46 protein-coding genes and 1 pseudogene (1 of these 47 running past the window's edge) are annotated in these 57,671 nt (G+C 62.9%); 22 read left to right on the top strand and 25 right to left on the bottom strand.

Features of this window, described 5'->3' with window-relative positions:
• On the bottom strand, positions 1-377 hold the beginning of the coding sequence (locus IGW04_RS20465) for a phytanoyl-CoA dioxygenase family protein (protein ID WP_194714949.1). Its footprint begins 571 nt before the window's first position; only the first 377 of its 948 coding nucleotides appear in the window; it begins with the start codon at positions 375-377; its stop codon lies beyond the left edge, outside the window.
• On the bottom strand, positions 374-1,183 hold the full coding sequence (locus IGW04_RS20460; RefSeq protein ID WP_194714948.1) for a phytanoyl-CoA dioxygenase family protein: 810 nt from the start codon (positions 1,181-1,183) through the stop codon (positions 374-376). The genes IGW04_RS20465 and IGW04_RS20460 overlap by 4 nt, the downstream gene beginning before the upstream one ends.
• A 114-nt stretch (positions 1,184-1,297) precedes the next feature.
• On the opposite strand from IGW04_RS20460, the gene IGW04_RS20455 reads away from it, so the two are divergent.
• Positions 1,298-2,260, top strand: coding sequence for a LysR family transcriptional regulator (locus IGW04_RS20455; RefSeq protein ID WP_194714947.1), 963 nt, complete (start codon positions 1,298-1,300; stop codon positions 2,258-2,260).
• 310 nt (positions 2,261-2,570) lie between these two features.
• Here IGW04_RS20455 and IGW04_RS20450 read toward each other — a convergent pair whose 3' ends face one another.
• From IGW04_RS20450 to IGW04_RS20435, 4 genes are all read right to left on the bottom strand, one after another.
• On the bottom strand, positions 2,571-3,710 hold the full coding sequence (locus tag IGW04_RS20450; RefSeq protein ID WP_194714946.1) for an acyl-CoA dehydrogenase family protein: 1,140 nt from the start codon (positions 3,708-3,710) through the stop codon (positions 2,571-2,573).
• 37 nt (positions 3,711-3,747) lie between these two features.
• Positions 3,748-4,932, bottom strand: a complete 1,185-nt coding sequence (locus IGW04_RS20445; protein ID WP_194714965.1) for an acyl-CoA dehydrogenase family protein — start codon at positions 4,930-4,932, stop codon at positions 3,748-3,750.
• 13 nt (positions 4,933-4,945) lie between these two features.
• On the bottom strand, positions 4,946-5,710 hold the full coding sequence (locus tag IGW04_RS20440) for an SDR family oxidoreductase (protein ID WP_194714945.1): 765 nt from the start codon (positions 5,708-5,710) through the stop codon (positions 4,946-4,948).
• Between the two features lie 216 nt (positions 5,711-5,926).
• Complete coding sequence (locus IGW04_RS20435) at positions 5,927-7,159, bottom strand: TetR/AcrR family transcriptional regulator (RefSeq protein WP_194714944.1); 1,233 nt, start codon at positions 7,157-7,159, stop codon at positions 5,927-5,929.
• Between the two features lie 335 nt (positions 7,160-7,494).
• On the opposite strand from IGW04_RS20435, the gene IGW04_RS20430 reads away from it, so the two are divergent.
• From IGW04_RS20430 to IGW04_RS20405, 6 genes are all read left to right on the top strand, one after another.
• A complete protein-coding gene (locus IGW04_RS20430) occupies positions 7,495-8,430 on the top strand; it encodes an alpha/beta fold hydrolase (RefSeq protein ID WP_228527265.1) in 936 nt (311 codons plus the stop codon).
• On the top strand, positions 8,427-9,083 hold the full coding sequence (locus IGW04_RS20425; protein ID WP_194714943.1) for an alpha/beta fold hydrolase: 657 nt from the start codon (positions 8,427-8,429) through the stop codon (positions 9,081-9,083). Before IGW04_RS20430 ends, IGW04_RS20425 begins: the two co-directional genes overlap by 4 nt.
• Before the next feature lie 17 nt (positions 9,084-9,100).
• A complete protein-coding gene (locus IGW04_RS20420; RefSeq protein ID WP_228527263.1) occupies positions 9,101-10,378 on the top strand; it encodes an MFS transporter in 1,278 nt (425 codons plus the stop codon).
• A 37-nt stretch (positions 10,379-10,415) separates the two neighbouring features.
• Positions 10,416-12,179, top strand: a complete 1,764-nt coding sequence (locus IGW04_RS20415) for a long-chain-fatty-acid--CoA ligase (protein ID WP_194714941.1) — start codon at positions 10,416-10,418, stop codon at positions 12,177-12,179.
• Positions 12,180-12,229: 50 nt separating this feature from the next.
• Complete coding sequence (locus tag IGW04_RS20410) at positions 12,230-13,432, top strand: acetyl-CoA C-acyltransferase (RefSeq protein ID WP_194714940.1); 1,203 nt, start codon at positions 12,230-12,232, stop codon at positions 13,430-13,432.
• 68 nt (positions 13,433-13,500) lie between these two features.
• Positions 13,501-15,579: a 3-hydroxyacyl-CoA dehydrogenase NAD-binding domain-containing protein gene (locus IGW04_RS20405; RefSeq protein ID WP_194714939.1), complete on the top strand. Its 2,079-nt coding sequence runs from the start codon at positions 13,501-13,503 to the stop codon at positions 15,577-15,579.
• Between the two features lie 55 nt (positions 15,580-15,634).
• Here IGW04_RS20405 and IGW04_RS20400 read toward each other — a convergent pair whose 3' ends face one another.
• From IGW04_RS20400 to IGW04_RS20380, 5 genes are all read right to left on the bottom strand, one after another.
• On the bottom strand, positions 15,635-16,657 hold the full coding sequence (locus IGW04_RS20400) for an ABC transporter ATP-binding protein (protein ID WP_194714938.1): 1,023 nt from the start codon (positions 16,655-16,657) through the stop codon (positions 15,635-15,637).
• Positions 16,650-17,621 carry an ABC transporter ATP-binding protein gene (locus IGW04_RS20395; protein ID WP_194714937.1) on the bottom strand — a complete coding sequence of 324 codons (972 nt, stop codon included), beginning with the start codon at positions 17,619-17,621 and terminating at the stop codon, positions 16,650-16,652. The genes IGW04_RS20400 and IGW04_RS20395 overlap by 8 nt, the downstream gene beginning before the upstream one ends.
• A 63-nt stretch (positions 17,622-17,684) precedes the next feature.
• The gene (locus IGW04_RS20390) at positions 17,685-19,388 is read right to left on the bottom strand and encodes an ABC transporter substrate-binding protein (RefSeq protein ID WP_194714936.1); all 1,704 of its coding nucleotides are present in this window, start codon (positions 19,386-19,388) and stop codon (positions 17,685-17,687) included.
• Positions 19,389-19,460: 72 nt separating this feature from the next.
• Entirely contained in the window at positions 19,461-20,387 is a 927-nt protein-coding gene (locus IGW04_RS20385; RefSeq protein ID WP_194714935.1) for an ABC transporter permease, read from the bottom strand.
• A complete protein-coding gene (locus tag IGW04_RS20380; protein WP_194714934.1) occupies positions 20,387-21,343 on the bottom strand; it encodes an ABC transporter permease in 957 nt (318 codons plus the stop codon). The genes IGW04_RS20385 and IGW04_RS20380 overlap by 1 nt, the downstream gene beginning before the upstream one ends.
• Positions 21,344-21,869: 526 nt before the next feature.
• Here IGW04_RS20380 and IGW04_RS20375 point away from each other — a divergent pair.
• The gene (locus IGW04_RS20375; RefSeq protein WP_194714933.1) at positions 21,870-22,184 is read left to right on the top strand and encodes a hypothetical protein; all 315 of its coding nucleotides are present in this window, start codon (positions 21,870-21,872) and stop codon (positions 22,182-22,184) included.
• 74 nt (positions 22,185-22,258) lie between these two features.
• Here IGW04_RS20375 and IGW04_RS20370 read toward each other — a convergent pair whose 3' ends face one another.
• Positions 22,259-23,113 (bottom strand): IclR family transcriptional regulator, encoded by an 855-nt coding sequence (locus tag IGW04_RS20370; RefSeq protein ID WP_194714932.1) that lies wholly within the window; start codon positions 23,111-23,113, stop codon positions 22,259-22,261.
• A gap of 309 nt (positions 23,114-23,422) precedes the next feature.
• Between IGW04_RS20370 and IGW04_RS20365 the strand changes: the two genes are divergently transcribed.
• The 7 genes from IGW04_RS20365 (at position 23,423) to IGW04_RS20335 (ending at position 30,965) form a co-directional block, all read left to right on the top strand.
• Complete coding sequence (locus IGW04_RS20365) at positions 23,423-24,961, top strand: class I adenylate-forming enzyme family protein (RefSeq protein ID WP_194714931.1); 1,539 nt, start codon at positions 23,423-23,425, stop codon at positions 24,959-24,961.
• A gap of 89 nt (positions 24,962-25,050) precedes the next feature.
• The gene (locus IGW04_RS20360) at positions 25,051-25,839 is read left to right on the top strand and encodes an enoyl-CoA hydratase (protein WP_194714930.1); all 789 of its coding nucleotides are present in this window, start codon (positions 25,051-25,053) and stop codon (positions 25,837-25,839) included.
• On the top strand, positions 25,836-26,651 hold the full coding sequence (locus IGW04_RS20355) for a VOC family protein (protein ID WP_194714929.1): 816 nt from the start codon (positions 25,836-25,838) through the stop codon (positions 26,649-26,651). Before IGW04_RS20360 ends, IGW04_RS20355 begins: the two co-directional genes overlap by 4 nt.
• Before the next feature lie 42 nt (positions 26,652-26,693).
• Positions 26,694-27,860 carry an acyl-CoA dehydrogenase family protein gene (locus tag IGW04_RS20350; RefSeq protein WP_194714928.1) on the top strand — a complete coding sequence of 389 codons (1,167 nt, stop codon included), beginning with the start codon at positions 26,694-26,696 and terminating at the stop codon, positions 27,858-27,860.
• An 18-nt stretch (positions 27,861-27,878) separates the two neighbouring features.
• On the top strand, positions 27,879-29,096 hold the full coding sequence (locus IGW04_RS20345) for an acyl-CoA dehydrogenase family protein (protein WP_194714927.1): 1,218 nt from the start codon (positions 27,879-27,881) through the stop codon (positions 29,094-29,096).
• Between the two features lie 52 nt (positions 29,097-29,148).
• Entirely contained in the window at positions 29,149-30,120 is a 972-nt protein-coding gene (locus tag IGW04_RS20340; RefSeq protein ID WP_194714926.1) for a Bug family tripartite tricarboxylate transporter substrate binding protein, read from the top strand.
• A gap of 23 nt (positions 30,121-30,143) precedes the next feature.
• Positions 30,144-30,965 (top strand): enoyl-CoA hydratase, encoded by an 822-nt coding sequence (locus IGW04_RS20335; protein WP_194714925.1) that lies wholly within the window; start codon positions 30,144-30,146, stop codon positions 30,963-30,965.
• 265 nt (positions 30,966-31,230) lie between these two features.
• On the opposite strand, the gene IGW04_RS20330 is transcribed toward IGW04_RS20335, so the two are convergent.
• The 11 genes from IGW04_RS20330 to IGW04_RS25885 form a co-directional block, all read right to left on the bottom strand.
• Positions 31,231-32,781 carry an acyl-CoA carboxylase subunit beta gene (locus tag IGW04_RS20330; RefSeq protein ID WP_194714924.1) on the bottom strand — a complete coding sequence of 517 codons (1,551 nt, stop codon included), beginning with the start codon at positions 32,779-32,781 and terminating at the stop codon, positions 31,231-31,233.
• A gap of 58 nt (positions 32,782-32,839) precedes the next feature.
• Positions 32,840-33,067, bottom strand: coding sequence for an acetyl-CoA carboxylase biotin carboxyl carrier protein subunit (locus IGW04_RS20325; protein ID WP_194714923.1), 228 nt, complete (start codon positions 33,065-33,067; stop codon positions 32,840-32,842).
• A gap of 49 nt (positions 33,068-33,116) precedes the next feature.
• A complete protein-coding gene (locus IGW04_RS20320; RefSeq protein ID WP_194714922.1) occupies positions 33,117-34,463 on the bottom strand; it encodes an acetyl-CoA carboxylase biotin carboxylase subunit in 1,347 nt (448 codons plus the stop codon).
• Positions 34,464-34,467: 4 nt separating this feature from the next.
• On the bottom strand, positions 34,468-36,903 hold the full coding sequence (locus tag IGW04_RS20315) for a CaiB/BaiF CoA-transferase family protein (protein WP_194714921.1): 2,436 nt from the start codon (positions 36,901-36,903) through the stop codon (positions 34,468-34,470).
• Positions 36,904-36,965: 62 nt separating this feature from the next.
• Positions 36,966-37,838 (bottom strand): ABC transporter permease, encoded by an 873-nt coding sequence (locus tag IGW04_RS20310; RefSeq protein ID WP_194714920.1) that lies wholly within the window; start codon positions 37,836-37,838, stop codon positions 36,966-36,968.
• Entirely contained in the window at positions 37,835-38,794 is a 960-nt protein-coding gene (locus IGW04_RS20305; RefSeq protein WP_194714919.1) for an ABC transporter permease, read from the bottom strand. The genes IGW04_RS20310 and IGW04_RS20305 overlap by 4 nt, the downstream gene beginning before the upstream one ends.
• A gap of 15 nt (positions 38,795-38,809) precedes the next feature.
• Entirely contained in the window at positions 38,810-40,414 is a 1,605-nt protein-coding gene (locus tag IGW04_RS20300; RefSeq protein ID WP_228527261.1) for an ABC transporter substrate-binding protein, read from the bottom strand.
• A gap of 47 nt (positions 40,415-40,461) precedes the next feature.
• Entirely contained in the window at positions 40,462-41,499 is a 1,038-nt protein-coding gene (locus IGW04_RS20295; RefSeq protein ID WP_228527259.1) for an ABC transporter ATP-binding protein, read from the bottom strand.
• Complete coding sequence (locus IGW04_RS20290; protein ID WP_228527258.1) at positions 41,496-42,569, bottom strand: ABC transporter ATP-binding protein; 1,074 nt, start codon at positions 42,567-42,569, stop codon at positions 41,496-41,498. Before IGW04_RS20290 ends, IGW04_RS20295 begins: the two co-directional genes overlap by 4 nt.
• A 10-nt stretch (positions 42,570-42,579) precedes the next feature.
• On the bottom strand, positions 42,580-44,295 hold the full coding sequence (locus tag IGW04_RS20285) for an AMP-binding protein (RefSeq protein ID WP_194714918.1): 1,716 nt from the start codon (positions 44,293-44,295) through the stop codon (positions 42,580-42,582).
• 921 nt (positions 44,296-45,216) lie between these two features.
• On the bottom strand, positions 45,217-45,537 hold the full coding sequence (locus tag IGW04_RS25885) for a hypothetical protein (protein WP_228527257.1): 321 nt from the start codon (positions 45,535-45,537) through the stop codon (positions 45,217-45,219).
• A 136-nt stretch (positions 45,538-45,673) separates the two neighbouring features.
• On the opposite strand from IGW04_RS25885, the gene IGW04_RS20280 reads away from it, so the two are divergent.
• The 5 genes from IGW04_RS20280 to IGW04_RS20260 all read left to right on the top strand — a co-directional run bounded on the left by IGW04_RS20280 (position 45,674) and on the right by IGW04_RS20260 (position 52,996).
• Positions 45,674-48,991 carry an acetyl-CoA carboxylase family protein gene (locus tag IGW04_RS20280; RefSeq protein WP_194714917.1) on the top strand — a complete coding sequence of 1,106 codons (3,318 nt, stop codon included), beginning with the start codon at positions 45,674-45,676 and terminating at the stop codon, positions 48,989-48,991.
• Positions 48,992-49,010: 19 nt separating this feature from the next.
• The gene (locus IGW04_RS20275) at positions 49,011-50,747 is read left to right on the top strand and encodes an AMP-binding protein (protein ID WP_194714916.1); all 1,737 of its coding nucleotides are present in this window, start codon (positions 49,011-49,013) and stop codon (positions 50,745-50,747) included.
• Positions 50,748-50,839: 92 nt separating this feature from the next.
• Complete coding sequence (locus IGW04_RS20270; protein WP_194714915.1) at positions 50,840-51,067, top strand: hypothetical protein; 228 nt, start codon at positions 50,840-50,842, stop codon at positions 51,065-51,067.
• Positions 51,068-51,146: 79 nt separating this feature from the next.
• Positions 51,147-52,034, top strand: a complete 888-nt coding sequence (locus IGW04_RS20265) for a crotonase/enoyl-CoA hydratase family protein (RefSeq protein WP_194714960.1) — start codon at positions 51,147-51,149, stop codon at positions 52,032-52,034.
• 38 nt (positions 52,035-52,072) lie between these two features.
• Positions 52,073-52,996: a hypothetical protein gene (locus IGW04_RS20260; protein WP_194714914.1), complete on the top strand. Its 924-nt coding sequence runs from the start codon at positions 52,073-52,075 to the stop codon at positions 52,994-52,996.
• 546 nt (positions 52,997-53,542) lie between these two features.
• Here the strand turns inward: IGW04_RS20260 and IGW04_RS20255 are convergent.
• On the bottom strand, positions 53,543-54,328 hold the full coding sequence (locus IGW04_RS20255; RefSeq protein ID WP_194714913.1) for an IclR family transcriptional regulator domain-containing protein: 786 nt from the start codon (positions 54,326-54,328) through the stop codon (positions 53,543-53,545).
• 251 nt (positions 54,329-54,579) lie between these two features.
• On the opposite strand from IGW04_RS20255, the gene IGW04_RS20250 reads away from it, so the two are divergent.
• Both IGW04_RS20250 and IGW04_RS20245 read left to right on the top strand, forming a co-directional pair.
• Positions 54,580-55,545: a Bug family tripartite tricarboxylate transporter substrate binding protein gene (locus tag IGW04_RS20250; RefSeq protein WP_194714959.1), complete on the top strand. Its 966-nt coding sequence runs from the start codon at positions 54,580-54,582 to the stop codon at positions 55,543-55,545.
• 98 nt (positions 55,546-55,643) lie between these two features.
• Positions 55,644-57,314 (top strand): long-chain-fatty-acid--CoA ligase, encoded by a 1,671-nt coding sequence (locus tag IGW04_RS20245; protein WP_194714912.1) that lies wholly within the window; start codon positions 55,644-55,646, stop codon positions 57,312-57,314.
• A gap of 154 nt (positions 57,315-57,468) precedes the next feature.
• Here IGW04_RS20245 and IGW04_RS25880 read toward each other — a convergent pair.
• Positions 57,469-57,671, bottom strand: a pseudogene (locus IGW04_RS25880) (IS3-like element ISBvi4 family transposase); the annotation flags it as partial.

Below are 57,671 nucleotides of genomic sequence, written 5' to 3'. Positions count from 1 at the left end.
AAGTTGACCTTGGAATGATAAAACTTGACCGGCCCGCCGATCAGATCGGCCGCGATATCACCGAGCACCGAGTCGAACGCGGCTTCCATGAAAACCTCGTCGAGCTCGGTGGGACTAGAAATGCGACGTATGCGCGGCTTTTCGAGTGTGTGGAAAGCGTCGAGGTCGACATGCGCCGTCTTCGCGGTCAGGTCCGCAGCTTCTGCGCAGATTCGGGCAATCGCGGCGTTAAGGCGCTGCAGCAGCGCCGGCTCCAGCATTGCGCGCACTGTCAGGAAGCCAGCGGCCTGGTATTCCGCGACCTGTGCGGCGCTGAGCACTGGCCGATGTGCGGCCGTCCCCGATACGGCAGCGGTTTGCTGAAGTGCCGCGTTCATGCCGCCACCCTGCCAGCGGCCAAGATGGCGTCGCTGCCCAGCTTCAACGGCGCGATGTTGGTTGAGCGCACATAGTCGGGGCGCGGGTTGGGCACATCCAGCGGCCGGTTCGCCACCTGGTTGTAGACGACGTAAATAGCCCAGCGGTCATGCTGCGACAGATTGTGGCCGGAGGCGTGCAGGATGTTCGGATGGAAGAAGACGACGGTGCCGGGTTCGCCGGTGATGGGGACCGGCTCCGGGCTGCGCGCCATGATGTCGAGCAGGTCTTCCTTGGGCACCACCCAGAACTTGTAAGCGGTCGCTTCGTCAAAACGCGGCTCCAGATTGCCGACCTTGTGGCTGCCGGGGATGAAGTACAGGCAACCGTTAGACTCGGTCGGTTTGTCGAGCATGACCAGCGCGGTCGTCAACGCCGGCTCGGGCACGCCATCCTTGCGCCAGGTGCCATAGTTCTGGTGCCACTGCCAGACCGAGCCGTCGATCGCCGTCTTCAGGTTGCACTTGGTATGGTAGACGTACAGGCTGTCGTCGCCCAGTACGCCCTGGGCCGGCTCCAGCATGCGCGGGCAGCGCGACGCCGCATGGAACACGGGTGACGCAGTTGGGCCGTTAATTTCATGCACCCGGTAGATGGTTTTGGCGATACCGCCGCTGCGCTTGCGCACCAGGTGGTCAGTATCAACGTCCTGGATGCGGCGCAACTCGGCTTTCATCGCACCAACTTCGTCTGCGGAAAAAAGACCGGGCATGACCAGATAGCCATCGCGGTCGTAAGTCTCGAGCTGAGTCTTGCTAAGTTTCACGGTTGTCTCCTCGGTGAAGGCGGATGCGATTCTGCTCAGGGCAAATGATAGGCTGGCTATACTCATACGTAAAATAGCGAATTAGTTCGCTATTGATACTTAAAAGGTACCAACATGGACATGCGCCATCTGCGTTATTTCATCGCCGTCGCCGAAGAACTGCATTTCACCCGCGCTGCCCGGAAGCTACATATCGCGCAGCCACCGATGAGCCGGCAGATCCGCGAACTGGAGGAAGAACTGGGGGTCAGCCTGTTAAACCGGTCACGGCGCAAGGTCGAGCTGACCGATGCCGGGCAAGTGTTTCTGATCAAGGCCAGGCAAGTCCTGCGGGCGGCGGAGTCGGCGGTGCTGGAGACCCAGCGCGCCGAACGCGGCGAAACGGGAAAGTTGGCAGTTGGCTTTTTTGAACAGACGGCCTACACGTTGTTGCCGCCCATCCTGCGCGCTTTCCATCAGCGGTTTCCGGAAGTCGACGTGCAGTTGCGCTGGTTTCCGGTCATTGGTCAGGTAAGTGCTCTTGAACAGGGCGAAGTCGACATTGCCTTTGTGCGCCCGGTAAGCGACTTGTCGGCTGTATCAAAGCAACTGCTGCTGACGGAAGTGTTTGTCGTCGCGGTGCCCTCAAGCCATCCGTTTGCCGGGCGCGACGCGGTATCGATTGAGGAATGCTCGGAGGAACGCATCATCAATTACACCCAGCACTTGGCGCCCGACTACCACACAGCGATCATGCGCGCTTGCGCGCTGGCTGGCTTCGTGCCGAAGCGACCGCTCGATGTCGGCCAGGTCTACACCGCGCTCGGCTTGGTCAGCGCCGGCGTCGGCATCGCGTTCGCGCCGGCGTCGGTGCAAAGGGTGCATTTTGATGGGCTGCTTTACAAGCCGCTGCACGGACGGCCGCTGGAAAGCGTGACTTACCTGGCCTGGCTGCAGTCGGCGCCTTCCATTTTGCTGAAGGCTTTTGTCGATATCGCGATGCAGGTAATGGAAGAGACGACAGCTCGTAGGGAAGGATACCAACCCGAAGCTACACGTTTTTTGGCGTTGCATGACACGGGAGCAGGCTGCCAGTGAGATCGTTGCATCCAGTGGCAGCGACAGCAGACAGGGCATGGTCATCCGTCCCCAGCCTTCATGCAGCGGCACCTTCAAAACGGCGCTGCTTGCCACCGTATTGGCATGCACGAACTCCGTCTGGCCTTATACCAAACCCAACCCATAACGTCTCGTGAAACCGCGTCTTTTTCCGCCTGGCTGCGTTGGGATCGTCGTCAATAGCTGGTCTGTTGGCTCCCCACCCGTCTTGCCAGACAAAAAAATCCACCGGTTTCACCTGGGATGTTATGGATTGGGATTGGTATTAAACCGCCTTTTTCGGCCGACCTCAGTATTCCTGCAGGCGCGCCCAGCGGTCGGTATGGAATCCAGCATCACCCAGCAACTCCTCGGCGACGCGCTGCCGCTTCATGAAAAGGCCGATGTCGAATTCATCGGTCATGCCCATGCCGCCATGCATCTGGACCGCTTCCTGCACGGCCAAGGCAGATGTCCTACCGGCGCGCGCCTTGGCGGCCGACACCAGCAGGCTGGCCTTTCCTGAATCCTGATCCAGCAACTGCTGCCCATGGAGGACCAGTGCGCGGGTGATCTCAATTTCGCTGTAGAGATGCGCGGCGCGATGTTGCAAAGCTTGGAATTCGCCGATGATGCGGCCAAACTGCCTGCGCTCCTTCAGATAAGCCAGCGTACGGTCGAAGGTTTCCTCTGCAATGCCCAGCAACTCGGATGACAGCGCCGCGCGACCTGCATCCAGGGCCGACTCGAGCGCCTCCCCGCCCCTGTCCAGTTGTCCTACGATCGCGTCCGCATCGACTGCAACATCGTGGAACAAGACTCGCGCGGCGTTGTGCGCGTCAACCATCACGGTGCGTTCGACATTGACCCCGGCGGCTAAGCGATCGACCAGGAACAGCGTAACGCCATCCCTGTCATTGGCCATGCCCGCGGTGCGTGCTGCGACGACCAGAATGTCGGCTACGTGCCCATCAACCACCATGCACTTCGCGCCATCAAGGCGGTAACCGCCTCCGGCCGGCGTTGCCGTTAGAGACTGCCGTTGCGGGCGATGCTTTACCGCTTCATCGACTGCCAGGGCCAGGATCAGTTCGCCGGCGGCCAGGCGCGGCAGGCAGGCCTCCCGCTGCGCCTCGCTGCCATGGCGAGCCAGCAATGTGGCGGCCAGCACCGCGGTCGATAGGAATGGCGTCGCGGTCAAGTTGCGGCCTATGGCCTCCATCACTGCGCCGGCCTCCACCAGTCCCAGGCCAAGGCCGCCATATGCCTCCGGAACCAGCATGCCGGTGTATCCCATCTCCGTGAAACGTCGCCACAGGGCTTGCGAAAATCCTTGCGCGTCCCGGTCGTCGCGCAGCGCGCGCAGTTGCGCAATTGGCGCGTTCTCACGGAGAAAGCCGAGTGCGCTGTCGCGCAGCATCTCTTGTTCCTGGTTCAGTACGAGTGCCATGTGTAGTCCGGAGTATGCATGGTTGCAGGCAGGGCGGCTACGCGCCCGGCAGGCCGAGGATGCGCTTGGCAATGACGTTGAGTTGTACTTCGCTGGTGCCGCCCTCGATCGAATTGGCCTTAGTGCGCAGCCATGCGCGCGCCAGGTCGCCGCCCCGGCTGCGGTCGGATTCCCACTCGAGCGCATTGATGCCGTTGGCCGACATCAGCAATTCATAGCGCCGCTTGTTGAGTTCCGCCCCGTAATATTTGAGCACCGATGAAAACGCTGGATTGACACGGCCCTGCCTGGCAAGATCGCCGGTTCGTTCCATGGCCAGGCGGAACGCTGCTTCATCAATTTCAAACGACGCGATCTGGGCGCGCAGCACGGGGTCATCAAGTTCGCCACGCTGATTGACGCCTATTGTGGCGGCAGCGCATGCGCCAAGCGGGCGGCTCACGGAACGGTCGCCGATGGCACCGATCATTTCACGCTCATGCGTGAGCAAATACTTGGCAATTTCCCAGCCGCCGTTGAGTTCTCCGACTAAGTTAGCCTTGGGCACGCGCACGTTGTCAAAGAACGTTTCGCAGAACGGGGACTTGCCCGAGATCAGGGTGATCGGCCGAGTCGATACGCCAGGCGATGCCATGTCGAACAGGAGGAAACTGATGCCGGTATGTTTTCTGGCATCGAAGTCGGTACGCACCAGGCAGAAGATCCAGTCCGCCTTGTCCGCATACGAAGTCCAGATCTTTTGTCCGTTCACGACAAAGTGGTCGCCTTGGTCGTCGGCGCGCGTCTGCAGGGAAGCAAGGTCGGAACCGGCATTCGGCTCGGAGTAGCCCTGGCACCAGCGTATTTCGCCGCGCGCTATCTGCGGCAGGAAGGTGCGCTTCTGCTCTTGCGAGCCATATTTCAGCAACGCCGGGCCCAGCATCCAGATGCCGAAGCTGAGCAGCGGAGGACGGCAATTCAGCGCTTGCATCTCCTGCCGCAGCACCTTCGCTTCATCAGCCGCCAACCCGCCGCCGCCGTATTCGGGCGGCCATTCGGGCACGGTCCAGCCCTTGGCGGCCATGCGCTCCAGCCACAGCCGCTGGGCATCGGACTGGAAGCGCATCCTGCGGCCGCCCCAGCAGGCATCGTCGTCGCCCTGCATCGGCAGCCGCATCTCGGGGGGACAATTCTGTAGAAGCCAGGCACGCGCTTCCTGTCTGAACGCATTCAGGTCAGTCATGCCTGCCCCCGGCTCAAATGGTTGCGCCGCCATCGACGACGATCGCCTGGCCAGTGATGAAGCTGCCGGCCGGGGATGCCAGGTAGACCGCGGTGCCGGCGATTTCATCCGGCTCGCCTATGCGTCGCAGCGGCGTATTGGCGGTACTGCGCTGCAGGGTCTCGGGGTTATCCCACAATGCCCGCGCGAAATCGGTCTTGATCAGGCCGGGTGCGATGCAGTTGACGCGGATATTGCTCGGTCCGTATTCGACGGCGAGATTGCGCGCCAACTGGAAGTCGGCTGCCTTGGAGATACCGTATGCGCCCAGTACCGGGGTACCACGCAAGCCACCAATCGACGACACGATGATGATGGCGCCGTCCTTGCGCTCAGCCATTTGCGGCGCCACCATCTGGATCAGCCAGTGGCTGGCGATCACATTGTTGTCCAGTATCTTGCGAAACTGGTCATCCGAGATACCCGACATAGGGCCGTAATAAGGGTTGGAGGCCGCATTGCAGACCAGGATATCGATCTTGCCGAACGCGGCGATGGCCGCCTCCACCAGGCGCTTCAGGTCATCCTTGGATGCGATGCTTGCCGGCACCGCGATCGCCCTGCCTTCGCCATGCGCCGCGTTGATTGCAGCGGCCACCTGCTCGCATGGTTCCGCCTTGCGCGACGAGATTACTACCCTGGCGCCCTGTTCCGCCATGCGCTCGGCAATTGCGCGCCCGATGCCGCGCGAGGAACCGGTGATGACTGCGACTTTTCCGCTCAGATCGAATAAGGACATTGCCATTCCCTTTGAAATGCGCACTGTGGGCGCGCGTCAGTAACGATTCCGCCTTTTCTAAATTGCTGGCGGGGGTGCAGCGTTGTCGGATTTTATAACGCTGCTATCCGTGCGGTGTCAATACCGGTTTTACGAAAAAATAGAAAGACGCAGTGCACGGCGACTCGGCGGACAGGCCAGGCAGGGGTCGCCGGCATACCGCTTCCACTGCAGGCGCTATGCCGATTGTATGCCCATGAACAGCGGCTTGACGAACAGCTCGACCGCGTTTTCAGCGGTGATGTCCGGCACCCAGCGGCCAAGCACCACCGAGGCATTGATCATGCCGCTGACCAGCTGGGCCGCGAGCGATTGGTCAAGCGGGCGGATGGACCCATCCTGCATGCCGTCGACCAGGAAGCCGATAAAGCGCTGGCCAAGATGATTGATGGCGTTGAGCTTTTCGTCCCGTATATCGTCCGGCAATTCGCTCCATGCCGACATGCGCAGCAGCGGGCCGCGGTCCGAAAACTGGTAGCGCACCAGTCCGCGCGAGACTGCGCATACTTTGTCCCAACCTGATCCTTTTGCGGCGCGTGCGATCAGCTGCATGTGCCGCGTGATCGCAAATGTGCGCTCGAAGCAGGCCGAGATCAGATCTTCCTTGTTGGGGTTGTGGTGATAGAACGACCCCTTGGTCACATTGAGGCGCGCGGAAATGCGGTCCACCGAAGCGCCGTGATAACCCAGCTCATTGATCAGCGCGGTGGCTGCGGCCAGAAAGGCCTCCTGTGTGTTATCGCCCATGTCCGGCGCCTGGGCCAGCGCCTGGTCAATCGGGCTGGGCCCCCAGGCCGATGTCGGTTCTGCCAGGCCGCCGATGAGGATGTCGCTCATGCGCGCCGCAACCAGGTCGTAGTCGGCCGGGTCATAGCGCAGCCGCCAGGACATCGCGCCCACGGTGAGCGTCAGCAGCAAATGGCTGCGGGCATTCAGCGATACACGGTTGTCCACGCGCACGCGGTCAGTCACCAGCAGCTTGCGTACACGGCGGAACATATCGGTATAGGCAGAAAAGATCAGTTCCGCATGCGGGCTGCCGAGGATCTGCAAATCGCGGAAGGTCATCATCTCCGAGACGGCACCTTCCTGCATCTGCGCCAGCCGCCTGAAGAAGCCAAGGATGAATTGCCTCACCCGGCCCTCGACAGTTTCCGCCTTTGCCGCCACGAGTATGACCTCGTTGATTGCCTCGATCGAACGCAACATGCAGGCCACGACCAGGTCTTCTTTCTTCTTGTAATAGTAGGTGATGCTGTTGGTGCTTAGTCCGACCCGGCTTGCCACGTCCGACAGTGTGGCTCCCTTCACGCCACGCTGGTTAAACACCTGCGCGGCCGCGTGCAGTATGGCTTCACGCTTTCTGGCATAGCGCGGCGTGACTCGGCGGGCGGCAGTTTGCTGATCCATGGAAGACCTGAGTAGGCGGTTGAACTGATCGGGCGATTATACCGCCGCCGCCCATTACTCCGATGCAAATAACGTGCCTGCACAGTGCGGACCGGACATACCCTTCTTTCCAAAGAACACATTTGGCAGACAAGCCGGCCAAATAACAGGGAGCACTCTTCCCCTTGTCGGAAGAAAATCATATGGTAATATAAAAATCGAGACACATACCGACACCACTAAAATAGAGGCAGCATGTTAAAAGCCCAGAAAGCCCAGACGGTTTCGCCGCAGGTTCGCATTGATGCCGACCCCATGCTTGCACCTGACCCGGGGTGCCAGCGACCGAGATCGAAATGAACGCGCCGGACAGTGACGCCGATGCGGCGCGGTTTGGAACGTATCCGATGGCGCGGCCGCCCGATCGGCTGCGCTGGGTGGATTCCAGCGGCATCCGGCTGGCGGTTCATGAATGGGGGGCGCTCGATGCGCCGCCGCTTATCCTGGTCCATGGCGCGTTTGATTTCGCCCGCACCTTCGACGTCTTTGCCCCACTGCTGGCCGATGCCGGATACCGGGTCGTGTCGTACGATCAGCGCGGGCATGGTGACTCGGAACATGCGGCGCTGTACAGCTGGGTGGCCGACGAGCGCGACATGCTGGCGGTGGTCGACTCGACCACCCGTGCGCCCTGCATCGCAGTGGGGCACAGCAAGGGCGGCTCGCTGCTGGTACATACCATACAGGCGCTGCCGCATCGCTTCACCCGCTTCGTGTCCATCGACGGGCTGCCATTCCGCAGCCCCCATCCGGATAGTGCCATGCATGAGCGCAAGTCCATGACGGCCGATATCATCACCGGCTGGCTGGACCACCAGCGCGGCGCAGGCGAACGCATCCGCAGGCCCGGCACGCTGGAGGAACTGGCGCAGCGGCGCGCGCTGATGAATCCCCGCCTGTCTCATCAATGGCTTTGCTACCTGGCGACCAGGGGCGCGCGCCGCGATGCCGATGGCTGGCGCTGGAAGATCGACCCGGTGCTGCGGCTCGGCGGCTTCGGCCCTTTTCGCTCGCGCTGGATGACAGACCGCCTACCGGGCTTTCCGATCCCCATGCTGGCCTTGTTCGGCACGGTCAGCGAGCCGATGGGCTGGGATGCCAAACCAGACAAGCTGGCTCCCTACTTCCCGGACACCACCCGAGTCGAAGTCATGCAGGACACCGGCCATTTCATCCACATCGAGCGCCCGGCCGAAACCGCTGCGCTGATACGCGACTTCCTCCGATCATGATTGCCTACCTCCGCCACAATCGCATCCGGCTGGCGCTGCACCAGCTCAAGGACGGGGACGGCCGGGCATTGCTGCTGCTGCACGGCCTGGGCGAGCGCTCGCCGGCAACGCTGCCGGCCATGGCCGCGGCCTGGCCCGGCCCCGTGCATGCGCTGGACTTTACCGGGCATGGCGCATCCGATATCCCAACCGGCGGCGGCTACACCTGCGAAGTCATGATGGCCGATGCCGACACGGCGCTGGCGCACCTGGGCTGCGCCACGATCGTCGGCCGCGGCCTGGGCGCCTATGTCGGTCTGATGCTGGCCGGCGGCCGGCCCAAACAGGTGCGCGGCGTGATCCTGCTTGACGGCCCCGGCCTGGCCGGCGGCGGCACCGCCACCAGCAACCCCTATATCCCGGTAGTCGACATCGCCCAGCCAGCGCCGCCCGATCCCTATGCAATTGCCGACCTGGCCACGGACGCGCGCCCGCCCAGCTACGCCAGCAATTACGCCATGCTGGCGTCGCAGCATTCCGGGCTCGAACGCCCGATCACGGTATGCACGCGCGAAGTGCCGGAGTGGCTGATGGCAACCATGAACCTGCTATCGCTGGAACAGACAGGCTACGGGGAAGCGCTGCAGGAATACGCGGCGCTGCCGGCAGCATGATTGTTGGCCAGACACGCATGAACAGCGCCGTTCGCCTGAGCGTCGAGGAAGCGCAGCGGGCGCAGACGCTGCGCGACCTGCCGCGCAACTATGCGGCCAACCTGGCGCATGGCATGCTGGGCGTGACCGGCTTCCGGCTGCTCAACGCCCCCACTTTCGTGCCGGCCTATATCTACCTGCTGTCAGGTTCAAAGATCGCGGTGGGCTTGGCGCTGTCCGCCCAGTTTGCCGGCATGGCGATGTCCTCGATCTGCGCAGCAACGCTGATCGAGCACCGGCGCCGCGTGATGCCGGTGGTGTACACGGTCGGCTGGCTGATGCGGCTGCAGGTGCTCGGACTGGCGCTTTCGGGTTACTTGCTGGGCGGCCCCTGGGCGCTGGCCGCGGCCTGCGTCTTTCTCGGGCTGTTCGGGATTTTCGATGGCATGGCGAGCGTGACGTTCAGCTTCCTGATGTCCAAGGTGATCCCGGCCAGCAGCCGTGGCCGGCTTACCGGCGTGCGCAATTTCCTGGGCGGCCTGACCGCGTCGGGTGTGGCCTACCTCGGGGGCAAATACCTGGTCGAGGCCAATGCGCTGGGCAACGGCTACGCCAGCACCTTTCTGCTGGCGTTCATTCTGACCAGCATCGGCATTACGGCGCTGCGCTTCGTGCGGGAGCCGGACTCGCTGACGGTACGCTCCCGCTCCAGCGTCTGGCGCCGCCTGCGCGAAGTCCCGGCGCTGCTGCGCACGCACCCTCATTACACCCGCTTCTTCCTTGCCCGCGCGCTGGCTGCGCTCGGCACCACCGCCCTGCCGTTCTACGCCATTCATACCCAAAGCTTCATCAGCCTCTCTGGCGCCACGCTGGGCACCCTGTCGCTGGCCTTTTTGCTGGCGCAGACGGTGAGCAACCTGGCCTGGGGCGCCATTGCCGACCGCCAGGGTTATCGGCTCGTGTTCATTCTCAGCATTGCCCTCTGGACCGCTGCCACCATCATGCTCCTGCTGTCGGGCAGCCTGCACTTGTTCCTGCTGGCGTTTTGCGGACTCGGCGCCGGCTTCGGCGGCTACCAAGTGGCGGCGCAGAATTTCGTGCTGGAATTCGGCTCCCACCATGACCGCCCGATGCTGATCGCCGTGTCCGATACGGCCTCGCACCTGATGATGGCGATCGGCCCGCTGGCCGGGGGTATCCTGGCCCAGGGCGCTGGCCTGCACAGCGTATTCCTGCTTGCAATCGTGGTGAAGACCGCATCGGTGCTGGCGGTGCTGCGTGTCGAGGAACCCCGCGGGAGCCAGCCGCACTTTTAACCGAGCCAGCCGCAAGATGGCAAACAAAGGAGACAACGTGGAATCCGGAACCTACCCTGAATTCAGCACCCACTATCCGCTGCTGCTGACTACGTTCATGAAGCGGCCGGTCAGCCTGTATCCCCAGCAGATCGGCGTGGTCTACCGCAACCATGTCACCGGTGAATATTCCCGCTTCACCTGGGACCAGTGGTACCGCCGGACCGCGCAGCTGGCGCACATGCTGCAGAGCCAGTTCGGCGTGAAGCCGGGCCGGCCAGGCGCGCCGGGCGACCGCATCGGCACCATGGCGCTCAACACCCATCGCCACCTGGAACTGTATTACGCGGTGCCGTGCATGGGCGCCACGCTGCACCCGATCAATGTCCGCCTGGCGCCTGAGCACGTCATCTACACGATCAATCACGCGCAGGACAAGATCGTGTTCATCGATGACGCCGTGATGCCGCTGCTGGAAAACATCTATGACCATATCAAGGACACGGTCGAGATGTTCGTCTACATGTCGGACCGCCCCGGCCTGCCGGAAACCCGGGTCAAGAACCTGGTTTCCTACGAAGCGCTGCTGGCGCAGCAGCCGGACCAGTATGACTGGCCTTACCTGCACGAAGACACCAATGCGACGCTCTGCTACACCACCGGCACCACCGGCCAGCCCAAGGGCGCGATGTTCACCCACCGCCAGCTCTATCTGATGACGCTGCACGTGATGGCGATGCCGAGCGTGGTCAACACGCCGCAGCACGACATCGACGCCGGCGTGGGCGCGCGCCTTGGCGAAAACGCGGTGCCAATGCTGAACACGCCGATGTTCCATATCCATGGCTGGGGTGCGCCGTTCATCAATGTGTTCAGCGCGCAGAAAATTGTGCTGCCGGGCAGCTTCACCGTGCAGGGATTCTGCGAGCTGGTGGAGCGCGAGAAAGTGACCTCGGTCGGCATCGTGCCTACCGTTGCCGCGATGCTGCTGGAATACCCGGACCTGGACAAGTACGACCTCAGCAGCCTGACGCGCATTGGCGTGGGCGGCGGCGCGCTGCCGCTGGGGCTGAAGACCAAGCTGGAGCAGCTGATGCCGAATTTTCGCGTCAGCTCCGGCTACGGCATGACAGAGACGGCGCCGACCACCATCATGTCCTTTGTGAAGAAACACATGGTGGACTGGGGCCGGGAGCAGATCGATGAAATCATGGTCAAGACCGGCCTGCCCCTTCCCGGCCTGGAAGTGCGGGTGGTGGACCCGGACGGCAACCCGGTGCCGCAGGACGACCGCACGGTCGGCGAGATCGTGATTCGCGGCCCATGGGTGACCGAACAGTATTTCAGGGCGCCCGAGCGCACCGCGGAAGTCTGGCGCGACGGCTGGTTCCACACTGGCGACATCGCCAAGGTCGACGCCGAAGGCTATATCGTGATCGCCGACAGGCTGAAGGACGTGATCCGCAGCGGCGCCGAGATGGTCCCCACGGTATTGCTCGAAAACCTTATTTCAATGGCCGACTTCGTGCTTGAGGCCATGGTGGTCGGTGTGCCCGACCCGGTCTGGGGCGAGAAGCCCCTGGCGCTGGTGAGCCTGCGGCCTGGCCATGAGGCCAGTGAACAGGACGTCATCGACTTCCTGATCAGGCACGGCGTCGACACGGGCAAGATCACCAAGTGGATGCTGCCTAGGCTGGTGGCCATCACCAGGGACATACCCAAGACCAGCGTCGGCAAGTACAACAAGAAGCAGGTGCGCGAGCAGCTCGACCGCTTCCTGGCCATTGCGAAGGACGTGTCCGGCCCTGCGCATTCCCAATGAACCGGCCGCCCGCCGGATTCCTGAATCAACCACTCCGAGGAGTTTCCATCATGCGTGAAGCAGTCATTATTTCCACCGCCCGCACCCCGATCGGCAAGGCGCATCGCGGCGCCTTCAACAATACCCAGGCCCAGGAGTTGGGCGCCCATGCGATCGCGAACGCAATTGCGCGCGCCGGCATCGAGGCGGCGCAGGTCGAGGACGTCATCATGGGCTGCGCGTTGCAGCAGGGCTCGTCGGGCGGCAATACCGCGCGCCAGGCGCTTCTGCGCGCCGGCCTGCCGCTCACCGTGCCAGGCATGACGCTGGACCGCCAGTGCTCATCCGGCCTGATGGCCATCGCCACGGCGGCCAAACAGATCATGGCGGACGGCATGCAGATTGCCATCGGCGGCGGCGTGGAGTCGATCTCGCTGGTGCAGAACGACAAGATGAATGGCTACCGTGCGCGCGATCCCTTCCTGGCCGAAAACCTGCCGCAGATTTACATGACCATGCTGGAAACCGCCGAGATCGTCGCCGACCGTTACGGCGTCAGCCGCGACCGGCAGGACGAGTACGCGCTGCAGTCGCAGCAGCGCACCGCCCAGGCACAGCGGGAAGGCCGCTTCAGCACCGAGATCGCGCCGACCACCACCACCATGCTGATCACGGACAAGGCCACTGGCGCCGTCAGTGAAAAGACGGTCACGCTGGCGCTTGACGAAGGCAACCGCCCTGGCACCGCGCTGGCGGACCTGAATGCATTGCAGCCGGTATTCAAGGGCGGCCAACGCATCAAGGAAGGCCGCTTCATTACCGCCGGGAACGCGTCCCAGCTTTCCGACGGCGCTTCGGCCATGGTGCTGATGGAGGCCACGGAAGCAGAGCGCCGCGGCCTGTCGCCGCTGGGCGTGTATCGCGGCATGGCCGTCGCCGGCTGCGACCCGGATGAAATGGGCATCGGGCCGGTGTTTGCAATTCCGAAACTGCTGAAGCTGCACGGCCTGAGCGTGGACGACATCGGCATCTGGGAATTGAACGAAGCATTTGCCAGCCAGGTGCTGTATTGCCGCGACAAGCTGGGCATCCCCAACGACAGGCTCAATGTATCGGGCGGCGCGATCTCCATCGGCCATCCCTATGGCATGTCGGGCGCGCGCATGGCCGGGCACGTGCTGATCGAAGGCAAGCGGCGCGGCGCCAGGTATGGCGTGGTGACGATGTGCGTCGGCGGCGGCATGGGGGCGGCCGGCCTGTTCGAAATCTATTGAACCATGACAAGCAATTCCTGCATTCCGTATTTGCGGGCTGTCTGAAATCCTGCACTGGAGACCAAGCAATGGCTGTAAATAATTCCATCAGCGACGTGGCCATCGAAGGCAATGTCGCGCTGATCACCCTGAATTCCCCGCCCGTCAACGCGCTGTCGGCGGCGGTACGCAATGCGATCTACGAAGGCATGGAACTGGCGCTAAAGAATCCCGCCGTGGAAGCCATCGTGCTGATCTGCGCCGGCAAGACCTTTATTGCCGGCGCCGACATTACCGAGTTCGGCAAGCCGATCGCCGGCCTGCCGCTGGCCAAGGTGCAGGAATGCATCGAAAACTCGCCCAAGCCGGTGATAGCGGCCATCCATGGCACTGCGCTGGGCGGCGGCCTGGAAGTGGCGCTGGTCTGCCATTACCGGGTGGCGGTGCCGTCGGCGCGATGCGGCCTGCCCGAAGTCAATCTCGGCCTGCTGCCGGGCGCCGGCGGCACCCAACGCCTGCCGCGCATCGTCGGCGTCGAGAAAGCGCTGGAGATGGTGACCTCGGGCGCGCATGTCCCGGCCAGGGAGGCGCATCAAATGGGCCTGATCGACGAACTCGTGCCCGAAGGCAGCCTGCGCGACGGCGCGATTGCCTTTGCCCGCAGGGTAGCTGCCGAAGGAAGACCGCTGACGAAAGTGCGGGACATGAACGAAAAGGTGGAAGCCGCGCGCGGCAAGCCGGAGGTGTTCGCGCAGTTCCGCAAGGCCAATGCCCGCAAGTTCCGCGGCTTCATCGCCCCCGAATTCAATATCCAGTGCATCGAGGCGGCGGTCAACCTGCCGTTCGACGAGGGACTTGCCAGGGAGCGCGAACTGTTTGTCGAACTGATGAACGGCCCCCAGTCCTCGGCGCAGCGCTACTATTTCTTCGCTTCGCGCCAGGCATGGAATATCCCCGATGTGCCGTCCGACACGCCGGTGATCCCTGTCAATACGGTGGGCATCATCGGCGCCGGCACGATGGGCGGCGGCATCGCGATGAACTTCCTCAATGCCGGCATTCCGGTCGCGATTGTCGAGACCAGCCAGCAGGCCCTGGATCGCGGCCTGCGGACGATACGGACCAATTACGAGAACACCGCCAAAAAGGGGCGTCTGAGCAGCGATGACGTGGAAAAGCGCATGGCGCTGCTGACCGGCTCGCTGGCGCCGGAAGATCTCGGGGCTGCCGACCTGTTGATCGAGGCGGTCTTCGAGAACATGGATGTCAAGAAGGAGTTGTTCAGCAAGCTCGACAGGATTGCCAGGCCTGACGCCATCCTGGCATCGAACACTTCCGCGCTCGATCTCAATGAAATCGCCGCGGCGACCAGCCGCCCCGAGGCCGTGATCGGCCTGCACTTCTTCTCGCCGGCGAATGTGATGAAACTGCTTGAAGTGGTGCGTGGCGAAAAGACGTCCAGACCCGTGGTCGCCACCGCGATGCAACTGGCGCGAAGGATCGGCAAGGTTGCGGTGCTGGTGGGCGTATGCCCGGGCTTCGTCGGCAACCGCATGCTGGCACAGCGGCAGCGTGAGGCCAGCAAGCTGGTCCTCGAAGGGCCGATGCCGTGGGACGTGGACCGGATTCTCTATGACTTCGGATTCCCCATGGGCCCGTTCGCGATGAGCGACCTGGCCGGCCTGGACCTGGGCTGGACCAGGGAAAAATCCACCGGGTCGACGCTGCGGGAAATCCTTTGCGAAATGGATCGCCGCGGCCAAAAGACCAGCGCTGGATTTTATGACTACGACGAGAGGCGCACTGCCTTGCCATCGCCGGTGGTCGAAAAGATGATCCACGAGTTCGCGGCTTCCAAGGGCAAGAGCAGGCGCGAGGTGTCGGACCAGGAAATACTGGAACGCTGCATCTACCCGATGATCAATGAAGGCGCGAAAATCCTGGAAGAAGGCATTGCCATCCGCGCTTCCGACATCGATGTGGTCTGGGTCAACGGCTACGGCTGGCCAGTGTACCGCGGCGGCCCGATGTTCTATGGCGACGCCATCGGCCTGGACAAGGTGCTGGCCAAGATGCGGGAATTCCAGGCACAGTTCGGCGACGACTTCAGGCCGGCGCAACTGCTGGTGGACCTGGTGGCGCAGGGGAAGTCGTTCAGGGACCTGTAGGCGGCCTTCCGGCGCAGGGGGCAGGCCCCCTGCCTTGCGCTCCGCCTACGCGCGCCTATGGATGCAGATGGCAGGCGACGATGCGCCCGCTGCCCTGGTCGGAAAGCGCCGGGATCTCGTTCTTGCACTTGTCCATCGCCATCGGGCAGCGCGGATGGAAGCGGCAGCCGGACGGCGGATTCAGCGGGCTCGGCACTTCGCCCTTCACGATGATCCGCGCCCGCTTTGCCTCGGTTTCGACATCCGCCACCGGAACGGCCGACAGCAGGGCGCTCGTGTAAGGATGCAGCGGATTGCTGTACAACTCGTCGCGCGGGGCGATTTCCACGATGCGGCCCAGGTACATCACCGCGATCCGGTCGCTGATATGCCTGACCACCGCCAAGTCATGTGCAATGAAGATGAAGGTCAGGCCAAGACGGCGCTGGAGCTCCATGAAGACGTTGACCACCTGCGCCTGTATCGATACGTCGAGTGCCGAGACCGGCTCGTCGCAGACGATGAGGCTGGGCTCCAGCGCAAGCGCGCGGGCAATGCCGATGCGCTGCCGCTGCCCCCCGGAAAACTCATGCGGATAGCGATCCGCCATGTAGGGCGCCAGCCCGACCAGGTCCAGCAGTTCCGCAATCCGGGCGCGATACCGGGCCCGGTCCTTGTCCAAGCCATGCACTTCGAGCGGCTCACCGATGATGTCGCTGACCGTCATGCGGGGATTGAGCGAACCATAAGGATCCTGGTACACCATCTGCACGCGGCGATGGAAGTCCTTGACCTGCGCCTTGCTGAAGGAAGTGATGTCATCGCCCTCGAACAGGATGCGCCCGCCTGTAGCCGCAAGCATGTGTATCAAAGCCAGGCCGGTGGTCGACTTGCCGCAGCCGCTTTCCCCCACCAGCCCGAGCGTCTCGCCACGCCTGAGGGAAAAGGAAACGCCATCGACTGCCTTGACCGATCCGACCTGCTTCTTGACCAGGATGCCCTTGGTCACCGGAAAATGGACATGCAGGTTCTCGACCCGCAGGATTTCATCGGCGCTGCTCCCATTGGAGCGCACGTCCGCACTGGGGATATTAATCATCGATGAGACAGGCCTTGAAGTGACGTTCGCCCACCTGCCGCAGCGTGGGCCGGGTGGTTCGGCATTGCTCGCTTGCCTCTTTGCAGCGCGGCATGAAAGCGCATCCTTCCGGCAAGGCGGTCAGGTCCGGCGGCTGCCCCTCGATGGGGATCAGCGGGCGGCTCGTATCGCCGTCGATACGCGGAACGGAAGCCATCAGCCCGCGGGTGTAGGGATGCCGCGGCCGGGCGTACAGGTCGGCCGCAGGCGCGGTTTCGATGATGCGCCCGCCATACATTACCGCTACCCGGTCCGCATAACGCGCCACCACCCCCAGGTCATGGGTGATCAGGATCAATGCGGTGCCCGAATTGCTGGCCAGGTCTTTCAGCAGGTCGAGGATCTGCGCCTGCACCGTCACGTCCAGCGCCGTGGTCGGCTCGTCTGCGATGATCAGCCTGGGCTCGCAGGCCAGCGCCATCGCGATCATCCCTCGCTGGCGCATCCCGCCCGAAAACTGGTGGGGATAGGCGCTTACCCTGCTTGCCGGGTCAGGAATCTGCACTTTGCCCAGCAGGGTAAGCGCCATGTCCAGTGCTTTCTTCCAGGGCGTGCGGCGATGCAGGTTGATGGGCTCGGCGATCTGCATCCCCACCGTGAGCGCCGGGTTCATCGACGACATCGGCTCCTGGAAGATCATGGCGATGCGGTTGCCCCGGATCGCACGCATTTCCGCCTTGCTCATCTTCAGCAGGTCCTGGCCGTCGAACAGGATTTCGCCCCCGACGATCTTTCCCGGCGGGTCAGGGATCAAGCCAAGTATCGACAACGCGGTAACGCTTTTGCCCGATCCGGACTCGCCAACGATGGCCAACGTTTCGCCGGGCGCAACCTCGAACGACACTTGGTCAACTGCAGTCGCCATGCCGCGCTCGGTTCGAAAGCGTGTGGTCAGGTTTTTGACCTGCAGTATCGGCGAGCTCATGGTCCCGGTTCCCCAAAAAAGTGATCAGGCATCCGTTGCTTCCGGCGATAAAGGATCATAGAATTAAAATCCCATCTTCTTCTTCAAGTCCTGATCGACCCAGATACGCGCATAGATTGGTGCGGGCCGCACGGCGCCAGCCCTTAGTTCACCGCCGTAGTTCTTGACCCAGGGCCACCATGCGGTGTAGTTGTAAGGCGTCGGCAACCAGATGTAGGGCGCTTTCTCGACGATCTCGCGCGTCATCAGCTTCAGCATCCGCTGCCGTTTCTGTTCGTCACGCTCGAGGTATACCTCTTCCATCTTCTTGTCGTACTCCGGGTCGGCCCACTGCGCCGGGTTCCACACCTGCCCTGTCACGAAGCTCTTGCGTATGGTCGTCGTCGGATTGGTATGGCCGTTCTGCATCAGGTAGCCGGGTTCGTTCTTCTTGCTCGTCATCGCCGAAAGGAAGGCGCCGTACTCCATGGTCTGCACTTCGAGCTTCACGCCGACCTGTTCAAGGTAGGAAGAGATCAGGGGCAGCAGTTCCAGATGGTCTGCCTGGCAGGAACAGACCTGCACCTTGAAGGAAAAGCCCTTGGGATAGCCTGCTTCCGCCAGCAGCTTTTTGGCCTTGGCCGGATCGTAGGTGAACAACTCCTGGGCCGCCGCCGGCATCGCGCTCAGCGGTTCGTAATAGCCCACATAGTCCGGATGCTGCGGATAAGCGAACAGCTCCGCATTGCCGTTATAGAAATCCTTGACGATCGCTTTCTGGTCCACCGCCAGATTCAATGCGCGGCGCACACGGATGTCGTTGAACGGCTTGGTATCGACACGCATGGCGAGAAACTGGCCGTTCGTATGCAGCCACCTGTTCCACTTCAGCTGGGGGGCGCTCTTCTTCAACTCATCGACTGCCTGCCAGCGCACGATTTCCAGGATATCCAGCTTGCCGGTACGCAGCGCCGAATGCTGGGTCGCCTCATCCTTGATGGTGCGGAACACCACCTTGTCAACGAAGGGCAGCTTGTATTCCTTGTCGCCTATCTTTTCCCTTCCCCAGTAGACCGGGTTCTTGGCATAGGTATTCGAATTCCCTTGCACGAAGTCGGTCAGCATGAAGGGGCCGCTGCCATTGGCGTTCTTCCAGTTGCCCACGCCGGCGTCAACCACTTCCTTGGGCACGATGCCGGAGTAGTAACCCCATCCGAAGCGATAGTCCCATTCAGCGTTGTAGTGCTTGAACTTTATGACAACCGTGTGCTTGTCGATCGCCTCGAACTTGTCGATATGGTCGAAGTAGGTCGGTATCTTTTTCGGGCTGCTGTTCTGCCGGTTGAAGCTGTAGACGACGTCTTGCGCCACCAGTTCGCGCTCCTCCATGACACCCGGCTTGGCCGGAAATTTCACGCCCTTGCGCAGCTTGATTTCCAGCGTAAGCGGATCAATCCACTTCCAGCTTTCCGCAAGCTCGCCCCGTATCGCGTCCGAGGGCAGCCATGCGTCGGGAATGAAGGTGTGGCTGCCGCCCAGGCGCTTGGCTTTAAGCAGGTCGCCGGCGAATAACTGCTCGTAGTACTGGCCGGTGTCATGATTCTGCTTCCAGTTCCAGTCGGCCGGATCCCACGACAATGCTGACAGCGTCACATAGACCGTCCCGATCTCGAGATTGCCGCCATATTTCGGCGCCTCTGCCTGCGCCGCCGCGCCGCCGGAAGACAGCGCTGTTACCAGACCAAGCGCAAGCGCGCCAGACTTTGCTGCAATTTTCACCGTCCGCATCTGCCTGTCTCCTTCACTGTCGTTTTTGTCGTTGCACAGCCAAGCGCATTCGAGCAATTCGCACTCGCCGACCTACCGCGATCCGCGCATCCGGGGGTCGAAAAGATCGCGCAGCGCATCGCCGTAAATATTGATCGCATAAACCACCAGGGTCAGGCACAGCCCGGGAAAGATAACCAGCCAGGGTCCCTGGAACATGAAGGTACGCCCGCTGCCCGATAGCATGCCGCCCCAGGTCGGGACGGGTGGCGGCACGCCGAGCCCAAGAAAAGACAAGGCGGACTCGGCAAGAATGACCGTTCCGACGCGTGTGGTGAACAGCACGATAATGGGCGGCAGCACGTTGGGCAGGATGTGGCGCCACAGGATGCGCCCGGTGGAAGCGCCGATCGACTGCGCGGCATGGACGTACATGTTTTCACGCACCGAAATCACTGCGCTGCGGATAATGCGCGAGCCGCCAATCCCAAGCAGCAGGCCCAGCACCCCGATTATCTGCCATGTGCCGGGACCCAGCACGGCCACCACGACAATCAGAATGATCAAGTCTGGAAAGCTCATCCACGCGTCGACCAGGCGCTGCACGATCATGTCGAATTTGCCGCCGAGGTAACCGCTCAGCAGCCCCAGCATCACCGAGATCACCGTTGCCAGCGATGCGGCGGCGAGTCCGATGATTACCGACAGCTGCGCCCCGTACAGGCAGCGCGACAGCAGGTCGCGGCCGAGATTGTCCGTGCCGAAAGGATGGTCCCAGGATGGCGGCTTCAAGCGGGCGCTCAGCTTGATCTCGTTCATCCCGTATGGCGCCAGCACATCGGCAAAAATTCCGCAGAACAGGAAGATCAGGCAAATGACCGCGCCTGCCGCTCCGAGCGGCTTTTCACGAAACAGGCGCTTGATGAAGCGCCAGATGCTGGCCGGCGTGGACCGGTGCCGGGGCGTCGCTGCGGACAACTTCGGCACATCGGCTTGCAGGGCTTCAATGCTACTGGCCATTATCGATGCCTCACTTTCGGGTCGAACAGCCCGTAACTCAAGTCCACTAGCAAGTTAATCACCATGACCGCCACGCCTGTGATCAGGAACACGCCTGTAATGACCGGGTAATCACGCTGCTGCACCGCGTCCAGCAGCAGCAACCCCATGCCGGGCAGCACGAATATCTGCTCAATCACCACGGCGCCACCGATCAGCAAGGGAGCCTGCAGGCCTATCAGCGTCACGACCGGGACCATTGCATTGCGAAGCGCATGCCGGAGCACCACCACAGGTTCGCCCAGTCCTTTGGCCCAGGCGGTGCGTATGTAATCCTGGCGCAGAACTTCGAGCATCATGGTGCGGGTCAAGCGCATCGTTATCGCTGACAGCGCCATGCCTAGAATCAGCGCCGGCACCAGCATTTGCTTGACGTGCTGCAGCGGGTCAGCAAGGAAGGGAACGTAATTTACCTCAGGGGACCAGCCCCACCAGATGGACGGGAATACCATGATCATGGTACCCAGCCAAAAGCTGGGCACGGCCAGCATCAGTATGGAAAATGATCTGGCGATATAGTCGCCAATCGTGTCCTGCCGAATGGCTGAATACACGCCGATGGGCAAGGCAATCGCCAGGGCCACAATGAGTGCCATTACGCCTAGCGAGAACGTGGCCGGCACCCGTGCCATGATCATCTCGAGCACCGGCGTGCCCTGCCACAGTGAATTGCCGAGATCGCCATGCAGCAGGATCCCGTTCACCCAGCGCAGATACTGTTCCCACATCGGGCGGTCGAAACCGAGCGCATGTATCAGCTCATCACGGCCCAGCGAGTTGGCGCTGATATCGTTCTGGCTCATCATCATGTCGATAACATCGCCGGGAACCATGCGAACGATGGCAAAGACAATGACGCTTGCAAAAAACAGCGTTGGAACAAGAGCAAGAAGGCGCCTGAGAATATAGGCGTGCATCAGACAACAGCGCGTATTTGCAAACCGGACGCTGGTCGCTCAGGAATTAAAGCGATGACGGGCCACGGAAAAGAACGGGGAACAAAGCATACCGAACTCCCCATTTTAGGATGAACGGACTCCATATTGTCTCCTCCACAGCTCCATGCCTCTCAGACCCAGAAGGTCTTCGCTTGCGCCACCTTGGCTCTTTGGCCCTCGCAGGTATGGCGCGCATAAGCTGTACACTTTAGTTTTCGAGCCCTGCAGCTTGGTCTAGGCGGTGCCTGCAGGGTCGTTTGAACAAATAATACCCAGTATTCTAAGACGCATCAACACTTAATTCGGCCGCCCTAACTTCCATGGGATGGGCGCGATGAATGCATGTGGGTCGAGCAGGCGCTTAGCAAAGACGTATCCAAACGCCGGCCGCAGCTTGCGCTTGTCAAGCAACATGACAGGCAACTTCATATCTTTCACCTTCGCAATGTGAGAATAGAAGCAGCAGCTCTGTCACGATGCATGCGGTTGTCACGCGTGTCTGCACATGGCCCGAATTGCGATCGGCATGCTTCCACATGTCGGGCAATGGACGGTACGGGGGACGATCCTGCAACGCGCTTTCCTTCAGCAGGATCTCCATGGCCCGGGCAAACGAATCCATAATGATTTACAGCTTCCCGCCAAAGCTGATTTGATGTTGAATCGCCGCAAACTCAACGCATCAGAGCTACGCGTCCTGCACAAGCCCATACACGCTTTCGGTAGCCTGCGGCGGATAGAAGCGGGTAAAGGCCCCAGCCTCCGCATTCCTGGCTCAGGCGAGCGCTATGAAAGAAATTCAGCGCAACTGCGCAGATGATGTGCATGTACAGGATACGCTCCAGGCCAGTAAGCAGATCCTCTGCATGGACGCAAAGTGGACACGATTGTCCGCTACAGGTGGCCCGGCAGTGTCGCGCTCGTTATGCGCTTCAGAATAAACTCGGCCGATACGGTCTCGGCCGCTGCCTGAAGTACGGCCAACACACGGGCGCGGTTGCGTGTCATCGCTTCGCCTATCATCACCATGCCCAAGCCAGCAACCACTTTGCCGTCGCTGCCGTAAACCGGAACTGCACACCCGCTGATCCCTTCGTACTGCTCCGAATAGGTCCACGCGACACCGCACTTACGGACTTCAACCAGCTCCGGATACAGCGACGAGAAGCTTTTGTGGCTGTGCGGTGTAAGCTGCGCGTAGGGCTCGGGGCCAAACCACTCGCGCCAGGTGTCCTCGCTTTCATACCCGACCAAAAGCTTCGCCGTGGCCCGCGTATGCAAGTGAACCTGTCCGCCAAACTTGACCACATAACGGACGGCGCTGCTTTCCCCGTAGCGATCCGCATAGACCAGCCCACGGGAACTTTGGTCCAGGTAGCCAATGGAAACGGCTGCCTCCAGCGCGTGGCTTATCTCGATGAGCGTGGTGCGCACCGATGTGCTGAGCGAGCCGGAAAAACTCATCATCGACGCCAGCCGGAATGCACGGCCGCCGAGCAGGTACCGGCCATTCTCGTCGCGTCTGACAAAGCCAAGTGCCGACAGTTCGCCAAGAATATTGAGCATGCTCGGCTTGGGCGCGCTCATCTGCTTGGCCAGAGCCGCGAGGGGCATGGGCTCGGCAGCCAGCATCTCCATAATGCCGAGCACACGCGCAACCGACATCGGTCCGCTGCGCCTTTTCAGATCTCGTGCGTCGCCTGCCGCAGGCTGCGCGCCTCCCGTTTCATCGTCTGCGTCTTCGTTCATGGACTCTTCCTTCTCGTGCGGCATAGGCACAACGTGATTCGATGGCCTGCGGCGGCTATACGATTTGCGCTGCATCAAGTGCATTGGTGCTGGAGAACCTTTAAACAGGTTAGACTTGTCCTGGCGAATATATGAATTACGTTCATATATGTGAACGTAATTGATGAAGTGTAGTGGGAGGAGCGCTCAAGGGCAAGGTCGGAAGACTGCCGCGTTAATCTGGTTGCAACGGCGTGGCGGCGTGGCGGCGTGGAAGTGGCATGGTCTGAAAGTACGGTCTTTATCAAGTACAGAGGAGTCGCGGATTTCATGAATCTTGAAGAAGTCACACAGCAAGTGTTTATCTCGGTTTCCGACTGCATCCGGCGCATGGCAGACAGCACGCCGGCGCATCCAGCCCTGCTCCAGGATGATCACCGGCTGGAATACGCAGAGCTTGATGTCTTGATGGATCGCGTTGCCGCTTCCCTTTACGCAGCAGGCGTCGGTCCACGGCAGACCATCGCCATTTGTGCATCATCCTCAATCGCCTACGCGGTCGTCTTCCTGGGCGCCCTGCGGGCCGGCATCGCCGTTACACCACTTGCGCCATCGCTCAGACCGGAAGATCTGTACGCAATGATTGCCGACAGCGATGCTCGCATGGCGTTCATTGACTGCGAAGTCAAGAAAGCACTTGAGGCCGAGCCCGGCCTGCTAACCATACCGCATGTCCTGCTCGACACTGACGGAACCCATCGCGTGCTTGCAGGCTGGCTGTGTGCAGATCGCGGCGGGGAGCAACCCGCGGTGGCGCCCGACTGGCCATTCAACATCATTTACTCTTCGGGCACGACCGGCCGGCCCAAGGGAATCGTGCAATCGCACGGGATGCGCTGGGGCCACGTGCAGCGCGCGGCACCGAATTACCACCCGCAACCGGTCACGCTGCTGGCGACCCCACTCTATTCCAACACCACGCTTGCGAGCTTCTTCCCGACCATAGCACTCGGCGGCACTGTCATCCTGATGCCGAAGTTTGAAGTCGCCGCTTACCTTGGCATGGCGCAGAAGCATCGCGCGACGCATACCATGCTGGTGCCGGTGCAGTACCAGCGGATCATGGCGTACCCCGGCCTGGCACAGGCTGACCTGTCGTCGTTCAGGATGAAATACTGCACCAGTGCACCCTTCAGCGCCGCGCTGAAGGCCGACATCCTCGACCGGTGGCCGGGTGGGCTGATCGAGATGTACGGCATGACTGAAGGAGGCGGCACCTCCCTGCTCGCCGCCCATGAATTTCCGCACAAGCTGCATACCGTCGGGCGCCCGGCACCCGGGACCGACATGCGCGTCCTCGACGATGACGGCCATGAACTGCCGCCGGGCCAGGCAGGCGAGATCGTCGGCCACTCCGCCACAATGATGACCGGCTATCACAACGATCCGGCCAGAACGGCGGAGGCCGAATGGCATGACCGCGATGGCAAGCGATTCATCCGTACCGGAGACATCGGCTATTTCGACGCCGACGGTTTTCTGGTGTTGGTGGATCGCAGGAAGGATGTGGTTATCTCGGGCGGCTTCAATATTTATCCGAGCGACCTCGAAGCAGTGCTGAGGCAGCATGCCGATGTCACCGAGGCGGCCGTGGTCGGGATGCCATCCGCGCGCTGGGGCGAGACGCCGGTGGCATTTATCGTGCCCAGGGATGGAAGTACCAACAGCGCGCAGGCCATGCTCGAATGGGCAAACAGCCGGCTCGGCAGGATGCAGCGGCTGTCGGACCTGAGATTCGTCCCAGGCCTGCCGCGTAGTCCGATCGGCAAGGTGCTGAAAACCGAATTGCGCAAACAGGCAATGCAGTAGGAACAGGCGGCACGGCAGCAGTGCCGTGCCGGGCACAAGCAAGCGCCGCAACGACGGCGCCAACCTCACCGATAGGACGAGGAGGAGACATGGAAGACGTACTGATCGAGTCGCTCGAGGATGGCTTGCTGACGCTGGTCATGAACCGGCCGCAGGTGCGCAACGCGCTGAGTCCCGAGCTTACCCAGCGACTGCTCGATGCCGTAAGGAAGGCTGAAAGCGATCCGGCCGTCAGGGCCATCCTGCTCACCGGCGCCGGCAATGCGTTCTGCTCCGGCGGCGATGTGAAGGCGATGGCCACGGGGGGACAAACGGCAACCTACGACCAGCGAGTGCGCCAATTGCGGGCGCGCATGGAAGTGTCGAGACTGCTGCACCAGATGCCCAAGCCGTCCATTGCACTACTGCGCGGAGCCGCCGCTGGCGCAGGCCTGTCGCTGGCGCTGGCATGCGACATCCGCATCGCCACGCCGGGCGCCAAGCTCACCACCGCCTTCGCCAGGGTCGGCCTGTCAGGCGACTTCGGCGGCACGTATTTCCTGCCAAAGATCGTGGGTGCGGCAAAGGCGCGGGAACTTTACCTGCTGGGCGATGTGCTTGACGGCGAGCAGGCGCTGGCCATCGGCCTCGTCACCCGGCTCTTCCCGGACAGCGACATCGAGGAGGAGACGCGACGGATTGCAGCACGCCTGGCATCCGGACCAACGGTCGCGCTGGGCTACATCAAGGAGAACCTGAACCTGGCCGAGCATGGCGACCTCGGAAGCGTCTTCGACGCCGAAGCGCTGCGGCACATTCGCTGTGCCGGCACGGACGACCACAGGGAAGCGGCACAGGCCTTCGTTGAAAAGCGTGCACCGGTTTTCAGGGGGACATGAGCATGGGCTACCTCCGACTACGCCAGGTATGCCTGGTCGCGCCCGAGCTCGCGCCGGCTGAACGACTGTTGGGTACCGTACTCGGGCTGTCGCCATGCTACCGGGATCCCAACGTCAGGCGCTATGGCCTGGAAAACGTGTTGTTCCCGATCGGCAGCGATTTCATCGAAATCGTTGCCCCGACCCAGCCCGGCACCGCAGCCGGCCGCTTCCTGGAGCAGCGCAGCGGACGCGGTGGCTACATGGCGATCCTCGACTGCGACGATCCGCAGCGGCGCCAGCGTCACGCGGAGGCGCTCGGCATCCGCGTGGCCAACCTGCTGCAATACGAGGATTACACCGGCGTGCAGCTGCATCCGCGCGACACTGGCGCCGCCATGATCGAATTCAATCATACCCACGGCGGTGAAGAACCCGGAGGGCCCTATCACCCCGCAGGGCCCGACTGGCGACGCCATGTGCGTGACGACACCACCAAGCGCATGCTGGCGATCGATATCACGGCACCCGACCCGGCCGCGTTCGCCGGCCATTGGGCGCAGATCCTTGAGCGGCCATTGACCACGCTGGCTGAGCAGCCGCCGCGGATCGATCTCGACAGGGGCGCGATTTGCTTCATCCCCGGCCCGGCTGCAGGGCAGCCTTTTTTCTCCGGTATCACGCTGCAGGTCACCGATCCGGACGAGATGCTGGCGGCGGCGGTCCGCGCCGGATGTAAAAGCGACGTTACGGGCTTCCAGCTCTGCGGGGTACGCTTTGCCCCGACTGGCATGACCGCCGCCACACTGGGCGAGGCATATGGCGCGCCCTGAATCGCCCCCGCCAACGTGCCCGGCAACAGAGAGAAACACAGCATGACTTGGGAGCTTACGCCGGAACAGTCGATGCTGCGCGATAGCGCGGAACGGTACTTCCGCGAGCATTATCCATTCGAGAAGCGGCGTGCGGCGCCCGGATCGCAAGCAGGTGCGGACAGCGCAAGCTGGGGCCGCTTCGCTGAATTCGGGTGGCTGGCGGCGCCGTTCCCCGAATCCGATGGCGGCATGGGCGGCGGTCCGGTCGAAGCCGCGATCATCATGGAAGGCATAGGCGCCAGCCTGGCGCCGGAACCCTATCTGCCTGCCGTCGTCCTGTGCGGCGGCCTGCTTGCCGCGCTGGGCGACGACACGCAGAAGCAGTCCTGGCTGCAACCCCTGCTGGAAGGGGCCAGCCTGCCCGCGCTCGCGTTCGCGGAGCCGCAGTCCCGCTATGACCTGCATGACTGCCTGGCCTCGGCACGGGAGCGCGATGGTCGCTATTCGCTGAACGGGCACAAGGCGGTGGTGCTGGGCGGCGCCGGCGCCACCGCCTATATCGTGGTTGCCCGCACGCGCGGAGCCCAACGCGCATCCGACGGCCTGAGCCTGTTCGTCGTGCCTCGCGCTGCCGACGGTCTCGCCGTCATTCCGTATCCGACAATTGACGGGCTCAATGCCTGCGAACTGCGGTTGCAGGACGTGCTGGTGGAGCATGCCGCTTTGCTCGGGCCGGTGCATCGGGGCGCCGCCGCGTTGAACAAGATCATCGATGCGGGCGCCGTCGCCGTCGCGGCCGAAGCGCTCGGCGCCATGACGTCGCTTTTCAAGCTGACACTCGACTATGTCAAGACCCGGCAGCAGTTCGGCCGCCCGCTCTCTTCCAATCAGGCGCTGCAGCACCGGCTGGTCGACATGCATATCGCACTGGAGGAGACCAGGGCAGTGGTCGCCCATGCGGTACGCTGCGCAGACAGCGACGATGCGGTGACTCGCGGCAAAGCGGTATCCGCAGCCAAGATCCAGGCGGGGAAAACGGGCCGCCTGATCGGCCAGGAGGCGGTGCAGATGCACGGCGCGATGGGCGTCACGGACGAGTCGCCGGTCAGCCATTATTTCAAGCGCCTGACGATGATCGATGTCTGCTTCGGCAATGTGTCATGGCACGAGCAGCGGTACGCGCAACTGACGCTTGATGCGGGCGCTGCCAATGATCGTCCGGCATGAGGGCGGGAGGACCAGACCATGCAAATCGCACTTACCGCCGCCGACCAGGAGTTCTGCACCGAAGTCCGGACATTCATTGCGCACCATCTTCCTGCCAATATCGCGCAGAAAGTGGACCAGGACCAGATCCTGGTCAAGGACGACTATGTGCGTTGGCAACAGATACTCGGGAAGCAGGGCTGGCTCGCCTTTACCTGGCCGGCCGAAACCGGCGGTCCGGGCTGGAGCGTCGTGCAGCAGCATCTGTTCGACGCTATCTGCGCGGAGATGAACTGCCCGCCTATCGTGCCCTTCGGCACGCGCATGGTGGGCCCGTTGATCCAGGCATACGGCACGCCCGAGCAAAAGAGACGCTTCATCGGGCCGATCCTGCGGTCGACCGAATGGTGGTGCCAGGGCTATTCCGAGCCGATGGCCGGCTCCGACCTGGCGGCGCTGAAGACGCGCGCCGAGGACCGGGGCGATCACTATCTGGTAAACGGCCAGAAGATATGGACCTCCTGGGCGCATTACGCCGACTGGATGTTTTGCCTGGTGCGCACCAGTCGTGAAGAACGGCCGCAGCAGGGTATTACTTTCCTGCTGCTGGACATGAAAAGCCCGGGAGTCGAGGTCAGGCCGATCACTTCCCTCGACGGCACGCACTCGCTCAACGCCATCTTCTTCAACGACGTGCGGGTTCCGAAGGAAAACCGAATCGGCGAGGAAGGCAAGGGCTGGAGCTACGCCAAGTTCCTGCTGTCGCATGAGCGGCTTGACAACGCCTCGGTCGGCTTCGCCAGGCGCCTGCTGCGAAAACTGAAGAAAGTGGCGCAGTCCTCGCCATCCGGCGCTGTGCCCTTGAGCCAGGACCCCGCGTTCCGGGCCAAGCTGGTCGACGTGGAAATACGCCTGCTCGCTCTCGACCTGCGGGTGATGCAGATGCTGGCCGAGATGGCCGCCGGCAGCAAGCCCGGGCCCGCAGTATCGGGACTCAAGGTCCGCGGCACCGAACTCTGCCAGCGCCTGCTCGAACTGCTGATGGAGGCGTCGGGCTACTACGCGCTGCCCTATCAGAAATCGCTCATCCTCGGCAGCGGCCATGAAACGCCGGTCGGCCCTGATTTTGCGGCGACCGCCGCCGCGCGCTATTTGAACCGCCGGGCAATGTCGATCTTCGGCGGCACCACCGAGGTTCAAAAGAACATACTGGCCAAGGCGGTGCTCGGCCTTGGCCAGGACAAAATGGAAACATGAAGAGAACGCCGTTGCGACATCCTGTGCAAAGAGGCTGACAAAGGAGACAACCATGAAGCCGATATTCACACTCGTGCTGTGCAGCGCCCTCGGCGCCCCGGCCGCCGCGCAGACCGGCGACGCCGGCAGCTACCCGGACAAGCCGGTGCGCATTGTGGTGCCGTTTGCTCCAGGCGGCGCTTCCGACACGATTACGCGCAAGATCGCCGACAAGCTTTCGCCCCGGCTCAGGCAGCCCGTCATTGTCGACAACCGCGCCGGCGGCAATACGGTCATCGCGAGCGAGCACGTGGCGAAAGGGCCAAAGGACGGCTATACCATCTACTCGACCAACACCACGATCTTCCAGGTGCCGATGGTGAGCCCAAACGCGCGCTATGACGAGGAAAAGGATTTCAGGCCACTGGCACGGTGCTGCACGGCACCGCTGGCGCTGGTCGTGCGCGCCGACAGTCCGGTAAGGACGACACGGGAGTTCGTCGAGAACATGAAGGCGCGCCCGGGGCAGACCAGCTACGGTACAGCCGGCGCCGGCGGCACCCAGCACATCCTAAGCGAAGCCCTCAAGCGCTCCGGGGGCATCGACTCGATCCATATCCCGTACAAGGGCGAGGCGCCCCTGGTGTCCGATTTTCTCGGCGGGCGCCTCGACTGGTACATCGCGACCCCGATCACGATTGCCCCTTTCGTCAAGAGCGGCAAGGCCCGGGTCCTGGCGGTCACCGGCCCGGACCGCATTCCGCTGTTCCCCGACATTCCGACGTTCAAAGAACAGGGTATTCCCAGCCTGGAGGCGGTCGGCTGGTATGGCTTGTTCGCTCCCGCGGGGACGCCCGCATCGGTCGTCGACCGCCTCAGCCAGGAACTGGTGGCGGTACTGCAGCAGCCCGACATCACGCAGTACATCAATGAAAGCGGCCTGGTGCCGGCCGTCCTCGGCGCGGACGAATTCGCGAAAACGCTGCCGCCGCTGCGGGAAACGTTCCGCACCCTGATCAGGGAAAACAACATCAAGGTCGAGTAGACCGCTTGCTGCCGGAGAAGACCATGGATTACACCGAACTGCTGTACGCAACGCATGAGCATGTCGCCACGCTGACCCTGAACCGGCCGGCCAGTCTGAACGCCTGGACCCGGACCATGGAAGAAGAGGTGCGCAGTGCCCTGGCGCGGGCGGGCGCCGACGACGACGTGCGCGTCATCGTCATCACCGGTGCCGGGCGCGGCTTCTGCGCCGGAGCCGACATGAAGCTTATCCAGGGCATCAGCCAAGGAACCGTCCCCCGGCCGCCTGACGCCGAATCTCCGGCGATGCAGGCGGCTGCCGGCATGGAGGCGAATTTCCGGCAGCGCTTCAGCGCCATGCTGCGCATACCCAAGCCCATCGTCGCCGCCATCAACGGGCCGGTCGCGGGAATCGGCCTGTGCCTGGCGCTTTTCTGCGACATCCGCTACATGGCCGAGGGCGCGAAGCTGACGACCGCATTCGCCCGGCGCGGGCTGATCGCCGAGCATGGCATTTCATGGATGCTGCCAAGGCTGATCGGCACCATGCATGCGCTCGACCTGCTTTATTCGGCGCGTCTGGTGGACGCGAGCGAGGCGGCTCAAATCGGCCTGGTGAAACTGTTGCCGGCGCAGGGTTTTGCCGAAGCGGTGCAGCGCGCTGCAGCCGATCTCGCCAACCTTTCCTCGCCGCGTTCGATGGGCGTGATCAAGCGGCAGGTGTACGACGGGCTGTTCCAGGATCTGGGGCAGGCCTGGCAGGTGGCGGACGAGGCCATGCAGGCTTCGTTCCAGTCCGAAGACTTCAGGGAAGGCGTTGCCCACTTCGTGGAAAAACGGGCGCCGCGCTTCACTGGACGCTGATGAAGCAGCGCATTCACGAACCGGAAGGCTCCCGCGATGCACGTGCAGGAGAAACAATACCTGGCGGCCTTGTTGCGCAAATTACGCCGTCCAGCACATCGGAGGCAGCTCGGGATTGATACGCTGCGCGGGCATTGGAATGATCCGGCCCGGTTGGATGCGCGCATTGTCCACATCGGGAGATCGCTGCTGGCATAGCTTCGGCGGCACCGTGCCGCCAAAGTCGTCTTCGCGACTGCGGGCGCTGGCTTGCTGACTGCCAACGCTACGGCCGCGTCCCGTGCGACGGCCTTCCTAATTGCGCTGGCAATAACGCGTAGGCATCCCGCACCCAATCGCACAGCAGCGGCCTGGTATCACGCGGGTCGATGATTTCCTCGACGCCGAAATTCTCCGCGGTTCGGAAAGGCGACCTTACCGCCTCCAGCCGGCCGCGTATATCCTCGAGCAACCCTTCCCTGTCGTCACTCGCTTCCAGCTCGCTCCGGTAGGCTGCCTCCAGCCCGCCTTCGACCGGCAACGAGCCCCAGTCACCCGACGGCCATGCATAGCGCTGCACAAAGGCGTGGCGGTTGGTCATGCCGGCGCCACCTACGCCGAAGCATTTGCGGATGATAATCTCGGCGGTTGGAACGCTGGCCTGGTAGACCGCGGCGACGGCTCGGGCGGCGTAGCGGATGGTGCCGCGCTTTTCGGCCTGGGTGCCGACGGCAATGCCGGGCTGGTCGGTCATGACCACGACCGGCAGATGGAAGGTCTGGCACAGGTCAACCAGGCGGATCATCGCGTCCGAGCCCTCGACCGTCAGGACGCCGCCGCCCACGTACGGGTCGGAGGCGATGATGCCGACCGGATGGCCGTCCAGCCTCGCCAGCGCAGTCACGACCGGCCCGCCGTAGCGGGCCAGCTCGAATACCGAGCCGGCATCGAAGATCGCTGCCAGCACCGGCCGTATCCGCACCGGCTGGCGGCGGTTGCGCGGCACGGCGCTGAGCAGCTTTTCATCGCGGCGGTCGACCGGGTCGCTGCAAGGCTGCACCGGCGGCAGCTGGTGCACGCTGGGCGGCAGGTAGGAAAGAAAGCCGCGTATCTGCCGGAATGCCTCTTCCTCGCTCGGCACCACGACATCGACCACGCCGCTCTTGCGGTGGATCTGGGCGCCGCCGAGCTCTTCCTTGCTCAGCACTTCGCCGGTGGCGAACTTGACGACAGGCGGGCCGGCGGTGAACAGCTGTGCGGTCGGTTCGACCAGGATGGAAAAGTGCGAGGTCACCACCCGCGCCGCGCCCAGGCCGGCCACCGAGCCCATGCAGGCAGCGACGACCGGCACCACGCTCATGTTGTCGACCACGTAGTTCCAGGCCGGGTTCGCCGGCACATAGGTGTAGCCAAAGCGTTCCAGCATTTTCACGCTGCCGCCGCCGCCGGTGCCGTCGACCAGGCGCACCATCGGCAGCTGCAGGCTGTTGGCCATCTGCTCGGCATGGATCTGCTTGCCGCGGATGCCGGCATCGGCGGCGCCGCCGCGTATGGTGAAGTCATCGCCGCCGACCACCACCTTGCGCTGGTCGATGCGGCCGGTGCCATACAGGAAGTTGGCCGACATGAAGCTCTTGAGCTCACCGTCTTCGTACTCGGCCTTGCCGGCCAGCGTGCCGACCTCGCGAAAGGTGCCCGGGTCGAGCAGCGCGGCAATCCGGTCCCGGATCGGCAGCTTGCCGTGAGAGCGGTGCTTGTCCACCTTTTCCGGGCCGCCCATTTCGTGGGCAAGGGCCTTGCGCCTGTTCAGTTCATCGAGTTCCGGCTGCCAGCTCATCGCGTTCCTCCTTCGTTCATTGTGCATTGCCGGCTGCTGCCGGGCTTGGGCCACGCTTTCAGGCGGCCGTGTCCAGGATCACCAGCACCTGCTGCTCGGTGACGGCATCGCCTTCGATGACCTTTACCTCTGCAACCCTGCCGTCGGCGGGCGCGGTGACGGGAATTTCCATCTTCATCGACTCCACGATCAGCAGGGTGTCGTCCGCCGACACCAGCTGCCCCGCTTTCACCTCCACTTTCCAGATGGTGCCAGTGACTTCCGATTCGATATTCAACGTCGCCATGCGCTTGCTCCTGTCTTGTTATCGGGGTGATTCAAAGAATGCGGCGCGGCTAGCGCCGGGCCAGCACGTCGGCAGTCAGGCCGGTATGGATGGCGCCGGCAAGGAATGCCTCGTCGTCCAGCACTTGGCGTGCAAAGGCGAGGTTGGTCTTCACGCCTTCGATGACGAACATCCCGAGCGCCTCGCGCATCCGTGCAATCGCCTGCCGCCGGGTCGCGCCGCGCGTGATGACCTTGGCCAGCATCGGGTCGTAGAACGGCGTGACCGTGTTGCCCTCGGCATAGCCGGTCTCGACGCGTATGCCCTCGCCCTGCGGCGGCCGGAATACCCGCAGCGGGCCGGGCGATGGCAGGAAGCGTTTCGGGTCCTCCGCATATACCCGCACCTCGATCGCATGGCCTTGGGGCGCAAGGCCGGCCGGCAGCACCTGGTCCAGCCGCTCGCCGGCAGCCAGCCTGATCTGCGCCTGCACCAGGTCGACACCGGTCACTTCCTCCGTTACCGCATGTTCGACCTGCAGCCGGGTGTTCATCTCCAGGAAGGAGAATCCTGCCGCCGGGTCATACAGCGTTTCTACCGTGCCGATGTTGTCGTAGCCTAGCGCCGCGAGGATGCCGGTGATGCGCCCGGCGGTCTCCATGATCGCACCCCGGTCGATGTTAGGCGCCGGCGATTCCTCGATCACTTTCTGGTGCCGGCGCTGCACCGAGCAGTCGCGCTCGAATAGGTGGCGCACCGCGCCATGGCGGTCGGCCAGCACCTGGAATTCGATATGGCGCGGCCTCTGCATGAGCCGCTCCAGGTAGAGTTCGGCGTTGCCGAAGCTGCGCCTGGCCAGCGATGCGGCGCGCTCCAGCGCCGCCGCCAGCTCCTCTTCACCGTGGGCAGGCAGCATGCCGATGCCGCCGCCGCCGGTCGCGGGCTTGACCAGCACCGGGAAACCCACCGCGCGCGCCGCCGCCAGCCCTTCCTCCCAGCTTCCGGACAGGATGCCGCTGCTCGCGCCCATCGGCATGCCGTGCGCGGCCATCAGCGCGCGTGCCCGGGTCTTGTGCCCCATCGCTTCCAGCCACCTGGTGCTGGGACCGATGAAGCCGACGCCGGCGTCGATCACGCGTGCCGCAAAGCCCGCGTTCTCGGAGAGGAAGCCGTAACCGGGATGGACACCGTCAGCGCCGCTGCGGCGCACCACGTCCAGCAGCGCATCCTGGTTCAGATAACTGGCGGCAGGCGCTGCCGACCCTATCGCATGGCATTCATCCGCCATCGCGAGGTAAGCCAGGTTGCGATCCGCTTCCGAATAGACTGCCACGCTGGCAATGCCCAGCTTGCGCAGGGCCGCGATGACCCGCGCCGCTACGGCGCCGCGGTTGGCGACGACGACTTTCCGATACATGTTGCTATCCTTTTCCGTTGCCTGCCTTTGCCTGGCGCGATGCCGGCTTCGGCACCGCTGCGGTGCCGATTACGCCGCGCCCGGCCAGCGCTTCCAGGCGTTCCGGGGCCAGGCCCAGTACCTCGCCCAGTACCTTGCCGTTATGCTCACCCAGCGTCGGCGCAGCCCCGCGTAGCGGAGCGGACTTGCCGTGCTCGCGATAAAAAGTGCTGCCGGCGATGTAATGCCCGACGAACGGGCGCTCCACGGTGCGCCAAAAGCCGCGCCCGACCAGGTGCGGGTCGTTCAGCAGCGCCGGTATCGGCCGCACCGCGCCGGCGGGCACCCCGTGCGCCTGCAACTGCGCCATGGCCGCATCGGCTTCCCGGCCGGCGGTCCATTCGCCGATGGCCGCCTCGACCTCGTCCTGCCGCCCGCGCCGTCCGCCGACATCGGACAGGCCGACATCCCGCGCCAGGTCGGTGCGGCCGATCGCGCTGCACAGGTACTGCCACTGCGCATCGGTAGCCACGGAGATCACGATCCATGCATCGTCGCCGCGGCAGCGGAAGCAGCCATGCGGCGCATGCACCGGATGCCGGTTGCCGATGCGCGGCCCGACCTGGCCGCATACCGACTGCTCGATGATGGAAGGCGCGACCAGCGACAGCATGCCTTCGACCTGCGACAGGTCGATGAAGCGGCCGCGGCCGCTGCGCTGCTGCTCCGTCAACCCCAGCATCAGGGCGGCCGCGGCGTTATAGCCGCCGATCGGGTCGCCGTAGGCGTAAGACGTCATGGTCGGCGGCCAGTCCGGGAAACCCGACACCATGGGCAGGCCGGACGCCTGTTCCAGCGTCCCGCCGTAGGCCCGGGTATTGCTCCACGCATTGTCGGTGCCGAAGGCAGGCATGGACACCATGACGATACCGGGGTTGACCGCCGCCAGCGCCGGGTAGTCCAGGCCCAGCTTGGGCAGCACTTCAGCCGAGTAGTTGTCGATGACCGCATGCGCGCCGGCCACCAGTTCCTTGAACAGCCGGCGGCCTTCGGCGCTGGTCAGGTCCAGCGTTACGTCGAGCTTGTTGCGGTTCATCAGGTTGAAGTAGGCCGACTTTTCGTACAGCCGTTCCTTGTAGAAGGCATCGCTGTAGCTGACGCCGCGCCACCAGTCCGGGTAGCCTGTGCTTTCCACCTTGATCACTTCGGCGCCGAGGTCGGCCAGGTGGCGAGTGGCGAACGGCCCGGCCCAGCCCATGGTCAGGTCGACGATGCGCACGCCCTGCAGCGGCAGCGTGCCGGGAAGGGCTTCGGCCGCATCGACGGAGCTGGCTTTCAGGCCCGGGCTGCGGGCAGCATGCTCGCCGGCCAGCGGCGCGCGGCCGCCGGGCAAGGGCCCGGCCTCGTCCATGCGCTGGGGCAGGATGGGGCCTTCGAAGCATGCCTCGCCCAGGCTGATCGGAACGAAGGCGCCGCGCTCGCGGTGCACTTGCTGCGACAGGAGCTGCGCCATGTCGGGGACGATGACCACCGGCAGCCGTTCCGCGGCGCACAGAGCAAACCATTCCGCCGCGCTGCGGGTCGCCAGGATGGGCGTCATGATGGCGTCGAGTTCGTCAGCGCGGGTCAGGCGCTCGCCGCCGTCGAGAAAGCGGGGATCCTGCGCCAGCTCGGGCCGCCCCAGCACCTTGCACAGGCCGTGCCACTGGGCCGCGGTCACCGTAAAGATGCCCAGCCAGCCATCGCTGGTGGGATAGATCGCGGCCGGGTGCTGGCTGCCGAAGCGGTTGATGCCGGCACGCGGCCGGCTGCGTCCTTCCATCGCCAGGCCGATATCGATCTCCACCAGGTGCAGCAGCGCTTCATGCACATTCAGTTCGTAGCGCCGGCGGCCCTGCCCGCGGCCGTACAGGGCCGCGGCGGCAATGCTGTACGCGGCCAGGCCGGCCGCAATGCCGGACTGGCTGTCGTGCGGCACCAGCGGCGGCCCCTCGACGGGCCCGGCGCTGTGGATCACGCCGGCCAGCGCGCGGCAGACCGCGTCGGTGCCGGCAAAGCCGCTGTACGGCCCCTCCGAACCGAACCAGTTGAAGACGATCTCGACCTGGACCGCGCCGCCGCCCTCGCCTTGCAGCGCGAATGCCGGCGCCGGCGGCTGCTGCAGCGCGCGGGCATCCAGCAGCACGTCGCTGCCGGCGATGAGTTCGCGCAGGCGGGCGCGGTCGGCCTCCTCATCCAGGTCAGCAATCAGGCTCTGCTTGTTGGTATTGAGCCAGCCGAAGTAGGCGCTTTCCATGCGGCCACCGATGTCGACCAGCGGCTCCTCGCGCCGCGCCGGGTCGCCGCCGGGCGGCTCGACCTTGACGACCTGCGCCCCGAAGTCGGAAAACAGCTTGCCGCAGAACGACAGCGCAGTGCCCGTACCCACTTCGACAACCCGGATTCCTTCGAACGGCAACATGGACAAGCTCCGTAAGCCAGATCAGTTCATTCCAGGCCGGCCGGCATGCGCCAGCCGGCCTGCTAGCGGTGTTTCATGGTCGGGTCGAGCGCGACCCGCAGCGATTCACCCAGCGCATTGAAGGCCAGCGCGGTGCAGAGGATGGCCAGCCCCGGCGGATACATCTGGCTGGGCGCGAACTCCATGTTCTGGTAAGCCCGCGCCAGCATCGCGCCCCAGCTCGCCAGCGGCGGCTGTATGCCCAGGCCGAGAAAGCTCAGCGAGGCCTCCGCCAGCAGCGCGCCGGCCAGCAACAGCGTCACCTGCACGATCACGGGCTGGACGGTATTGGGCAGCACATGCCGCCACAGGATGCGGCCGGTGCTGGCGCCAAAGCAGCGTACCGCATCGACATACAGTTCCTGGCGCACGACCAGGGTGCGCGCCCGCACCAGGCGAGCCAGCTGCGGCGCAAACACAATGCCGACCGCGATCATGCCGTTGATCAGGCCGATGCCCAGCGCGCCGGTCACGGCGATGGCGAGCACGATGGCCGGAAACGATAGGAGCGTGTCGATGCCGCGGCTGATGACCTCGTCGACCCAGCCGCCGAGAAATCCCGCGAGCAGGCCGACCGGCACGCCCAGCACTACGGCGACGCCGACCGCCAGGAAGCTGGACCACAGCGAAGCCGCCGCGCCATGGATTAGCCGGCTGAGCACATCGCGACCCAGGTCGTCGGTGCCCAGCCAGTGCGCGGACGAGGACTCGGCAAGCGTGTTGGTGAGATCCTGTGCCGTCGGCGAATACGGCGCGATCAGCGGCGCGGCCACCGACAGCAGCGCCACTAGGCACAGGAATAGCAGGCTGATGGTTGCGCCCGTATTGAGCCGCCAGCGCAGACGCCGCCGGGGAGCGGCCACCGCGGGTTCCAGCTCGTTGATGACCGCGCTCATGACGAGACCCTCGGGTCGACCACGCGGTACAGCGCGTCGGCCGTGAAATTAATGACGATGACGATCAGCACCATGGTGAAGACCACGCCCTGCACCACCGGGAAATCGCGATGCACCGCGCCATGGACGATCAGGCTGCCCATGCCGGGTATGGCGAACACCGCTTCAACCACGACAGTGGCGGCAAGCAGGCGGTTGGCCAGCAGCGCAATCACGGTCAGCAGATTGACGCTGACATTCTTCAGCCCATGCTTCCAGAGGATGACAGACGGCGCCACGCCTTTCGCGTGCAGCGTGCGCACCTGCTGCGACGACAGCAGCTCGGCCAGCGAACTGCGCAACTGGCGCGCCACCTCGGCAATGCCGCCGGCAGCGAGCGCAAGTCCGGGCAGCACCGCGTGGCGCAGCGCTTCCAACGGGTTGTCCGACAGCGGCACCGAGCCGGTCGCGGGAAACCAGTTGCGCTCCAGCGCCAGCATCGACACCAGGATCATCGCCAGCCAGAAGTTGGGAATGGCCACGCCCAGCGAGGTCAGGGTCATCAGCGCGCGGTCCAGCAGCGAGCCGGGACGGCTGGCAGCAATGACGCCGAGCGGTATGCCGACCAGCACCGCCAGCAGCAGCGCGATGGCGACGATCAGCAAGGTGTTGGGCAGGCTGCGCAGGATGGCGTCCAGCACCGGCTCGCCGGACAGCAGCGATACCGAGAGGTTGCCGTGGACCGCTTTCCACAGCCAGCTGCCGTACTGGACCAGGAAGGGCCGGTCCAGCCCGTACAGCTGGCGGATTTCCGCGATGCGCTGCTCGGTGGCATTGTCGCCGGCCAGCGTCAGCGCAATGTCGCCCGGCACCAGCTTGAGCAGCGCGAACACCACGAAGGTGGCGAACACGACCACCGGTATGGTCTGCAGCAGCCTGCGCCAGACAAAGTCCCACTTGCGGCTACGGATGGCCATGGCGTGCCCTCGCCCTCAGCTTGCCAGCCAGACGTCGTCGAACTTGGGCTTGCCCAGCAGGTTGGGCTTGAAGCCCTTGACCTGCTGGGTCGAGGCCACCAGTTCGGCGCGGAAGGCCAGCGGCGCCACTAGGGCCTGCTCCATCACGATGCGCTGTATCTTGGAAAACACCTGCTTGCGAAACTCCAGGTCTTCCCTGGTCCGGCTTTCCTGCAGCAGCGCGGTCAGCTCAGGCGACGCCTCGCTGCGGCCGGCGTTGTAGTACGCGCCCTTGGCGAAGCCGAGCGAGTAGGTCATGCTGGGGTCGGGTCGGCCGGTCCAGGCCGAGAGCAGCGAGTCGAACTTCTTCTCGGTGCCGAAGAACTGGCCAGAGATTTCCGCAATGGAGCCATTGGTCAGCTTTACCCGTATGCCCGCCTTGCCCAGCATTTCCATGATGACTTCGGCGCGCCGCACCGAGTCCTGGTCGTTGTAGCTGCCCATCGTGATTTCCAGCCCGTTTGGCATTCCCGCCTCGGCCAGCAGTTTCTTTGCGCGGGCCGGGTCGTAGGGATACAGCGTCGCCACCTGCTTGTCATAGGCCCAGTGCGATGCCGGCATCAGCATGTAGGCCGGTTCACCCATGCCGCCCAGTGTGGCTCGCAGAAAGGCCGGACGGTCGATGGCAAGGTTGATTGCCTGCCGGACCTTGACGTTGTTCAGGGGCGCGCGGCTGTAATTGAAATAGATCTGGAAGCAGTAGAGGGTCGGCGAGGTCGCCAGCGTCAGGTTCTTGGCCTTGTCCACCAGCGGCTTGTAACGCGACGACAGGTTGTAGATCATGTGGTTCTGGCCTGAAGTGACCGAGCGCAGCCCGGTCGCCTGATCCGGAATGATCAGGATCTCGACGCCGTCGGTATAGGGCTTGTTCGGCTTCCAGTAGGTCTCGTTGCGGGTCAGTAAGATCTTGTCGTTGTCGGCCCAGCTGACGAATTTCCACGGGCCGGCGCCGACCGGCTTGCGGTCGCTCTCGTTGCCGAACTCCTTCACCGCCTTGGGCGAGATCATCATCCCGGCGCGGTCGGTCAGAATGGCCGGCAGCGCGGCGTCGGGCTGGTTCAGCTTGATCCGCACTTCGGTCGGGCTGGCGACCTCGACCGATGCGATGCTGGAGAGGTCGGCCTTGAGGTTGGAGCGGGCATCGGAGCGGTTGCGGTCGAGGTTGAACTTGACGGCTTCCGCATCCATGGGCGTGCCGTCGTGGAACTTGATCTTGTCACTGCGCAGTTTCAACAGCAGCGTCTGCGGGTCCGGCGTCGTCCATTCGGCCATGCCGGGAATGACCTTCAGCGTGTCGTTCTCCCATTCCATCAGCGTGTCATAGATGGGCCACAGGCTGGAATGATCGGAGCCGGCGCCGCCGGTTGCAGGGTCGAGGCTGGACGGATTGGCCGGGGCGACGATCCTGATGACGCCACCCTTGCGCGGCGCGCCCTGCGCCAGCGCCAGGCCGCCCGGCAGCGCCGCCAGCGCAGCGCCGCTCAGGGCCGCCAGCAGCAGATCACGCCTGCTTAACGTCAGCGGGGAAAGCGCGGCGGCTTGCGGCCCGGTTGGCCCGGTTGGATCTGTTGCGTGTGTCAAAATGGTCTCCTTGTCATCGTTATCAGTGGGACTAACAGCAATACGGCTTACAGCGATGCGGTTTCCCTGGCGCGTTCTTCCGGACCCGGCTGGCGCGGCGGCCCGTCGGCGCTGGCGAAGTGACAGGCAACCCAGTGCGACGGGTTCAATTCGCGCCACGCCGGCGCCTCCTCCGCGCAGCGGGCCTGCGCATAGCGGCAGCGGGTCCGGAAACGGCATCCCGACGGGGGCGCGATGGGGCTGGGTATCTCGCCCTGGAGCACGATCTGGCGGTTGGTGCGCATGGCTGACGGCAGCGGTATCGGCTCGGATGACAGCAGCGCTTCGGTATAAGGATGCAGCGGCTTTTCCGAAATGGCCGTGGCCGGCCCCAGTTCCATGAAGCGGCCGAGATAGGCGACGCCGACGCGGTCGCTGATATGCGAGACCACGGACAGGTCATGGGTGATGAACACATAGGTCAGGCCGAATTCGCGCTGCAGTTCGGCAAACAGGTTCAGCACATCGCCGCGGATCGACACGTCGAGTGCGGCGACCACTTCATCGCAGACAATCATGCGTGGCCGCACGGTCAGCACGCGGGCGATGTTGACCCGCTGCTTCTGGCCGCCCGAAAGCTGGTGCGGGTAGCGGCTGCCGATTTCCGGCGGCAGGCCCACTCGCGCCAACGCCTCCAGCGCCTGCCGGCGGTTGGCCGCTTTGTCGCGGCTGCCGCTGATTTCCAGCGGCTCCATGACGCTGGCGAGCATGGTCATGCGCGGGTTGAGCGCCGCATTCGGGTCCTGGAAGATGATCTGATAGTCGCGCCGGTGGCGACGGAACGCATCGCCGGACAGGGTACGCGGATCGACGCCGTTGTACAGTACGCTGCCGCCGCTGGGCTGCAGCAGCGACACCAGCGCGCGGCCCAGCGTGGTCTTGCCCGAGCCCGACTCGCCGATGATGCCGAAGGTCTCGCCGGCCTGCACATCGAAGCTCATGCCATCGACCGCCTTCAGCGTTTCATGGCGGCCCACCGGGAATTCGATGCGCAGGTCGCATACCTGCAGCAGCGGCGTCGATGCGCCGTTCACCGGGGCGGTCAACTGACCGCTCCCGGCAAGACCAGGTTCGCGGCGCGGCAGCAGCGTACCGCGTGCGCCGGCGCGGCCAGTGGCTGCAATGCCTGCGGCGCCTCGCAGGCTGGCAGCGCATGCGGGCAGCGCGGCGCGAATCGGCAACCCGGCGGCATCGCGTCCGGCGACGGCACGCGTCCGGGTATGGACGGCAGCGCGGCGCGGCGCTCCGACAGCCGCGGCAGCGAGCGCAGCAGGCCGGAGGTGTACGGATGACGCGGCCGCAACAGCACATCGTCCACCGGCGCGTTCTCCACCACTTCGCCGGCATACATGGTCAGCATGCGGGTGCAGGTTTCGGCAACCACGCCGAGGTCATGGGTTATGAACAGCAGCGCGGTACCAGTCTGCTCGCTGACATCGCGCAGCAGCTTCAGGATCTGGGCCTGCACGGTCACGTCGAGCGCGGTGGTCGGCTCGTCGGCGATCAGCAGTTTGGGCTGGCAGATCAGCGCCATCGCGATCATCACCCGCTGCCGCATCCCGCCGGAAAGCTGGTGCGGATATTCATCGTGGCGGCGGGCGGGCAGCGCAATGCCGACCTGATCGAGCGCTGCGATCGCGCGTTCGCGGGCTTCTGCGCGGCCGGCCTTGAAATGACTGAGATAGGCTTCGGCAATCTGGTGGCCAATGGTGAAGACCGGGTCCAATGCGCTCATCGGCTCCTGAAAGATCATCGCGATACTCCGGCCGCGGACCCGGCGCATCTCCCGCTCCGGCAGGGCCAGCAAGTTGCGGCCTTCCAGCAGCACCTCGCCCGAGATCCGCGCGGTGGAAGGCGGCAGCAGGCGCATCAGGGACAGGCCGGTGACGCTCTTGCCGCAGCCGCTCTCGCCAACGACGCCAAGGCGTTCGCCCGGCGCCAGGGTCAAGCCGATGTTGCGGGTCACCGGCACGTCGCCGTGATCGGTCTGAAACGAGATGGTCAGGTCACGCACGCTCAGCAGCGTCGCCGGGCCAGCCTGCACGCCGGTGCCTTCCGCATTCGCCGGCATATGCGCCGCTGACCTTTCCACGATGGAATGGGTGGTCACTGTCATCGGGTTCCCGCTACGCTCCCGGCGCAAGCAGCGCCTCGAGTTCATGCTTCTTTACCTTGCCCGTGGCAGTCATCGGCAACTGTTCGACGATGCGCACGCGCGGCACCTTGTAGCTGGCCATGTTGTCGCGGCACCATGCCTGCAATGCGTCCTCGGTGAGGCCGGCGGCTGGGTCCACCATCACGAAGGCGACTGGCACCTGCCCGCGCTGTTCGTCGGCGATGCCAATCACACCCGAGCCCAGCACCGCCGGATGCTGGCCCAGCATCGCTTCCAGCTCGGTCGGAAACACGCTCATGCCCTTCACTTTCAGCATCTCCTTGCGGCGTCCGAGGAAATGCAGGCACCCCTGTGCATCGAACACGCCGATGTCGCCGGTCGCCAGCCAGCCATCACGCAGCGATTCGCTGGTGGCTTCGGGCTTGTTCCAATACGACTTTAGCAGCGAAGGCGTCTTGACCAGGATCTCGCCCTCTTCGCCATGCGGCTTGAGCGCTCCTGTTTCGAAGTCGCAGATCTTGATCAGCGTGCCGGGCACCGGCAGGCCGACGAACACCGGCTGGCCGGCGAGATCGGCGTCGCCTTCCTGGAAGCCGGTCGTGAAGGTGTCGCACGTATGCGTCTCCGACATGCCCCATGCAGCTTCGGCCATGACGGTGCCGGTCAGTTCGAACCAGCGGCGGCGATAGGCCGGGTTGATCTTCTTGACGAAGGAGGACACGCGCGTTGCCTTCAGGCTGCGCATCGAATACTTGCCGGCGTCAGGATGGTCGAGTATCTCGACCGCATTGTCGACCAGCATGCCGGCGCGCGTGACCTGGTAGCGCTCGATCGCAGCCATGACGCCGACCGCGTCCCAGCGCGCCAGCAGCACCAGCGTATTGCCGCCGAAGACGGGGAAGATAAGGCCGAAGTTTTCGCCGGCGATCCAGAACAGCGAAAGGAAGTTGAGGATGATGTCGTCCTGCCGGATATCGTTGGCGACGGTGCAGGTGGTGGCGGCGGTGTAGAGCATGTCGCGTTGGGTATGCACGCAGCCCTTGGGCATGCCGGTCGTGCCGCCGGTGTAGTTCAGCGCGGCGACAGCGTCGAGGTCGGGCGCGACGCGCGGCGGCGCCTCGGCGCACACGGCGAGCGCTGGCATCATGTCGATCGTATCCGGCAGCAGCGGCAGGCGTGGCGCCTTCACGCTGGGCGGCACCGGGATCGCCGGCGTGTCGGGCAGCATGTCCTGGAAGCTGGTGCTGATGACGGTTTGCACCGGAGTGCGTGAGCGCACCTCGTTGACCATGGACGCCAGCTGGTCGAGCACGATGACGACACGGGCACCGGAATCGTTCAGCTCATACGCCAGCTCATGCTCCTTGAACAGCGGGTTGACCGGCACATGCACGGCGCCCAGCCTCAGGATGCCGAAAAAGGCGAAGTGAAATTGGGGACAGTTGGGCAGCATCACCGCGACCCGGTCGCCCTGCCGCACGCCATGCCGGTGCAGCAGGACAGCGCAACGGTCGCTCAGACGGTCCAGCTCTTCATAGCTGATTTGGGTGCCATAGAAAATGACCGCGGGCTTGTCGGGCTGCTGTCTGGCCCACTTGCGCAGGTATTCGTCTATCGTTGCTACACCATGCGGATAAGTCGGTTCGTGAGGAATGCCTGCGGGCCAGTTGCGCGACTGCAGATCGGCCAGTTTCTCGAGATAAGTCTCTTCCTGAAGCTCGTTCATGCCTGTTTGTCTCCTGCTCCGGCAGTCTCGGGACTGCTGCTTTATGGGGTGGGCTTGGGATCCCTTTTAAAATCTACCGGCCCGCAGCCCATGTGTCAACAAAAGCGAAATTGTGTTTCGCTGGACAAAACAACCTCACGAGCCTCTTACCCATTAACGAGGCCTTATTGTCGGCCCATCAAACGATGCGAAATCTCTTATGCTTACCAATGACGGCTCCCGAGTCAGAACGCCTATTCGAGAGATATTTCCCATATCCCGCCAACAGCGAAAAATATTTTAAAAAATGTTCAATGCTGGACAGTCGTGCTCCTGGCCATACACAATGGTCGACATCAGAGCGTGCCTGAATTGCGCAGTTCTTTCATGTCGAGTGAAAATCTATCCGGGAGAAAAAGGCCACGGTAGATTGTCCGGGGTCAGTGCCATGATTGAATTAGTGCAGTGCTCCCAAGCATTTTTGCTCGTGGCTCCTGCGCGCCCATGCCATCCCTCCTCCCTATCTTTTTCATGTCCTGATCGAATGCCACCCGGCCCCACGCATGAAATGAAGTTATGGTCCAAGAAGGCCAGCCGGGCAATCCGAATGCGGCATTAAATAATCAATTCCCAAAAAAACATCCCTTCACTTTGCGCATCGTTATGGCGCCACAAGGGCGAATAAATACATGGACGGGATGCAGCCTTTAACGGCATGGTTACATTCTTCCTGAGGTGTTTTGCATTGCAAAAATGAAATTCCAGGTTTTCCGCAGGAAGAAAGGGAGCCTCGTTTCACGCAATACGGTCAATAAGCCGGACAATCGATTTACAGGCAGGAGACAGAGTGCTAGCATTTAGCGCGATGAAACACGGTTTCATCAGGCGGTTCTAACCTGTGCCGACGCATTCACCGGCGGAGTGCCAGGGTTGAATACTTGCTTAGATAAGACGTAACAACGTCAGGGAGACAAGCTGCATGCATCGGCACTCGCGAAAAGACATCAACACCGCGGCACGACGAGTCAGGCAACCGGTACAGTCAACCAGATCAAACAAGTCGATCCAAGTCCCGGCAACCCCGCTGTCCTGCCTTGCAATCTTTATGACGATTGCGATCGCGATCACAAGCACGCGCCGCATCGGACTGCCCCAGGGCTTCACCGCGGATGGCATCGCGGTTTCACCGCAATTGCGCGGATGATGCGCGCGCACGCGTGCTGGCCGTGCGGCACGACCTGTACCCCGATGCAGCACGATCACCCTCAACCTCCTCTTAAAAGCGCTGGACATCCCACGCGACCCAACGATTAAGCAATCCTGATGCGGCGCATCCCGTCACGCATGCATCATGACACCCTGTTACGCGCGATTCGCGCAGTTGAAAAAGGAGCCACGCTTGAAGAAGCTTTTGATAGCCAACCGCGGTGAAATCGCGCTTCGGGTGCAACGCGCGGCCCGCGACCTCGGCATCGCCACCGTTGCCGTCTATGCTCGGGACGATGCGAATGCGCGGCATCGCCTGCTCGCCGATGAGGCGATCGCATTGGAAGGGACCGGGCCAGCGGCGTATATCGACATCCCCGCGATTCTCGCCGCCGCCAAGGCGACCGGGGCCGATGCAATCCATCCCGGTTACGGGTTCCTTAGCGAACGGGCCGATTTTGCGCAGGCCTGCATGCAGGCGGGCATCTGCTTCGTCGGCCCGGCGGTGGAACACCTGGAACTGTTCGGCGATAAGGGCCGTGCCCTGGCGCTCGCTGCGGAATGCGGCGTTCCCGTCATGCCTGCGACCCGTGGCGATGCGTCCCTGGAAGAGATCGAGCGCTTCTTCGAGGCCCAGAACGGTGCCGGCATCGTGATCAAGGCGATCGGAGGCGGTGGCGGACGCGGTATGCGCGCGGTGCACAAGCGTGCCCAGTTGGGTGAAGCCTATTTGCGCTGCCGGTCGGAGGCAAGGTCCGCGTTCGGCGTCGACGCGGTCTATGCTGAACGCCTGGTCCAACGCGCGCGCCATATCGAAGTCCAGATTGTCGGCGATGGCATGCACGTGCTCGCGCTCGGCGAGCGAGACTGTACGTTGCAGCGCCGCTTTCAGAAGCTGATCGAGATCGCGCCGAGCCCGACGCTGCTGCCGCAATTCAGGGAGCGGATCATTGCCGCGGCCCATACGTTGGCCAAGAGCGTCGGCTATCGCAGTCTCGGCACCTTCGAGTTCCTGGTCGAGGAATCGCAGTCCGGCGAACAAACCGACTTTGTATTCATCGAGGCCAATCCGCGCCTGCAGGTGGAACACACCATTACCGAGCTGGTCACCGGGACCGACCTGGTGGCGCTGCAGCTCGGCATCGCGTCCGGCCACAGTCTGCGCGATCTCGGCTTGAACCCGGAAGCTCCGCCCAGGGCGCGCGGCTATGCAATTCAGGCACGGGTCAATGCCGAATCGATCGATGCCGAGGGCCTGGCGCGCCCAGCGCACGGGCGCCTCGAATGCTTCGACCCTCCCACAGGTCCGCAGGTGCGCGTCGATACGCATGGCTACACGGGCTACGAGCCATCGCCGAATTACGATACCTTGCTGGCCAAGTTAATCGTCTTCTCGGGAAGCGCCCAGTTCAGCGACGCTGTGCGCCGGCTCAAGCGTGCGCTGGCTGAATTCCGTATCGTCGGCATGCCGACCAATCTGCCACTGCTGCGCGCGCTCGCCGAGCGCGAAGACTTCGCCGCCCAACTGGTGCATACCCGCCATTTCGAAGCCATCCTGCCGCAGCTGCTGGAATCCGCGCAGCGCATCGCGGCGGCCGACGCCGGGCGCGGCGCGCAGGCAAGCCTGGCCGCGCCGGACCACCTGGCAACCACGCCACGCGCCGCCGGCCTTGATGAGGCGATAGAGGAAGACCTGATCGCCATCCGCGCTCCCATGGCCGGCCGGGTCATCGAACTGACGGTAAAGGAAGACGACATCGTTCAGCGCGGGCAGATGGTCGCGGTGATCGACGCGATGAAGATGGAACACGCGGTCGTCGCCGAGAGCGCCGGCCGTGTCATCGACGTGCGCATGCAGGCCGGCACGCAGATATTGGAAAACCAGGTGCTGTTCGTACTCGAACCGATTGAAGCCGCCGACCATGCCGTGCAGAGCACAAAGGCAAGCGACCCGCGCGCAATCCGGCCGGACTTGCAGCGCGTTATCGATCGCCATGCCTTCCTGTATGACGAGGCCCGCCCGGACGCGGTCGCGAAGCGACATGCGCGTGGCCAGCGCACCGCGCGCGCGAACGTCGACGACCTGTGCGACCCGGGCTCCTTTGTCGAATACGGTGCACTGGCGATCGCTGCGCAGGCAAGCCGCCGCACCCAGGAAGACCTGATCGCCAATACGCCGGCCGACGGCCTGATTACCGGCATCGGCGGCATCAACGGCGCCATGTTCGCGCCGGAACGTTCGCGCTGCGTGGTACTTGCCTACGATGCGACGGTGCTTGCCGGCACCCAGGGCAAGCGCAACCACACCAAGACAGACCGCATCCTGCAAGTGGCCCTGAAAAACCGGCTGCCCGCCGTGATCTTCGCCGAAGGCGGCGGCGGCCGGCCGGGCGACATCGATTTCCCCACGGTTGCCGGCCTGTTCCAGCCAGCGTTTGCGCAGTTCGCCGAGCTGAGCGGTGAAGTGCCGGTGGTGGGTATCGTTTCGGGCCGCTGCTTCGCCGGCAATGCCGCGCTGCTCGGATGCTGCGACGTCATCATCGCCACCCGGGACGCCAACATCGGCATGGCCGGTCCGGCGATGATCGAAGGCGGCGGCCTCGGCACGTTCCGCGCCGAGGACATCGGGCCGGCCAGCGTCCAGCACCATAACGGCGTGATCGATCTGCTGGTCGATGACGAAGCCGCCGCGGTGGCGGCGGCGAAGCATTACCTGTCGATGTTTCAGGGCCCGGTCAGCGACTGGCAGGCGCCCGAGCCGCTGTCCCTACGCGGCATCGTCCCGGAAAACCGCTTGCGGGTGTATGACACGCGCGCCGCCATCGCGGGCATCGCCGACGCCGGCAGCGTGCTGGAATTGCGGTCCGGGTTCGGCACCGGCATTCACACGGCGCTCGCGCGCATCGAGGGCCGGCCGGTGGGCATCATTGCGAACAACCCGCGCCACCTGGGCGGCGCCATCGACCCGGACGCGGCAGACAAGGCCGCACGCTTCATGCAGTTGTGCGACGCTCACGGCTTGCCGATTGTCTCGTTGATCGACACACCGGGATTCATGGTCGGCCCCGAGGTGGAAGCGCGGGCGCAGGTGCGGCACGTATCCCGCCTGTTCGTGACCGGCGCGAAGCTGCGCGTGCCATTGCTGGCAATCGTGCTGCGCAAGGGTTACGGCTTGGGCGCCATGGCGATGGCCGGCGGCGGCTTCCGTGCCCCCAGCTTCACGGTATCCTGGCCAACCGGCGAATTCGGCGGCATGGGACTGGAAGGCGCGGTTCGCCTGGGTTTTCGCAAGGAGCTGGAAGCGCAGCCCGAAGGCCCGGAACGCGATGCGCTTTACCAGCGCCTGGTCGCGCAAATGTACGAACGCGGCCATGCGATCAATGCCGCTGCGGCGCTCGAGGTAGACGCGGTGATCGACCCGGCTGCAAGCCGCCAATGGTTATCGACCGGGCTGGCCGCCGGCGCCGCCCGCCCCGACAGGCCGGCGCGCGGCTACATCGATGCCTGGTGACATGGAAAGGAAACGGGAAATGGACGAATCACGGTTCATTGACGAACTGGAAGCAACCCACCGCCGTATCTGGCCAGCCGATCTGCCGATGAAGCCCATCTATCCACGGGGCGAAAAGCCGCTGGGCGACTATCTGCGCGGCTGGGCGCGCGCATCTCCGCAACGCACGGCCATCAATTTTTACGGCGCAAGGATCAGCTATCGCGAGCTTGATGAACAGAGCAACCGGTGCGCGGCCCTGCTTGCCAGCCATGGCGTCGCCGCCGGCAGCCGCGTCGCCGTCATGCTGGGCAACTGCCCCCAGTTCCACATCGCGTTCTATGCGATCCTGAAGCTCGGCGCCGTCTATGTGCCGGTCAACCCGCTGTTCAGGGAAGAGGAGCTAGTCTATGAACTCAACGATGCGGGCGCGACCGTCGCCATCGTGCTCGACCAGCTCGCGCCGACCGTTCTTTCCGTAAAGCCGAAAACCGGCCTATGCGTGGTGTTTGCCACCAGCCAGGGTGAAATGCTGCCAACGCAGCCCGAACTGCCCCTGCCCACGGGTCTGGACAATCCGCCCCAGCAGATCGAAGGCGTGATCGACCTGCTGTCGGCTATGCGCGCGTTCGACGCCTCTCCGCCCGGCGTGACGATCGATCTCGACGCCATCGCGGCACTGAACTACACCGGCGGCACGACCGGGATGCCCAAGGGTTGCATGCACACGCAGCGGGACATGCTCTACACAGCGGCGACGTCGTACGCGGTGAGCGGAGCGGTCAGGGCGGACGGCACGGTCGTCGAGAGCGCCGAGACGGTGCTGAACTTCCTGCCGATGTTCTGGATCGCCGGAGAAAACCTCGGCCTGATCTCGCCCATCTTTACCGGGGCTACCGTGGTGCTGCTCGCACGCTGGGACCCGCGGGCCGTCATGGCGGCGATTGACCGTTATGAGGTGAGCCGTATGTTCATGGTCGTCGACAATGTTCTCGAGCTGATGTCCCATCCGGAACTGGCGCGTTACCAGCTGCGATCCCTGCGGCGCGCCAGGACCGCCTCATTCGTGCGCAAGCTGACGCCGGATATCCGCCGTCGCTGGTTCGAGCTGACCGGAAGCACGCTGGCTGAGGGGGCGTGGGGCATGACCGAAACGCATACCAGCGATACCTTCACCACCGGCATGCAGGCCGGCGATATGGATTTGCACGGCCGCCCGATCTTCGTCGGTCTCCCGGTGCCCGGCACGCAAATCAAGATCTGTGACTTCGATACCCATGCGGTCCTGCCTGCCGGCGAAGAAGGAGAAATCGTCGTCAGGACGCCGTCGCTGTTCAAGGGCTACTGGGGTCGGCCCGAGCTGAACGCCGAAGTGTTTCGCGATGGCTGGTTCCACACCGGCGATATCGGCGCCTATGACGCCCAGGGCTACCTGCACTTCCTCGGACGACGCAAGGAAATGCTGAAGGTGCGCGGGATGAGCGTGTTCCCGTCAGAACTCGAGGTCTTGCTGTCGCGCCATCCGGCCGTCCTGGAAGCCGCCGTGCTTGGCCGCTCCGACCCGGACAAGGGGCAAGTGCCGGTGGCATTCCTCCGCTTGCGCCCGGATCAGGAAAACGATGTCACCGCAGGCGCGCTGCAGGCCTGGTGCCGGGAACACATGGCGATCTACAAGGTGCCCGAAATCCGGCTCGTCGGCGCGCTGCCCATGACGGCCACCGGCAAGGTTCGCAAGGTGGAATTGCAGGCGCAGCTTGACGCCAGTCAGCGCGGCTGAGCCTGGTGCGGCTCGATCTGCAATGCGCCACGATCAACGAAAGCGCCAAGCCAAGGAGAATTTGTTCAAACGACTTATGAATACACGAATCAATGAACTATTGGAATCCGGCATGCCATCGTATCGCGACCGGGGTGGCCGGCGTCTACTCGCAAATCCTGAACCGCGGCGCCATGGATTCGGGGGCATGCTCTTGCGGCATGATTGCCGGCTCGATCCATGAGATTCGGACGGTGAATGAACTCATCGATCGCATCATGTCGGAAGCGGAAAGATTGATCCGTGAGCGCTTGGCAGCAATGCTGAACGACGCACGGTGATGCCTTCTAAAGTGCTTTAAAAATGTTTGCCCTGGCGTCGCCGTTGCGGCCCGGGCACCTTTCATTACCTGGAGATCCCATGCCATTGCCAACTCTTGAAACCACTCTCTATAGCGTTGACCGGGGCGTTGCCACCATCACGCTCAATCGACCCGAGAAGCTCAATGCTTACAACGCAAAGATGCGCGCGGAACTGATCGCGCTGTTTGACGAGACCGATGCCGACAACAACGTGCGCGTCGTCATCGTGACCGGCGCCGGCAGAGCGTTTTGCGCAGGCGCCGACTTATCGTCGGGCGGCTCGACATTCGACCGTCAAGCGAATCCTGGCGACCTCTCGCGCGAATCACTGAAGGTCGGCGACGTATACCGTGACGGTGGCGGCACCAACACCTTGCGCATCTACCAAAGCCTGAAGCCTGTCATCGGCGCCATCAATGGGCCAGCGGTAGGCATAGGCGCAACCATGCAGCTACCCATGGACATGCGTTTGGCTTCCACCGAGGCGCGCTTCGGCTTTGTCTTCGCGCGCCGCGGCATCACCCCTGAAGCCGCATCATCATGGTTCCTGCCGCGCCTGGTGGGCATGCAGACGGCGCTCGAGTGGTGCATGACCGGCCGGGTCTTCGGTGCGGAAGAAGCGCTTGCACACGGGCTGGTGCGCTCACTGCATGCCCCTGACGAGTTGCTGCCCGCCGCACAGGCGCTTGCCCGCGAGATCGCCGATAATACCGCGCCGGTGTCCGTTGCCCTTGCCCGCCAGATGCTGTGGAGGATGGCAGCCGCTGCACACCCGATGGAAGCGCATCGTATCGACAGCCGCTCCATCCAGGCGCGCGGCCAGTCCGAGGATGCGCATGAAGGCGTGACGGCATTTCTGCAGAAGCGCCCGGCAGTGTTTCCCAATAAGGTATCCACCGACATGCCGTCCTTCTTTCCCTGGTGGGAAGAGCCCGAGTTCAAGTGATGCACTCGCGCACATCATTCACTTCGACAGGACACACGATGAACTTCGATACCCCCCTTTCGCTGTGCGGGCCCCTGCGCCAGCCGCAACAGATGCTCGCTGACCAGGAATACAGCGGCCATAGCTCCATCCATGACGACGCAATGGCGGAGAAACTTGGCTTTCGCGCCGGGCCCATTGAAGGGCCGACGCACTTCAGCCAGTTCGTGCCCTTGCTGGAGCACGTCTGGGGCAAGGCATGGTTCGAGCGCGGCTGTTTCTCGGCGCATTTCCAGAACATGGTAGTCGAAGGCGAATCAGTGCGCGCTTTCGTCGAAGTCCCCGAGTCCGGCGCTACCCGTTTACGGGCATGGGCCGAGAAGGCAGACGGCACGCCTGTACTCGAAGCCAGCGCCAGCTTGGGTCCGGGCCATGGACCGACTTTATTGGAACAACGCATGGCGCAACTGCGCCCACCCGGGCAACTCGTCATTCTGTCGGACCTGCATGTGGGAATGACTGGTTCGGAAGACGAGCCGGTACGAATGGACGCGGAACAGCATATGGGAAAGCTCTACCCGTTCTCGCTGAAGCAGAAACTGGCGCGAATCACGGAGAATTGTCCCTGGTATGAAGACGGTTCTTCCTCGCCCTGGGGCCGCGCGATCATTCCGCTGGAAATGGTTAGTGTGCTAGCCGAATACACGACCCCCGCGGCCAGGTTCCCAGTGAAGCACCCGGTCGTCGGCCTTTTCGCCGACCTTGAGATTCGCATGGTCGACGGGCCGCTGTTTGTCGGCGAGGACTACCTGATCCGGCGCGAGATCGTTGCCCTATCGGAAAGCAAGCGCACGGAGTCCTATTGGGTACGCACCCGCATCTTCGATGCCGCTGGACAGCGCCTCAAGGCCGAGACTCTGCTCAATCACGCCACGCTGAAGCATTCCTTCGCTGGGTATGAATCGGCGCGAAAGGATTCCTGACCGTTCCATGTACTTCGGGTAGGGGCGGCACGTCGCTGTGCCACCTCCCCCTATAAACCAGGTGCGCTTCCTTCAAGGCACTTGGCTTGGTTCACATGAAGTCAGGCTTTCAGGCCCAACCGGTTCCCCTGTTTCAACATGACCGATGCACGTCTCGTCTTTTATGACAGGCGGCCGGAAAGGAGAGCAAACGTAGCAGCGGTCGTCGCAAGTTCCAGACTATTGATTTTCACACTATTTCGCCCCTAATTTTCATTGAGCTTTCATCCGCTCCAAGCCGCCGCTGGCCGCGATCGGCAAGGGCTACCGGTGGAAAGTCTTTGGATCAGTCCCAAGTGAAAAGAGGGTTAATCTCGCATGGAAATGACCACGCCACTTTTGCCCAAGGCTGCCCCACCCCCGCTCCAATATGCCCTAATTCCGTATGAGGGACTAAGTGAACCGAGTGGATCAAGAGTCAGCGGAAGACTGGGTTAATAAAGAATGAAAATCAGGGAATCATCCAAGCCAAATCCCAAGAGCGCGCTTGCGAAGCTGGCCTTGTGCTTATTTGCGCATTGCATGCAGTAGCGCTTCAATCCTGCCGGCTGTTTCGCGGAGCGCTGGCAGGCATTGCTTGATAATTTGTTTTTCAGTACGGCTTCCAAGTACCATGCTAACGCCTAGTGATGCAATTACGCGCCCGTCGCGCTCCCGCAGTGGCACAGACAGTCCGGCTAGCCCATCGACCATCTCGCTGATCAAAAGACTGTAGTTCTCCGCGCGCACTTGAGCCAGCTTGCGTTCCAATCCGCTGCGTGTGCATATCGTGAATTGAGTCAGCTTTTTCAGCTCAGTGTTCGCTAGATAGGCTTCCCATCGCTCGGTGTCCAGAAAGGCCAGTAACGCCCGCCCAAGCGAGTGTGCATAGGCCGGCATACGCCTTCCGACTGTCATATCTAGCCTGACCATCTGCTTAGGCTCTTCTCTCGCAATTAAAACGATTGACGAGCTGTCGAGCACAGCGAGCGAGCAGGTTTCGTTAAGTTGCTCGGCAAGTATGCGCATGGGGTTGCGCGACAGCGTGGGCAGGTCCATGGCGGCAAAGTACGCGTAGCCAAGCTCAATCACCTTAGGAGTCACCCAAAACGCTTTCCCTTCCTGTACAACATACCCATGATGCAATAGCGTATGCAACAGACGGCGTGCTGCGGCCCGGGTCACGTCAAGCTTTTCCGCAACATCTTGTATCGTCAGGCTAGCGCCTTCCGATGCAAACAATTGCAGCAGCGCTAGTCCCTTTGACAATGAATCAAGCAACTCGTCCCTTTTTTCTTTTGCTTCCTTCTCCATACCCTCTCCGTAACCAGTCCAAACTTTATATGCGTGCGAAGCTTGATTGCAACGGCACATAGCTTATCTTTTTTGCGAACAATTGTTCGCTCATTTCTGCTAGCATGACGTCGGATTCAAAAGGCTACCCTCAGATACAGCCCTTCATAGAGACCGAGACAATGAAACATTTTTATAACATTAAGAACGAATCTGCAGGACCTGCACAAGCCGTGACGCGGCGACGAAATTGCTATGGTTGGGCAAAACATATGCACAAGCGCTTTGCAATAGCTGCCCTCCTTTGCATCGCCGCCGGCGGCGCAGCGGCGCAAGGTTATCCTGACCGGATGATCAAACTGGTCGTGCCTTTTCCGCCTGGCGGCCCGACTGATGTGGCCTCACGCATTATCGGCCAGAAAATGAGTGAGGGCCTGAAGCAGCAAATCGTGGTGGAGAACCGTGCCGGAGCGTCCGGCATGATCGGCGCAGAGGCAGTAGCCAAGAGCGCTCCCGACGGCTATACCCTGATGATGCTAGCCACGCCTACCCTGCTTTTTCCGCATTTGGGTAACTACAAGGGCACTGATTTGTTCAAGGACTTTACCCCGATTGGCAGCGCGTACGATCTGCCCATCGTAATGGTAGTAAATCCTTCTAAAATGCCTGACGTAAGCAATCTGCAGGACTTGATCACTAAAGCCAAGGAGCAGCCGGGCGCATTGAATTACACCAGTGCTGGCAACGGTAGTTTTGGCCATCTCTCCACCGAGTTGCTGAAAAGCCTTGGGCAGTTTGATATACGGCATGTACCTTACAAAGGTAGCGCGCCAGCGATCCAGGACCTGTTGGGTGGAACAGTGCCAATGATGTTTTCGGACATGATCGCGGCGCTTCCACATATCAAGGCAGGCAAGCTGAAGCCGATCGCCGTTGGATCCGCGAAGCGCGTCGCCTTTACGCCGGAAGTCAAAACGGTTGCGGAGCAGGGCTTTGCCGGGTTCGACGCAGTGGCATGGGGCGGCCTGTTGGCGCCTGCCGGTACGCCGAAAAATGTCGTCGATCGCCTCAACAGGGAACTTCAAACCGCCTTGGCCGATAAGGATGTGCAAGCCAAGTTGCTTGGCGCTGGGACGCTTGCCGCCTACGAATCCCCGGAGAAGATGAAAAGCCGCATGCAAGCCGACTTCGAACGCTGGGGCAAGGTGATACGGGACAACGGGATAAAGACCGACTGACCTTTTCAAACTTCGGACCGGCAGTCCGGTACGTGGATACCGCCTTGCCGCCCGTACCGGCCGGCCTATGGAAACCGGCCTAATTGATATTGAAATTCATGGCACGCTCTGGACACTACCCGTTTTGGCCCAAAGGCTATCCTGCGCATCTCGACACGCCGGCCACGACGTTATATGACAATTTGGCTGTCTCGGCCGCTCGCTATCCTGCAAAGGCGGCCATCATTTTTTATGACAGCGTCATTACCTACAGCCGGCTCAAGAGCGAAGTCGACGCAATGGCTGGTTATCTGCAGCAACGATGCGGGATCAACCATGGTGACCGCATCGTTTTGTTTTCCCAGAACTGCCCGCAGTTCATCGTCGCCTATTACGCGATCCTGCGTGCGGGTGCAGTAGCCGTGCCGGTCAACGCGATGAGCCTGACACCGGAACTTGAGCATTACATTACTGACAGCGGCGCCCGGGTGGCATTCGCGGCGCAAGAGTTGTTCGAGCGCTTGGCTCCGTGGCTTCGCTCTGGCGCCATTGAGCATGTAATCGTGCACTCCTATGCTGATTACCTGACTACCCCCACCACTCTGCCGCTGCCGCAGGCAGTGCAGGAGATTCGTAGCGCTGTCGCGAGCCCAGGCACTATTAGGTGGATTGACGCATTGGCTGGCCAGCTTGCGCCGGGAAGGAATAACGCAAGCTGTGACGACTTGTGCGTTCTGCCTTACACCTCAGGCACCACGGGCAAGGCTAAAGGATGCATGCATGCGCACCGTACGGTCATGCACGCGACAATCGCTGCGCAGGTATGGCGGCAGCTGCAGCCGTCGTCCGTCTTCTTGGCGGTGGCGCCGCTGTTTCATGTGTTGGGAATGCAAAACGGCATGAACGTGCCCATCCAGTTGGGCGCGACCATCGTTATGCTGTCACGCTGGGATCGTGCGGCAGCCCTGGTCCTGATTGAGCGCTACCGTGTCAATGTCTGGGCGGCACCGCCGGCCATGGTGATCGACTGCTTTTCCGCCCCCGATTTGGCCAACTATGACTTATCCAGCCTGGCCCTGCTTTGCGGTGGTGGCGCGGCTATGCCGGAGGCGGTGGCTACGATGCTGCAGGACGACTTCAAGGTCATCTACAGTGAAGCCTATGGCCTATCGGAGACCGCCTCTTTCCTGCATAGCAATCCGTTGGATCGGCCTAAACGACAATGCATAGGCCTTCCGACGTTTAATGTTGATTCGCGGATCATTGATCCGGAGACCTTGCAGGAATTGCCGATCGGTGAAGTCGGCGAAATCGTCACGCATGCGCCCCAGGTGATGCTAGGCTACTGGCGCAATCCCACTGCCGATGCCGACAGCTTTATCGGGTTGGAGGGAAAGCGTTTCCTGCGGACCGGCGACCTCGGTTATGTTGATGAGGAAGGCTACTTCTTTATCCGGGACAGGCTTAAACGAATGATCAATGTCTCCGGCTACAAGGTCTGGCCGGCGGAAATAGAAAGCCTGATGTATCAGCATGATGCGGTGCATGAAGCCTGCGTGATTCCGTTCAAGGATAAACAAGGCAACGAAAAAGTGAAGGCCCTTCTTGTTCTCAAGCCGGGGTGGGAAACATCAGTAACTGCGGAGAATATAGTCCTGTGGTGCCGACAGCACATGTCCGCCTACAAGGTCCCGAGCTTGGTCGAGTTTTTGGATAGCCTGCCCAAGTCGAGCAGTGGAAAAATCTTGTGGCGCGACTTGCAGGAATCGCAATGCACCCAGGTAGGGTGATACTGGCGGCCTTGGCATTGACTGGTGAACCGCAGCAGACTAACGGCTTGGCATCGCGTGAGGTCGGTCGGAATTTGTGTATGCCAACACGGTGTTAAGCAGCGGTCCCTTGCCAAAGGTATTGCTGCCTGAATGCTGCCGGCGACAAGTCACCTTACCGTGCCTGCCGTTGCTGGCGATTGTAAAACAGGTCGATGTCCTCGGCGATTTCGACCGGGCTTGTTGGCGTATCGAGTAACGCCGATGGTGAATCGGCTCGTTATTGAGCCTCCCCCAAGAAGCTCTCGATGGGCGCGTTGTCGTAACCGTTCCCGCGCCGGCTCATCGACGCTTGCATGCGGAACTGCGCCACCAACG

It is taken from the genome of Noviherbaspirillum soli (assembly GCF_015352955.1).
GTDB classification, from domain to species: domain Bacteria; phylum Pseudomonadota; class Gammaproteobacteria; order Burkholderiales; family Burkholderiaceae_D; genus Noviherbaspirillum_A; species Noviherbaspirillum_A soli.
Note: the sequence above shows the minus strand (reverse complement) of the source record. Positions and strands in the feature narration are given on the sequence as shown.

What these genes read in the sequence shown, in the direction of transcription:
- IGW04_RS20455 (WP_194714947.1), top strand. Translation starts at nt 1,298, where the DNA reads ATGGACATGCGCCATCTGCGTTATTTCATCGCCGTCGCCGAAGAACTG.
- IGW04_RS20450 (WP_194714946.1), bottom strand. Translation starts at nt 3,710, where the DNA reads ATGGCACTCGTACTGAACCAGGAACAAGAGATGCTGCGCGACAGCGCA.
- IGW04_RS20445 (WP_194714965.1), bottom strand. Translation starts at nt 4,932, where the DNA reads ATGACTGACCTGAATGCGTTCAGACAGGAAGCGCGTGCCTGGCTTCTA.
- IGW04_RS20440 (WP_194714945.1), bottom strand. Translation starts at nt 5,710, where the DNA reads ATGTCCTTATTCGATCTGAGCGGAAAAGTCGCAGTCATCACCGGTTCC.
- IGW04_RS20435 (WP_194714944.1), bottom strand. Translation starts at nt 7,159, where the DNA reads ATGGATCAGCAAACTGCCGCCCGCCGAGTCACGCCGCGCTATGCCAGA.
- IGW04_RS20430 (WP_228527265.1), top strand. Translation starts at nt 7,495, where the DNA reads ATGAACGCGCCGGACAGTGACGCCGATGCGGCGCGGTTTGGAACGTAT.
- IGW04_RS20425 (WP_194714943.1), top strand. Translation starts at nt 8,427, where the DNA reads ATGATTGCCTACCTCCGCCACAATCGCATCCGGCTGGCGCTGCACCAG.
- IGW04_RS20420 (WP_228527263.1), top strand. Translation starts at nt 9,101, where the DNA reads ATGAACAGCGCCGTTCGCCTGAGCGTCGAGGAAGCGCAGCGGGCGCAG.
- IGW04_RS20410 (WP_194714940.1), top strand. Translation starts at nt 12,230, where the DNA reads ATGCGTGAAGCAGTCATTATTTCCACCGCCCGCACCCCGATCGGCAAG.
- IGW04_RS20405 (WP_194714939.1), top strand. Translation starts at nt 13,501, where the DNA reads ATGGCTGTAAATAATTCCATCAGCGACGTGGCCATCGAAGGCAATGTC.
- IGW04_RS20400 (WP_194714938.1), bottom strand. Translation starts at nt 16,657, where the DNA reads ATGATTAATATCCCCAGTGCGGACGTGCGCTCCAATGGGAGCAGCGCC.
- IGW04_RS20395 (WP_194714937.1), bottom strand. Translation starts at nt 17,621, where the DNA reads ATGAGCTCGCCGATACTGCAGGTCAAAAACCTGACCACACGCTTTCGA.
- IGW04_RS20390 (WP_194714936.1), bottom strand. Translation starts at nt 19,388, where the DNA reads ATGCGGACGGTGAAAATTGCAGCAAAGTCTGGCGCGCTTGCGCTTGGT.
- IGW04_RS20385 (WP_194714935.1), bottom strand. Translation starts at nt 20,387, where the DNA reads ATGGCCAGTAGCATTGAAGCCCTGCAAGCCGATGTGCCGAAGTTGTCC.
- IGW04_RS20380 (WP_194714934.1), bottom strand. Translation starts at nt 21,343, where the DNA reads ATGCACGCCTATATTCTCAGGCGCCTTCTTGCTCTTGTTCCAACGCTG.
- IGW04_RS20375 (WP_194714933.1), top strand. Translation starts at nt 21,870, where the DNA reads ATGGCCCGAATTGCGATCGGCATGCTTCCACATGTCGGGCAATGGACG.
- IGW04_RS20370 (WP_194714932.1), bottom strand. Translation starts at nt 23,113, where the DNA reads ATGAACGAAGACGCAGACGATGAAACGGGAGGCGCGCAGCCTGCGGCA.
- IGW04_RS20365 (WP_194714931.1), top strand. Translation starts at nt 23,423, where the DNA reads ATGAATCTTGAAGAAGTCACACAGCAAGTGTTTATCTCGGTTTCCGAC.
- IGW04_RS20360 (WP_194714930.1), top strand. Translation starts at nt 25,051, where the DNA reads ATGGAAGACGTACTGATCGAGTCGCTCGAGGATGGCTTGCTGACGCTG.
- IGW04_RS20355 (WP_194714929.1), top strand. Translation starts at nt 25,836, where the DNA reads ATGAGCATGGGCTACCTCCGACTACGCCAGGTATGCCTGGTCGCGCCC.
- IGW04_RS20350 (WP_194714928.1), top strand. Translation starts at nt 26,694, where the DNA reads ATGACTTGGGAGCTTACGCCGGAACAGTCGATGCTGCGCGATAGCGCG.
- IGW04_RS20345 (WP_194714927.1), top strand. Translation starts at nt 27,879, where the DNA reads ATGCAAATCGCACTTACCGCCGCCGACCAGGAGTTCTGCACCGAAGTC.
- IGW04_RS20340 (WP_194714926.1), top strand. Translation starts at nt 29,149, where the DNA reads ATGAAGCCGATATTCACACTCGTGCTGTGCAGCGCCCTCGGCGCCCCG.
- IGW04_RS20335 (WP_194714925.1), top strand. Translation starts at nt 30,144, where the DNA reads ATGGATTACACCGAACTGCTGTACGCAACGCATGAGCATGTCGCCACG.
- IGW04_RS20330 (WP_194714924.1), bottom strand. Translation starts at nt 32,781, where the DNA reads ATGAGCTGGCAGCCGGAACTCGATGAACTGAACAGGCGCAAGGCCCTT.
- IGW04_RS20325 (WP_194714923.1), bottom strand. Translation starts at nt 33,067, where the DNA reads ATGGCGACGTTGAATATCGAATCGGAAGTCACTGGCACCATCTGGAAA.
- IGW04_RS20320 (WP_194714922.1), bottom strand. Translation starts at nt 34,463, where the DNA reads ATGTATCGGAAAGTCGTCGTCGCCAACCGCGGCGCCGTAGCGGCGCGG.
- IGW04_RS20315 (WP_194714921.1), bottom strand. Translation starts at nt 36,903, where the DNA reads ATGTTGCCGTTCGAAGGAATCCGGGTTGTCGAAGTGGGTACGGGCACT.
- IGW04_RS20310 (WP_194714920.1), bottom strand. Translation starts at nt 37,838, where the DNA reads ATGAGCGCGGTCATCAACGAGCTGGAACCCGCGGTGGCCGCTCCCCGG.
- IGW04_RS20305 (WP_194714919.1), bottom strand. Translation starts at nt 38,794, where the DNA reads ATGGCCATCCGTAGCCGCAAGTGGGACTTTGTCTGGCGCAGGCTGCTG.
- IGW04_RS20290 (WP_228527258.1), bottom strand. Translation starts at nt 42,569, where the DNA reads ATGACAGTGACCACCCATTCCATCGTGGAAAGGTCAGCGGCGCATATG.
- IGW04_RS20285 (WP_194714918.1), bottom strand. Translation starts at nt 44,295, where the DNA reads ATGAACGAGCTTCAGGAAGAGACTTATCTCGAGAAACTGGCCGATCTG.
- IGW04_RS20275 (WP_194714916.1), top strand. Translation starts at nt 49,011, where the DNA reads ATGGACGAATCACGGTTCATTGACGAACTGGAAGCAACCCACCGCCGT.
- IGW04_RS20270 (WP_194714915.1), top strand. Translation starts at nt 50,840, where the DNA reads ATGAACTATTGGAATCCGGCATGCCATCGTATCGCGACCGGGGTGGCC.
- IGW04_RS20265 (WP_194714960.1), top strand. Translation starts at nt 51,147, where the DNA reads ATGCCATTGCCAACTCTTGAAACCACTCTCTATAGCGTTGACCGGGGC.
- IGW04_RS20260 (WP_194714914.1), top strand. Translation starts at nt 52,073, where the DNA reads ATGAACTTCGATACCCCCCTTTCGCTGTGCGGGCCCCTGCGCCAGCCG.
- IGW04_RS20255 (WP_194714913.1), bottom strand. Translation starts at nt 54,328, where the DNA reads ATGGAGAAGGAAGCAAAAGAAAAAAGGGACGAGTTGCTTGATTCATTG.
- IGW04_RS20250 (WP_194714959.1), top strand. Translation starts at nt 54,580, where the DNA reads ATGCACAAGCGCTTTGCAATAGCTGCCCTCCTTTGCATCGCCGCCGGC.
- IGW04_RS20245 (WP_194714912.1), top strand. Translation starts at nt 55,644, where the DNA reads ATGGCACGCTCTGGACACTACCCGTTTTGGCCCAAAGGCTATCCTGCG.